The sequence below is a fragment of the Marivirga sericea genome (assembly GCF_900177665.1).
GTDB classification, from domain to species: Bacteria; Bacteroidota; Bacteroidia; order Cytophagales; family Cyclobacteriaceae; genus Marivirga; species Marivirga sericea.
The window spans coordinates 173,015-230,685 of record NZ_FXAW01000007.1; the positions used below are offsets into that span (position 1 = coordinate 173,015).

The 57,671-nt window shown below is 36.4% G+C and carries 54 protein-coding genes (2 of these 54 running past the window's edge); 34 read left to right on the plus strand and 20 right to left on the minus strand.

The annotated features are described in order from the left end of the window. Both B9Y84_RS16140 and B9Y84_RS16145 read right to left on the minus strand, forming a co-directional pair. Nucleotides 1-2,311, minus strand: partial view of an ABC transporter permease/M1 family aminopeptidase gene (locus B9Y84_RS16140; protein ID WP_085518425.1) — the 5' portion only. 1,277 nt of this gene lie to the left of the window's left edge; the window shows 2,311 of its 3,588 coding nt (coding positions 1-2,311); its start codon is at nt 2,309-2,311; its stop codon lies beyond the left edge, outside the window. An 11-nt stretch (nt 2,312-2,322) separates the two neighbouring features. Next, nucleotides 2,323-3,207, minus strand: a complete 885-nt coding sequence (locus B9Y84_RS16145) for an ABC transporter ATP-binding protein (protein ID WP_085518426.1) — start codon at nt 3,205-3,207, stop codon at nt 2,323-2,325. A gap of 279 nt (nt 3,208-3,486) precedes the next feature. Here B9Y84_RS16145 and B9Y84_RS16150 point away from each other — a divergent pair, with 279 nt between their 5' ends. Continuing rightward, on the plus strand, nt 3,487-4,245 hold the full coding sequence (locus tag B9Y84_RS16150) for a peptidase associated/transthyretin-like domain-containing protein (protein WP_085518427.1): 759 nt from the start codon (nt 3,487-3,489) through the stop codon (nt 4,243-4,245). A gap of 49 nt (nt 4,246-4,294) precedes the next feature. Here the strand turns inward: B9Y84_RS16150 and ilvA are convergent, their stop codons facing one another. The 10 genes from ilvA to B9Y84_RS16200 all read right to left on the minus strand — a co-directional run bounded on the left by ilvA (nt 4,295) and on the right by B9Y84_RS16200 (nt 16,625). Further along, entirely contained in the window at nt 4,295-5,560 is a 1,266-nt protein-coding gene (gene ilvA / locus B9Y84_RS16155) for a threonine ammonia-lyase IlvA (RefSeq protein WP_085518428.1), read from the minus strand. 334 nt (nt 5,561-5,894) lie between these two features. Then, nucleotides 5,895-6,941: a ketol-acid reductoisomerase gene (ilvC, locus tag B9Y84_RS16160; RefSeq protein ID WP_085518429.1), complete on the minus strand. Its 1,047-nt coding sequence runs from the start codon at nt 6,939-6,941 to the stop codon at nt 5,895-5,897. Nucleotides 6,942-7,155: 214 nt separating this feature from the next. After that, entirely contained in the window at nt 7,156-7,689 is a 534-nt protein-coding gene (gene ilvN, locus B9Y84_RS16165; RefSeq protein WP_085518430.1) for an acetolactate synthase small subunit, read from the minus strand. 102 nt (nt 7,690-7,791) lie between these two features. Further along, the gene (ilvB, locus tag B9Y84_RS16170) at nt 7,792-9,519 is read right to left on the minus strand and encodes a biosynthetic-type acetolactate synthase large subunit (RefSeq protein ID WP_085518431.1); all 1,728 of its coding nucleotides are present in this window, start codon (nt 9,517-9,519) and stop codon (nt 7,792-7,794) included. A 1-nt stretch (nt 9,520) separates the two neighbouring features. Further along, complete coding sequence (ilvD, locus tag B9Y84_RS16175) at nt 9,521-11,200, minus strand: dihydroxy-acid dehydratase (protein WP_085518432.1); 1,680 nt, start codon at nt 11,198-11,200, stop codon at nt 9,521-9,523. After that, nucleotides 11,200-12,090: a branched-chain amino acid transaminase gene (locus tag B9Y84_RS16180; protein ID WP_085518433.1), complete on the minus strand. Its 891-nt coding sequence runs from the start codon at nt 12,088-12,090 to the stop codon at nt 11,200-11,202. The genes ilvD and B9Y84_RS16180 overlap by 1 nt, the downstream gene beginning before the upstream one ends. A 167-nt stretch (nt 12,091-12,257) precedes the next feature. Further along, nucleotides 12,258-13,340: a 3-isopropylmalate dehydrogenase gene (gene leuB, locus B9Y84_RS16185; RefSeq protein ID WP_085518434.1), complete on the minus strand. Its 1,083-nt coding sequence runs from the start codon at nt 13,338-13,340 to the stop codon at nt 12,258-12,260. 13 nt (nt 13,341-13,353) lie between these two features. Further along, the gene (leuD, locus tag B9Y84_RS16190; RefSeq protein WP_085518435.1) at nt 13,354-13,941 is read right to left on the minus strand and encodes a 3-isopropylmalate dehydratase small subunit; all 588 of its coding nucleotides are present in this window, start codon (nt 13,939-13,941) and stop codon (nt 13,354-13,356) included. A gap of 113 nt (nt 13,942-14,054) precedes the next feature. Next, nucleotides 14,055-15,449, minus strand: coding sequence for a 3-isopropylmalate dehydratase large subunit (gene leuC / locus B9Y84_RS16195; RefSeq protein ID WP_085518436.1), 1,395 nt, complete (start codon nt 15,447-15,449; stop codon nt 14,055-14,057). A gap of 15 nt (nt 15,450-15,464) precedes the next feature. Then, a complete protein-coding gene (locus B9Y84_RS16200) occupies nt 15,465-16,625 on the minus strand; it encodes a 2-isopropylmalate synthase (protein ID WP_085518437.1) in 1,161 nt (386 codons plus the stop codon). A gap of 156 nt (nt 16,626-16,781) precedes the next feature. Between B9Y84_RS16200 and B9Y84_RS16205 the strand changes: the two genes are divergently transcribed. Next, nucleotides 16,782-18,323: a hypothetical protein gene (locus B9Y84_RS16205; protein ID WP_085518438.1), complete on the plus strand. Its 1,542-nt coding sequence runs from the start codon at nt 16,782-16,784 to the stop codon at nt 18,321-18,323. Nucleotides 18,324-18,704: 381 nt separating this feature from the next. On the opposite strand, the gene B9Y84_RS16210 is transcribed toward B9Y84_RS16205, so the two are convergent. The 3 genes from B9Y84_RS16210 to hemN all read right to left on the minus strand — a co-directional run bounded on the left by B9Y84_RS16210 (nt 18,705) and on the right by hemN (nt 20,852). Then, on the minus strand, nt 18,705-18,911 hold the full coding sequence (locus tag B9Y84_RS16210) for a hypothetical protein (protein WP_085518439.1): 207 nt from the start codon (nt 18,909-18,911) through the stop codon (nt 18,705-18,707). A gap of 31 nt (nt 18,912-18,942) precedes the next feature. Next, a complete protein-coding gene (locus B9Y84_RS16215) occupies nt 18,943-19,326 on the minus strand; it encodes a group III truncated hemoglobin (protein WP_085518440.1) in 384 nt (127 codons plus the stop codon). 173 nt (nt 19,327-19,499) lie between these two features. After that, a complete protein-coding gene (hemN, locus tag B9Y84_RS16220; protein ID WP_085518441.1) occupies nt 19,500-20,852 on the minus strand; it encodes an oxygen-independent coproporphyrinogen III oxidase in 1,353 nt (450 codons plus the stop codon). A gap of 197 nt (nt 20,853-21,049) precedes the next feature. On the opposite strand from hemN, the gene B9Y84_RS16225 reads away from it, so the two are divergent. Next, on the plus strand, nt 21,050-21,766 hold the full coding sequence (locus B9Y84_RS16225) for a YebC/PmpR family DNA-binding transcriptional regulator (protein WP_085518442.1): 717 nt from the start codon (nt 21,050-21,052) through the stop codon (nt 21,764-21,766). A 112-nt stretch (nt 21,767-21,878) separates the two neighbouring features. Beyond that, nucleotides 21,879-23,354: a hypothetical protein gene (locus tag B9Y84_RS16230; protein WP_085518443.1), complete on the plus strand. Its 1,476-nt coding sequence runs from the start codon at nt 21,879-21,881 to the stop codon at nt 23,352-23,354. An 85-nt stretch (nt 23,355-23,439) separates the two neighbouring features. Here the strand turns inward: B9Y84_RS16230 and B9Y84_RS16235 are convergent, their stop codons facing one another. From B9Y84_RS16235 to B9Y84_RS16245, 3 genes are all read right to left on the minus strand, one after another. Continuing rightward, on the minus strand, nt 23,440-24,216 hold the full coding sequence (locus tag B9Y84_RS16235) for a hypothetical protein (RefSeq protein ID WP_085518444.1): 777 nt from the start codon (nt 24,214-24,216) through the stop codon (nt 23,440-23,442). A gap of 139 nt (nt 24,217-24,355) precedes the next feature. Continuing rightward, nucleotides 24,356-24,964, minus strand: coding sequence for a recombination mediator RecR (gene recR, locus B9Y84_RS16240; RefSeq protein WP_085518445.1), 609 nt, complete (start codon nt 24,962-24,964; stop codon nt 24,356-24,358). A 1-nt stretch (nt 24,965) separates the two neighbouring features. After that, nucleotides 24,966-25,262 carry an ATP-dependent Clp protease adaptor ClpS gene (locus tag B9Y84_RS16245; protein ID WP_085518446.1) on the minus strand — a complete coding sequence of 99 codons (297 nt, stop codon included), beginning with the start codon at nt 25,260-25,262 and terminating at the stop codon, nt 24,966-24,968. A gap of 184 nt (nt 25,263-25,446) precedes the next feature. Here B9Y84_RS16245 and B9Y84_RS16250 point away from each other — a divergent pair, with 184 nt between their 5' ends. The 9 genes from B9Y84_RS16250 (at nt 25,447) to B9Y84_RS16290 (ending at nt 34,119) form a co-directional block, all read left to right on the plus strand. Beyond that, entirely contained in the window at nt 25,447-26,898 is a 1,452-nt protein-coding gene (locus B9Y84_RS16250) for a sodium:solute symporter (RefSeq protein WP_085518447.1), read from the plus strand. 405 nt (nt 26,899-27,303) lie between these two features. Next, nucleotides 27,304-27,954, plus strand: coding sequence for a TauD/TfdA family dioxygenase (locus tag B9Y84_RS16255; protein WP_085518448.1), 651 nt, complete (start codon nt 27,304-27,306; stop codon nt 27,952-27,954). A gap of 12 nt (nt 27,955-27,966) precedes the next feature. After that, complete coding sequence (locus B9Y84_RS16260; protein ID WP_085518449.1) at nt 27,967-28,500, plus strand: glycine-rich domain-containing protein; 534 nt, start codon at nt 27,967-27,969, stop codon at nt 28,498-28,500. Between the two features lie 159 nt (nt 28,501-28,659). Then, complete coding sequence (locus B9Y84_RS16265) at nt 28,660-29,307, plus strand: hypothetical protein (protein ID WP_085518450.1); 648 nt, start codon at nt 28,660-28,662, stop codon at nt 29,305-29,307. A gap of 214 nt (nt 29,308-29,521) precedes the next feature. Further along, a complete protein-coding gene (locus B9Y84_RS16270; RefSeq protein WP_085518451.1) occupies nt 29,522-30,484 on the plus strand; it encodes a hypothetical protein in 963 nt (320 codons plus the stop codon). Nucleotides 30,485-30,626: 142 nt separating this feature from the next. Beyond that, the gene (locus tag B9Y84_RS16275; protein WP_139828067.1) at nt 30,627-31,760 is read left to right on the plus strand and encodes an acyltransferase family protein; all 1,134 of its coding nucleotides are present in this window, start codon (nt 30,627-30,629) and stop codon (nt 31,758-31,760) included. 314 nt (nt 31,761-32,074) lie between these two features. Beyond that, nucleotides 32,075-32,668, plus strand: coding sequence for a GIN domain-containing protein (locus tag B9Y84_RS16280; RefSeq protein WP_085518453.1), 594 nt, complete (start codon nt 32,075-32,077; stop codon nt 32,666-32,668). A gap of 1 nt (nt 32,669) precedes the next feature. Continuing rightward, nucleotides 32,670-33,341, plus strand: a complete 672-nt coding sequence (locus tag B9Y84_RS16285) for a fibrobacter succinogenes major paralogous domain-containing protein (protein WP_085518454.1) — start codon at nt 32,670-32,672, stop codon at nt 33,339-33,341. A gap of 58 nt (nt 33,342-33,399) precedes the next feature. Further along, nucleotides 33,400-34,119 carry a CPBP family intramembrane glutamic endopeptidase gene (locus tag B9Y84_RS16290; RefSeq protein WP_085518455.1) on the plus strand — a complete coding sequence of 240 codons (720 nt, stop codon included), beginning with the start codon at nt 33,400-33,402 and terminating at the stop codon, nt 34,117-34,119. 144 nt (nt 34,120-34,263) lie between these two features. Here the strand turns inward: B9Y84_RS16290 and B9Y84_RS16295 are convergent, their stop codons facing one another. Beyond that, on the minus strand, nt 34,264-34,599 hold the full coding sequence (locus tag B9Y84_RS16295; protein ID WP_085518456.1) for an MGMT family protein: 336 nt from the start codon (nt 34,597-34,599) through the stop codon (nt 34,264-34,266). Between the two features lie 137 nt (nt 34,600-34,736). On the opposite strand from B9Y84_RS16295, the gene B9Y84_RS16300 reads away from it, so the two are divergent. The 11 genes from B9Y84_RS16300 to B9Y84_RS16355 all read left to right on the plus strand — a co-directional run bounded on the left by B9Y84_RS16300 (nt 34,737) and on the right by B9Y84_RS16355 (nt 47,877). Continuing rightward, nucleotides 34,737-36,986 carry a WG repeat-containing protein gene (locus tag B9Y84_RS16300; protein WP_085518457.1) on the plus strand — a complete coding sequence of 750 codons (2,250 nt, stop codon included), beginning with the start codon at nt 34,737-34,739 and terminating at the stop codon, nt 36,984-36,986. A gap of 202 nt (nt 36,987-37,188) precedes the next feature. After that, nucleotides 37,189-38,883, plus strand: coding sequence for a sensor histidine kinase (locus B9Y84_RS16305; RefSeq protein WP_085518458.1), 1,695 nt, complete (start codon nt 37,189-37,191; stop codon nt 38,881-38,883). A gap of 106 nt (nt 38,884-38,989) precedes the next feature. Beyond that, the gene (locus B9Y84_RS16310) at nt 38,990-40,210 is read left to right on the plus strand and encodes a TlpA disulfide reductase family protein (RefSeq protein ID WP_085518459.1); all 1,221 of its coding nucleotides are present in this window, start codon (nt 38,990-38,992) and stop codon (nt 40,208-40,210) included. Between the two features lie 3 nt (nt 40,211-40,213). Next, on the plus strand, nt 40,214-40,846 hold the full coding sequence (locus tag B9Y84_RS16315) for a hypothetical protein (protein ID WP_085518460.1): 633 nt from the start codon (nt 40,214-40,216) through the stop codon (nt 40,844-40,846). Next, the gene (locus B9Y84_RS16320; RefSeq protein ID WP_085518461.1) at nt 40,827-41,519 is read left to right on the plus strand and encodes a DUF2490 domain-containing protein; all 693 of its coding nucleotides are present in this window, start codon (nt 40,827-40,829) and stop codon (nt 41,517-41,519) included. The genes B9Y84_RS16315 and B9Y84_RS16320 overlap by 20 nt, the downstream gene beginning before the upstream one ends. Before the next feature lie 453 nt (nt 41,520-41,972). Beyond that, complete coding sequence (locus B9Y84_RS16325) at nt 41,973-43,325, plus strand: M28 family peptidase (protein WP_085518462.1); 1,353 nt, start codon at nt 41,973-41,975, stop codon at nt 43,323-43,325. Nucleotides 43,326-43,493: 168 nt separating this feature from the next. Continuing rightward, complete coding sequence (locus B9Y84_RS16330) at nt 43,494-44,231, plus strand: head GIN domain-containing protein (RefSeq protein ID WP_176223816.1); 738 nt, start codon at nt 43,494-43,496, stop codon at nt 44,229-44,231. A 135-nt stretch (nt 44,232-44,366) separates the two neighbouring features. Beyond that, complete coding sequence (locus B9Y84_RS16335; RefSeq protein WP_085518464.1) at nt 44,367-44,585, plus strand: hypothetical protein; 219 nt, start codon at nt 44,367-44,369, stop codon at nt 44,583-44,585. Between the two features lie 400 nt (nt 44,586-44,985). Then, nucleotides 44,986-45,324, plus strand: a complete 339-nt coding sequence (locus B9Y84_RS16340) for a CCC motif membrane protein (RefSeq protein ID WP_085518465.1) — start codon at nt 44,986-44,988, stop codon at nt 45,322-45,324. Nucleotides 45,325-45,593: 269 nt separating this feature from the next. After that, complete coding sequence (locus B9Y84_RS16350) at nt 45,594-46,061, plus strand: hypothetical protein (protein ID WP_085518467.1); 468 nt, start codon at nt 45,594-45,596, stop codon at nt 46,059-46,061. Nucleotides 46,062-46,200: 139 nt separating this feature from the next. After that, on the plus strand, nt 46,201-47,877 hold the full coding sequence (locus B9Y84_RS16355) for a hypothetical protein (protein WP_085518468.1): 1,677 nt from the start codon (nt 46,201-46,203) through the stop codon (nt 47,875-47,877). A gap of 38 nt (nt 47,878-47,915) precedes the next feature. Here B9Y84_RS16355 and B9Y84_RS16360 read toward each other — a convergent pair whose 3' ends face one another. Then, nucleotides 47,916-51,077 (minus strand): AsmA-like C-terminal region-containing protein, encoded by a 3,162-nt coding sequence (locus B9Y84_RS16360; protein WP_085518469.1) that lies wholly within the window; start codon nt 51,075-51,077, stop codon nt 47,916-47,918. A 315-nt stretch (nt 51,078-51,392) separates the two neighbouring features. Here B9Y84_RS16360 and B9Y84_RS16365 point away from each other — a divergent pair, with 315 nt between their 5' ends. From B9Y84_RS16365 to B9Y84_RS16410, 10 genes are all read left to right on the plus strand, one after another. After that, nucleotides 51,393-52,430, plus strand: a complete 1,038-nt coding sequence (locus B9Y84_RS16365; RefSeq protein WP_085518470.1) for a serine hydrolase domain-containing protein — start codon at nt 51,393-51,395, stop codon at nt 52,428-52,430. A 92-nt stretch (nt 52,431-52,522) separates the two neighbouring features. Next, nucleotides 52,523-53,116, plus strand: a complete 594-nt coding sequence (locus B9Y84_RS16370) for a hypothetical protein (RefSeq protein WP_085518471.1) — start codon at nt 52,523-52,525, stop codon at nt 53,114-53,116. Between the two features lie 259 nt (nt 53,117-53,375). After that, nucleotides 53,376-53,804 (plus strand): MarR family winged helix-turn-helix transcriptional regulator, encoded by a 429-nt coding sequence (locus tag B9Y84_RS16375; protein ID WP_085518472.1) that lies wholly within the window; start codon nt 53,376-53,378, stop codon nt 53,802-53,804. A gap of 195 nt (nt 53,805-53,999) precedes the next feature. After that, complete coding sequence (locus B9Y84_RS16380) at nt 54,000-54,236, plus strand: DUF2798 domain-containing protein (RefSeq protein ID WP_085518473.1); 237 nt, start codon at nt 54,000-54,002, stop codon at nt 54,234-54,236. Continuing rightward, entirely contained in the window at nt 54,226-54,600 is a 375-nt protein-coding gene (locus tag B9Y84_RS16385) for a DoxX family membrane protein (RefSeq protein ID WP_085518474.1), read from the plus strand. Before B9Y84_RS16380 ends, B9Y84_RS16385 begins: the two co-directional genes overlap by 11 nt. 61 nt (nt 54,601-54,661) lie before the next feature. Then, the gene (locus B9Y84_RS16390; RefSeq protein ID WP_176223817.1) at nt 54,662-55,267 is read left to right on the plus strand and encodes an isochorismatase family protein; all 606 of its coding nucleotides are present in this window, start codon (nt 54,662-54,664) and stop codon (nt 55,265-55,267) included. A gap of 109 nt (nt 55,268-55,376) precedes the next feature. Next, nucleotides 55,377-55,832 (plus strand): hypothetical protein, encoded by a 456-nt coding sequence (locus tag B9Y84_RS16395; RefSeq protein ID WP_085518476.1) that lies wholly within the window; start codon nt 55,377-55,379, stop codon nt 55,830-55,832. Nucleotides 55,833-55,917: 85 nt separating this feature from the next. After that, complete coding sequence (locus tag B9Y84_RS16400) at nt 55,918-56,742, plus strand: pirin family protein (RefSeq protein ID WP_085518477.1); 825 nt, start codon at nt 55,918-55,920, stop codon at nt 56,740-56,742. Nucleotides 56,743-56,760: 18 nt separating this feature from the next. Then, complete coding sequence (locus B9Y84_RS16405; protein ID WP_139828069.1) at nt 56,761-57,540, plus strand: pirin family protein; 780 nt, start codon at nt 56,761-56,763, stop codon at nt 57,538-57,540. Then, nucleotides 57,521-57,671, plus strand: the 5' portion of a protein-coding gene (locus tag B9Y84_RS16410) for a pirin family protein (protein WP_085518479.1). It continues 533 nt past the right edge of the window; only the first 151 of its 684 coding nucleotides appear in the window; its start codon is at nt 57,521-57,523; its stop codon lies off the right edge, out of view. Before B9Y84_RS16405 ends, B9Y84_RS16410 begins: the two co-directional genes overlap by 20 nt.

The window sequence follows — 57,671 nt, forward strand, 5'->3', positions numbered from 1 at the left end:
AATTTTCTTCTAAAGCAGGCATCCGCTCTTTTTCAGGCAAATCATATTTTTTACGAGTATTATTGTCGCTTATCTCAGCTCTTGAATTGTAGCCTAGAGAAGGTAACACTTCAAAATTATTCAAAAAGGTTCCATTTTCCACTATCGAAGTATTGCTCACCTGATTTTCAAAGCCTTTGGTAATATAATTATTCAAAATAGTAGCTCTCATGCTATCTCCGGGCTGAAAGGGCTGAGCCAATTTGTAAATTCGATAATCAAATTCCTCATCTTCAAAAACCAATTCTGCTCCTTCTATCAAGATCTCTGTGTCCCATGCAGGATTACAGCTGAAATGAAGAGAATCGATCGCTACATCCGTTTCATTTGTAAATAAGACTTCCGCTTTTACCTTCACATCCCTTTGGTATGGAAAAATATCAATAAAATAGTCAATTTCCCCGATTTTTGGCATGGCCATGTCTTCATACTTTTTATAGGTCTTTTCATACTCTACTGCTTGCAGTTCTCTTTCATCTGAAGTATCATAAGTATTTATCATTTGAGTATTGTAGAACACAAAGCCCGATAAGGATAACCATAAAGCAATCACCAAGAAAAAACTAATCTTAAAGGACTTAGGCATGCTCTTTCTCATCAGCTGCACTTTTTCTTTAAAATTGGCTTGAGTTCCTCTTTTCCAAATCATAGTTGCCAAAAACAAACAAATCAGTGCAAAGGAAATCCAATAGAAATTGAACCAAATTGAGCTAATTAAAGCTGGCCCAAAGGCATTCATATCGGAATAGATGATTCTTGGAGTAGCCCCTAACGAAATCATATTACTTTGAACATCTACAATTAATAGTAAAATATCTAAAGCAAAAATTAAGATTATAGAAATGAAATACCCAATATATTTATTACTGACCATGGCGTGAATCAGCACCATCACCATACTGTAAATTATATAATAGCCTAGGTAGCTGATGAAAAAGTCGCTGAAGTATAAACCTAATTCAATTCTGCTATACCCTGATCCTAATTGATAAATCACAGCACTTAATACAAAGAAGGCATACAGTACAACGGTGATAGCCACCAAACTACTCACTTTTGCTATTAATGAAGTAAAAGACTGATGCGGAGTGGCATCTATCACTTCATTGATGTTATTATCCTTATCTCGCCAAATCAATTCCCCACTGAAGAAAACCACAATGATAATGGTGAACAGACCGGAAACACTAGAAATAACATCCAGCATTTTATAGGTGACCGGATAAGACTGCAATCCGAAATATTCAAATCCTCCAGCTAAATTTGAAATCAGCATTAACAAACTGAAAATGATCAAAATCTTAAAAGTGGTGCTTTTGATGATACTTAGGAAATTAATATAGAAAAAGCTTCGAAACTGCTTCAATGATGTTGCCGAAGAAAAGTTTATGGACACTTTTGGCAAAATAAATGGCTCTCTTTTGATTGCCTTCTCCTTCTTTTCTGCTTTTACTTTTTTATTTTTTTGTTGGAAGCTAAAACTAAAATAAGAGGCTAGAAGAATAATCAAGCCTACTCCAAACCAAAGCAACCTATTGTAAAGTAGAATGGGAGTCAACTGCAATCCTAATGAATTCTTCTCCACTGGCGTATAATACTTCGACATAAAGGAATAAGTCCTGATGCCAAACGTATCTAAAAGTGCTGCCATGCTCTCGTTTTCAATGTCTGACATTAAGGTTCCGGATATAATATAGGCAACTATAACCGCCAATGCTCCCACAAATGAGATCACCGTGTTTTTCCAAATATTCGCAAAAGCAAAAATGATGGCCCCTGCAAAAAACATATTGGGCAAGACTATGAAAAAGTAGTTATTGATAAAGGAAGAAAGATAAAAAGCCCCAAAACGATCGGCTTCAATCCAGCCAAAAATAGGCGCTAATGCAGAGCCAATCAAGATACCAAGAAACACACCCAACATGGGGACAGTAGCTAGAATTAGTGCACCAAAGAAGCGACCAAAAAAATAGCCTGCTTTTTTGATGGGCGTACTAAACAATATTTCATTGAATTGATTTTGATAGTCTCGCAAAGCCGCATTATTAAAAAAGGCAGTAGCTATAATCAGACCAAATATGGTCATCACTCCAGTGTAAACCGCAATGATATGAGGTGCATTCCTGTACACATTACCTATTGAGCCTCCAATGGTCACGTTGTCGCTGACCACCGCAAAAAAGACCAATAGACCTAACAAAGCCGTGAATATATAAATCATCGGCTGCTTAAAAGTGTACTTTAATTCTGTTGTAAAAAAGTGTTTAAACATGACTGATGAGTTTATACTAAAATGTTAGAAGTATTGATTTTGGAGAAGAATACATCTTCTAAATTTGGCTGAACCTGCTCAAAGCCATCGCCTGGATTACTTTCACTGAACACGTGAATGAGAGGTCTACCACCCACCATTTTATTAGATATAATTGAATATTCTTTAGCATATCCATCTAATTCTTCTCGCTTCACTATTTTTTGATAAACTTTTCCCGTTAAATCTTCAATAGCCTTTTGTGGCGCGCCTTGGAAAACGATTTCTCCCAGGTTCATAATAGCCATATTGGTACATAGTTCTCGAACATCATCGACAATATGGGTAGATAAAATCACTACTACTTTCTCTCCAACATCAGCCAGCAAATTATAAAATCTATTTCTTTCACTTGGATCTAAGCCTGCAGTTGGCTCATCTACTATTATCAATTTTGGATCTCCAATCAAAGCCTGAGCAATGCCGACTCTTTGTTTCATTCCTCCTGAAAACCCTTTGATCGCTTTACTTCTTTTATCATAAAGATTCACTTTATCCAAAAGGTATTTCACCATTTCCTTGCGCTCGGACTTTTTAGAGATGCCTTTCAAAATCGCCATATGATCCAGCAGTTGTTCAGCTGTTATCCTAGGATACACCCCAAATTCCTGTGGCAAATAGCCCAAGACTTTACGTAGTTCATCGGGCTGGTTTAAAATATCAATTCCATCTAAATGGGCACTGCCTGTATCTGCTTCTTGTAAAGTAGCTAGAGTTCTCATTAAAGAAGATTTTCCTGCACCGTTAGGCCCTAATAGACCAAACATGCCGTTATCAATTTCTAAATTGATATTATCTAATGCTTTTACGCCATTCGGATAGGTTTTCGAAAGTTGGCTGATAGTAAGTTTACTCATGTTCCTTTTTTTAAATTTAAATCTCAGTATATAGATGCACTAATCGATACATTAGTAACTCGAAAAATAATATTTATTACGAAACTTACATCTACCTTTCATATAAAAGATTAAAGGAAATTAAATAGGATAAATGGTTAAGGCTTAAAATGAAGTATTTTTGAGCTAAGACCAAGCAAACCATTTTTCTTTTTATTAAAAACTATTTAAAAAGATACATAATATAAATACTCACTTTTAGTTTATAGGTGAGTATTCAATAAAAATGCCTGCTAATACATGAAATCAGCTTTTTACCTTCTACTATCTTTTTTAACAATCCAATCAGCTTATAATCAAACTTTAACAGGTATTGTACAATCATCCGAGGATGGTTTAAGTATAGAAGGCGCACATATTGTGAATATTTCTAAGAATAAAATGGCCATTTCCTCAGAGATGGGGAATTTCAGAGTAGAGGGCGATATAGGTGACACCTTGGTAGTGAGCAATATTAATTATATAACCAAGCGATTTATTATCAACACAACAAGCAGAATATCAATCTTACTGAAACCAAATCTAATTCAGCTTGAAGAAGTGATCGTAAGCAACCTCCCAAAGACTGCAAATGACTTTCGTAAAAAACTGATAGCAATGCCGATGCAGGATAATGGCAAACTGGTACCCTTCGGTGTAACACCTGGTAAAATCATGCCAAATATTCCAGTAATTTATGATAAAAGAGTAATTAATGGCTTAGGTTATGCAATTTCAAATCCACTGAAATATACCGCGTCCAAACTAAATGGAAAGTTTCAAGAAAAAGTCAAATATTGGGCAATTCAAGCGGATTTAGATAACTCTTTGATTAGAGATAAAAAATATAATAGAACATTAGTAGCTTCCCTTACCAAATTAGAAAGCGATGAACTAACAAACTTTATCCATTTCATGGATCTAGCTGATTCATTTATTAATAGCGCTTCAGAATATGAAATTGCGGAGAGAATTAAGGAAGAGTTTAAGGAATATCAACTACTAAATAAAGAAAACTAAATTCTATAAAACCTGAAAATCATAACTCCTTTTCTTCATTCGACTAAAATTAAACCACCAAATCCAATAAATACTGTTTATCATTCAAGTAATCCCCATAAAAGCCTAAGCGCTTCATATTTTCTAACAACTGCGAGAAGTCAGCAGAGTTTTTTAATTCTATCCCCACTACTGCCGAGCCCGTTTCTCTTGAATTCTTTTTGGTATATTCAAAATGACTGATGTCATCATCAGGACCTAACACCTCCACTACAAATTGCTTTAATGCTCCAGCTCTTTGCGGAAATTTTACTACAAAATAATGCTTTAAGCCTTTGTAGAGCAGGGCTCTTTCTTTAATTTCTTCAGTTCTGGTAATGTCATTATTACTGCCGCTCAAAACACAAACCACATTTTTGCCTTTGATTTCATCTGCATAATGATCCAATGCAGAAATGGATAATGCTCCGGCTGGTTCGGCAACAATGGCGTCCTTATTATACAATTGCAAAATGACATCGCATACTTTTCCTTCCTCCACGGTGATGACTTCAGTTAAATTTTGCCTGCAGATTTCAAAATTCAAATCCCCCACTTTTTTAACCGCTGCACCATCCACAAATTTTTCAATATGCTTCAAAGTCGTATTCGATCCTTTTTCAATAGAAGTTTTCATAGCTGGCGCTCCTGCTGGCTCCACTCCTATGATTTTGGTTTGAGGTGACAATGCCTTAAAAACACTGCTCACCCCAGCTGATAGTCCCCCCCCACCGACTGGCATAAAGAGATAATCAATAGGATTTTCTGCTTGTTGCAAGATTTCCAGACCCACTGTTCCCTGTCCTTCAACTACTTTAGGATCATCAAAAGGATGAATGAAAACAGCCCCAGATTTTTCTTGGAATTGCTGAGCGGCATGAAAAGCATCATCAAAGGTATCGCCCACCAATTCTATCTCCACGAAATCCTCGCCAAACATTTCTACTTGCGCAATTTTTTGTTTTGGAGTTGGTGCGGGCATGAAAATCCTGCCTTTCACTTCCAATTTTTTGCAAGAAAAAGCCACTCCTTGTGCATGATTACCAGCACTAGCGCAAACAATGCCTTTATCTAATTCTTCCCGACTAAGGCTACTAATCTTATTATAGGAACCTCTAATTTTGTAGGAACGCACGGGTTGCAAATCCTCTCGTTTGAATTGAATATTAGCAGCAAACTCTTTCGACAAACCCAAATTGGGAGTTAAAGGAGTTAAAAGTGCCACGCCTTTCAGTTTTTGCGCGGCACTTTGTATAGCTTCTATTTTTGGGTAGTATGCTTTTAAAGTAGTTGGCATTTCTTAAATTCTTAATTGAGAAACAGTTTAACTCATTAATTTAAATAATATAATTCGCTCAAACCGAAATTATATATATGACAATAAGTTCTTCTTATACCCATCTATTGACACCTTTAATGATCTTCCTTTTTCTTTTGTCTTGAAACAAAAGAAACAAAAATTCAAGGCTGTATTCATTTCTTAACGCTATTTTCATTTTGTAATTGGGAAACAAAAAAACTCCCTGCGGTCAAACAGTTTTTGTTTCTTAACCAATTACAAAATGAAAATACCTAAAATGAATAAGGCCGTCCTAAACATGAGACCGTATAAAATGGCTGAATTTACACTCTTATGCATTTTCCGGTCTTAACTTTCTGACTGCAGCACCTGCTTGCCACATTTCAGAATTTTTCAATTCATTCAATTCTTTTTCTAATTCTACTCTGTAATCGGCTTTTTCGTTGGCGGTTATGGTCAGCTTTGCTTCATTCCCTGTCTCAACCGAATCATATAACTCTTCAAAAACAGGTTTTACTGCATCTCTGAATTTTTTCCACCAATCCAATGCACCTCGTTGCGCTGTAGTGGAGCAATTAGCATACATCCAGTCCATACCGTTTTCAGCAACCAATGGATATAAAGATTGCGTTGCTTCCTCCACTGTCTCATTAAAAGCTTCAGAAGGAGAATGACCTTTTTTACGCAGTAAATCATATTGTGCTGCAAATAAGCCTTGGATAGCTCCCATTAAACTACCTCTTTCTCCCGTCAAATCACTATAAACTTCTTTTCGGAAATCGGTTTGAAATAAATAGCCTGAACCTACTCCTATTCCCAAGGCTACACATCTTTCCCAGGCTTTTCCGGTAGCATCCTGATGGATGGCAAAACTGGAATTCAAACCTCTTCCCTCTACAAATAATCTTCTTAAGCTAGTGCCCGAACCTTTTGGAGCTACCAAAATCACATCTACATCTTTGGGAGGAACTATACCAGTTTGATCTTTATAGGTCACCCCAAATCCATGAGAAAAATACAATGCTTTACCTGGAGTAAGATGCTTTTTCACCATTTCCCATTGTGCTATTTGTCCTGCATCTGATAATAAGTATTGCAGAATTGTACCCTTTTCAGCAGCTTCTTCTAATTCAAAGAGTGTTTTGCCTGGTTCCCAGCCATCAGCTACAGCTTTGTCCCAACTTTTAGAGCCTTTTCTTTGTCCGACAATCACATTAAAGCCATTGTCTTTAAGGTTTAATGCCTGTCCTGGGCCTTGCACTCCGTAGCCCAAAACCGTTATAGTTTCGTCTTTTAATACTTCCTGAGCTTTTGCTAAAGGAAATTCCTGTCGTGTTACGACTTCTTCTTCTACTGTTCCAAATTTTAGTTTTGCCATTATTTTAGATTTTAGAGTCTAGATTTTAGAACCTAGACGGTTGATTTAATTCTTATTTTTATACATCTTCTACTGTTCTATTTTTTAAATCACCGGTCAGACGCTTTATGCGTCAGACCGAGATTCTTACCCATTCCCCCTTTGGGGGTTAGGGGGCTTACAGTTCGACCTTTGGTGTCGTCCCCGTTATTAATTATCAATTCGTAATTATTAATTACAGTCTCGAAGCTTGCTCCACTTCCGTAAAATAGTCTTGAAATTCCTTCATCGGTTTAGAAATTGAAATTCTACCAGATCGAACAAATTCGAGAATACCATGTGGCTTTAATTGCTCAAATAATTCCTGTGTTTCTTCCTTGAAACCTGTTTTTTCAATAATGGTGAAGTCAGGTTCCACTGCCAGCAAACGAGCATGATGTTTCCGCACAATATTTTCCACTTCTTTTGTTTGTGACAATTGCTTAGTCGGCATTTTATATAATGCCATTTCTTGATACACTATGCCATCATTCTTATGATAAAAAGCTTTGAAAACATCCACTTGCTTTTCAATCTGCTTCACAATTTTTTTTATTTTATCCTCCTCAGAACTTACCACAATAGTATAGCGATGAATATCTTTCACTTCACTTTCTGAAGCGGTTATGCTCTCAATATTGATATGCCTACGGGTGAAAATGGTAGTCACCCGGTGCAGAATTCCAATAAGGTTTTCTGTATAGATTGATAAAGTGAATTGTTCTTTCATACTTAAGATATTTAGATAGTAGAGTCTAGAATCTAGACTATGACCTCTTAATTTCAGATTCTTATTTCTAGACTCTAGGTTCTAGTCTCTAGGTTCTATTTTTTATTCCAGTCTTATTTCAGAAACTGAAGCACCTGTCGGAATCATTGGGAAAATATTATTCTCTTTCCCCACCATTACTTCAAGTAAAAAGCTTCCTTCATGCGATAAAAAGCGATGAATACTATCTTCTAATTTGTCTCTTTCCGTTACTTTCTCTGACTCAATCCCGTATCCTTTTGCAATCATCTGAAAATCAGGGTTTACCATGTCTACTGAAGAATATCGCTTCTCAAAAAACATATGCTGCCACTGCCGCACCATTCCTAGATACTCATTATTTAATAGCAAGATTTTCACATCAACCTTGGTTTCGAAAATAACACCCAGTTCCTGTATGGTCATTTGAAAACCACCATCTCCTATCACGGCAATTACTTGACGGTTTGGAGCAGCAAACTTAGCCCCGATTGCAGCGGGCAGGGCAAAACCCATGGTACCCAAACCGCCTGAAGTCACATTACTTTTCCAATTCGCATATTGATAATAGCGCTGTGCTACCATCTGATGTTGGCCCACATCCGTCACGATGATGGCATTGCCCCTAGAAATATTAGAAATATGTTTGATGACTTCCCCCATGCTCATGGGCTCATCTGCTTGAGGATTTAATTCATCTTTGATTACTTTTTCATCCTCCTGAGCATTCAGTTCATTAAATCTAGCCAACCATTCACCATGTTGATTCTCATTTGCTTTTTCTAATAAAGCCGTCAGTGATTCTTTGCAGTTCCCTAATACAGGCACATTTGCCTCCACATTTTTATTGATTTCAGCAGGATCAATTTCTAAGTGAATGACCTTTGCTTGCTTTGCATATCTGCTTACATCACCTGTTACTCTATCATCAAAGCGCATTCCCACGGCAATCAATACATCACATTCATTTGTTAGAATATTGGGCGCATAATTTCCATGCATACCCAACATTCCCACATTTAAAGGATGTGAAGTGGGCAATGCAGATAAGCCCATGATAGTCCAGGCTGCAGGAATGCCTGTTTTCTCTACAAAATCCTGAAATTCTTTTTTAGCATTGGATAAAAGCACTCCATGCCCGAAAAGAATCAGAGGCTTTTTCGCTGAATTGATTAATTCTGCCGCTTGATCTAATGCTTTTTCGCTTAATTTAGGATTAGGCACATAGCTCCTTATTTGATCGCAAGTTTGATAATCTTCAAATTCAGCCTTTTCAAATTGCGCATCTTTTGTAATATCGACCAACACAGGTCCAGGTTTTCCACTTTTGGCTATATAAAATGCTTTTGCCACTGCTGCAGGTATATCTTCAGCTTTTGTTACTTGGATATTCCATTTAGTTACCGCCATCGAAATACTTACAATATCGGTTTCCTGGAAAGCATCCGAACCTATCATTTTACCCGGCACTTGCCCCGTTATGCAAACCATCGGGGTAGAATCCAACTGAGCATCTGCTAAGCCGGTTATTAGATTTGTAGCCCCCGGACCAGAAGTAGCCAAACAAACACCTACTTTTCCGGAGATTCTTGCAAACCCTTGGGCAGCATGTGTTGCACCTTGCTCATGACGCGTCATGATGTGCCTGATTTTTTCTTTTTGATCAAATAAAGCATCATAAACCGGCATGATGGCACCGCCAGGATAACCGAAAAGTGTTTCCACTCCTTCACGGATTAGGCAATTCACCAGAGCCGCTGCACCGCTCATGGTTGTTTTCGTTTTTTGTGATTTAGTGGCTACTGTTTCCATTTTATAAATCGGTTATACATCCCAAAGATGCTGATGATACCAGCTTGCTATACTTCCTTAAGCTTCCGCTCACATTTCGCTCAGGCTTTGCAGGAGATTTGTCCTTTCGTTTTTCCCATTCCTTTTCATTCATCAATACACTTATGGAATTTTCCACGGCATCAATTCTAATGCGGTCTCCATTCTCCACATAAGCCAATGGACCATTATCAAATGCTTCCGGGGAAATATGCCCTACCACAAAACCGTGGGTTCCTCCAGAAAATCTACCATCTGTAATAAGCGCTACTTTCTTCCCTAAACCTGCTCCCATAATAGCAGCAGTCGGCTTTAACATTTCAGGCATGCCGGGGCCTCCTTTTGGACCTTCATAGCGAATGACCACTACATCGCCCTCTTTTATTTCACCTTTGGCAATTCCATCATTCGCCAAAAATTCTCCATCATAAACTCTAGCAGTTCCTTCGAAAATCTCTCCTTCTTTCCCTGTGATTTTAGCTACAGCTCCTTCAGGTGCTAAATTGCCTTTCAAAATCCTGAGGTGACCTGAGCTTTTGATAGGATTTTTCACTGAATGAATGATGTCTTGCTGCTCTCCTAAACCTTGAACATCTTTATAATTTTCAGCTAAAGTTTTACCTGTTATAGTCATGCAATCTCCGTGAAGAAGCCCTTCCTCCAACATCATTTTCATCACTGCAGGAATCCCACCACTTTTATGAAGATCTTCCATCAGGTATTTGCCGGAAGGTTTTAAGTCTGCCAGATAAGGAGTTTCTGCACTGATTCGAGCGAAATCTTCCAATGTTAAATCGATTTCAAAAGCATTAGCTACTGCTAATAAATGTAAAACCGCATTGGTAGATCCGCCCAAAACTGTAATCAACCGTATGGCATTTTCAAATGATTTCTTAGTGACTATATCCCGTGGCTTCAAATCCTTTTCAATCAAATTCTTTATGGCTAACCCTGCCTCTGCACACTCTTCCCTCTTGTCCTCACTTTGAGCAGGATTGGATGCCCCATAAGGCAAACACAATCCCAAAGCTTCAATAGCCGAAGCCATGGTATTGGCTGTGTACATTCCTCCGCAGGCTCCAGGCCCAGGGCAAGCATTCGCTACTACTCCTTTAAAATCTTCTTCTGAAATAGTATTGGCTTGCTTCTTCCCCAAAGCTTCAAAAGCCGAAACCACATCTAATTTTTCTCCATTATGACAACCTGGTGCAATAGTACCTCCATAAATAATCATCGAGGGACGATTCAATCTACCCATGGCTAACAATGCACCCGGCATATTTTTATCGCATCCTGTAATCGCTATCATAGCATCATAAGCTTGCGCATTTACCACTGTTTCCATGGAATCAGCTATGATATCACGTGAAGGAAGAGAATAACGCATGCCATTGGTTCCCATTGAAATGCCATCGCTGACTCCAATTGTGTTGAAAATCAATCCTACCCACTCATAAGATTTGATGCTTTTCTTGACCTCCAAGGCCAAATCATTCAAATGCATATTACAGGGATTACCTTCAAAACCAGTGCTTGCAATGCCTATTTGGGGTTTTTCTAAGTCTTTATCAGACAAACCAATGGCATGTAACATGGCCTGAGCTGCCGGCTGCGTTGGGTCTTGGGTTACTGCTTTGCTATATGGATTTAATTCCTTCGCCATTATATGATGGTTTGATTTTGTAAATCGTTAAATAATACTTTTTGTCGGTAGATATGATAGATGCTCTGACCTATAGAATCTTCCCAACTCAATGGAAAGATCGTATCATTTACTTGAGCGATTGGCGCAATTTCAGCTGCAGTTCCAGTAAAGAAAGCTGTATCAGCTTCCAATAATTGTGCTTTAGAAATAGGCTTCTCCGTCACCTTGATTTCATGCTCTTTGCAGATCTCCAAAACAGTTTGACGAGTAATTCCTGGCAAAATAGTCCCTCTGGAAGGCGTGAAAAGCTCTCCATTTTTCTCTATAAATATATTAGCTCCAGAACCTTCTGCAACATGCTGTGTGTAATCCAATAAAATAGCTTCATCAAAACCTAACTTTTTAGCTTCAGTAGTGGCCAGAATTGAGTTGGTATAATGACCTACAACTTTAGCTTCCATATGCTGGGAAGCTGGATGTATACGTTGATATGATGAAATTTTAGCCTTGATGGGATCATGACCCAAATATTTCTCCCATTTCCAAGCGCATATGAACACATTCACCTCTTCTGTAGGCTGCAGCGCCATATTAGCACCTAAATAAACCAACGGTCGGATATAGGCATCGGTCAAATTATTGCGATCTAATAATTCATAGCTTATGCTGACTAATTCCTCTACTGAATACGGCATTTTGATATGCATTAAGTCAGCCGATTTGTGTAAACGCTCATAATGCTCATGGGCTTTAAAGATGTTAAAACCTACATCATTTTTATACGCGCGGATACCTTCAAACACCCCATTTCCGTAGTGCAGGGTTTGTCCATACAAGCTCGTTTGCGCATCTTTGGCATGTTGCCATTCTCCATTGAGGAATGCCAGGGTTTTATCATTATAATACATAGCCGTTTCGATTTAGATTTCCATTTATTTTTTTTAAAGAAAAAGCCATCCTGTTTTAGCAAGATGGCTTTCTATCATTTCATTTTTGATAAAAGCTCATCTTGCCATTTTGAAAAAAATGACGCTGATGTTAATAATGACAATATTTATGATTTCGAATTTTCTCATTACGCACTTACTGTTACCAGCTTTTTAATTTCTTTTACTACAAAATCACCTACTTCTTTGGTGTTTTTTGGATTTTCCTTTTGGATGTCTTCAGTAGCAAATCCTGCTTTTAATGAATTCGCTACTGCATCTTTTATAATTTGACTTTCTTCTTTCAATTCAAAAGCATATTCCAATAACATGGCAGCTGATAATATTGCACCTAGTGGATTCGCAATCCCTTTTCCTGCCGCTTGAGGATAAGAACCATGAATTGGCTCAAACAAACTGCTTTTAGTTCCTAAAGAGGCAGAAGGCAATAAGCCTAAGGACCCGGAAATAACAGAAGCTTCATCCGTGATGATGTCCCCAAACATATTTTCAGTCAAGACCACGTCAAAATCTTTCGGATTCTGAATGATTTTCATGGCAGCATTGTCCACAAACATAAAATCAAGTTCAACCTTCGGATACTGACTTGATATTTCTTTTACCGTTTCTCTCCACAGACGTGAAGTAGCTAAAACGTTCGCTTTATCCACTAAAGTCAGTTTCTTCCTTCTGTTCTCCGCAGCCTTAAATGCCAGATGAGAAATCCGTTCAATTTCAGTTTTGGAATAAACACAGCTATCAAAGGCAGTGTTTCCATCTTCTGATCTACCTCTTGGCTCACCAAAATAGATGCCTCCAGTTAATTCCCTGAATACCACAAAATCGGTTCCTTTAATGATGTGTTCTTTCAAAGGAGATATGGGCAAAAGGGCATCATAACTACTCACAGGTCGCACATTGGCAAAAAGTCCTAAATTTTTACGCATCTTCAATAATCCCTGCTCAGGTCGAACTTTTGCGTTTGGATCATTATCATATTTAGGATCGCCTATGGCACCAAATAAAATAGCATCTGCTGATTTGCAACTTTCCTCCGTAGCTTCCGGAAAAGGATTCCCTGTAGCATCAATTGCTGCAGCCCCAATTAATGATTCAGCATATTTAAACTGATGACCAAAAGTTTCAGCAACTGCATTCAAGGCTTTCACTGCCTCAGCTGTTACTTCAGGACCAATTCCGTCTCCGGCCAATATTGCTATGTTTTTATTCATATAACTTATTCCTTTAAGCTAGCGATTGCTCGTAAGCTTCGATTTCATTCTTTTTATTCAACAGAAAATCTATATCATCAAAGCCATTTTGCAGGCAATATTTCTTATAGGAGTTGATTTCAAAGCTTTCGGTTAAAGATGAACCCACCAAGCTGATTTCTTGCTCATTTAAATCAATTTGCAATTTGGCTTCCGGCCTATTCTTTAAAATTTGAAAAACTTGTGCTAAGAAATCATCTGTTACTTGCACAGGCAAAAGACCATTATTTAACGCATTATTTTTAAAAATATCTGCAAAGAAACTGGATACGACTGCTTTAAAGCCATAATCCACTAGTGCCCAAGCTGCATGTTCCCTGCTGGATCCACAGCCAAAGTTCCTTCCTGCCACTAAAACATCTCCTTTATTACCAGCCTGATTCAATACAAATTCAGGATTGGGAGAACCATCTTCAAAATACCGCCAGTCGCGGAAGAGGTTCTCACCGAACCCTTCGCGGCTGACGGATTTCAGGAAACGAGCGGGAATAATCTGGTCGGTATCTACATCCTCATAAGGAAGCAGTACAGCCTGACTATTTAATGTGTTAAACTTTTCCATACTATGTTATGCTTCTACTTTCATGTGTTTAATGTTTGTTTTTAACTGCCACATGGAATTCCCATAAATCTATTCATCCCTAGGTTGGTAAATTAGGGATTCTAAATTTATGTTCATTTCATTAATTCCCTCACATCCGAAATTTTACCTGAAAGTGCAGACGCTGCCGCAGTCAAAGGACTCGCCAATAAAGTTCTGGCACCTTGTCCTTGTCTTCCTTCAAAATTCCTATTAGATGTACTTACACAATATTTTCCTTTCGGCACTTTATCCTCATTCATGCCCAAGCAGGCCGAACAGCCCGGTTGTCTTAATTCGAACCCTGCTGCTTCCAATATTTTATCTAAGCCCTCAGCTCTGGCTTGTTTTTCTACTTGTCTTGAGCCCGGTACAATCATCGCTTGCACATGATCTGCCTTCTTCTTGCCTTTTACCAAATCAGCTACTAAACGCAAATCTTCAATTCTACTGTTCGTGCAACTTCCGATGAAAACGTAATCTACATGATGACCTAGTAATTGCTTTCCGCCTTCCAAATCCATGTATTTCAGTGATTTTTCAAGACCGGAAGTGGTTTTTCCATTTGGAGCAGGAATATCTTTAGTAATACCGATTCCCATTCCAGGATTAGTACCATAAGTAATCATTGGCTCAATTTCTTCCGCATTGAAATAATATTCCAAATCAAACTGAGCATCATCATCTGATTTCAAAGATTTCCATTCGGCTACTTTTCTATCCCATTTTTCGCCCTTAGGTACAAAAGGCCTTGATTTCAAATATTCAAAAGTGGTTTCATCCGGAGCAATTAATCCTCCTCTAGCTCCCATTTCAATGCTCATATTGCAAATTGTCATGCGGGCTTCCATTGATAGTTTTTCAATGGTAGAACCACAAAATTCAATAAAATGTCCTGTTCCGCCTGCTGCCGTTAGCTTTGAAATGATATGTAAAACGATATCTTTAGAAACTACTCCAGGATTTAATTCACCATCCACTTGAATTTTTAATGTTTTAGGCTTTTTCTGCAATACGCATTGTGTCGCCAGTACTTGTTCTACTTCACTTGTTCCAATTCCGAATGCAATGTTTCCGAAAGCACCGTGAGTAGAAGTGTGGCTATCACCACATACTATTGTCATGCCTGGTTGCGTAATTCCTAATTCAGGGCCTATCACATGTACTATTCCTTGATAAGGATGACCTAAGCCGTATAATTCCACCCCAAAATCATTACAATTCTTAATTAATGTTTCTACCTGGTGACGAGATAGGGCATCTTTGATAGGTAAATGCTGATTTTCGGTGGGTACATTGTGATCTGCAGTCGCAACGGTTTGTTCAGGTCTGAAAACAGGAATTCCCCTCGCTTTCAAGCCTGAAAAAGCCTGAGGACTGGTCACTTCATGGATGAAATGTTTATCTATGTAGAGAACCTGCGGACCATCCTCAACTGAATGAACCACATGTTTATCCCAAATTTTATCAAATAATGTTTTTGCTGACATTTTTTTAGCTGAAATTTATTTGAATACTACTTCATGGTTTTTCACCAAATACTTTAAATCTTTATCTTCCACCACATTAATGCGGTCTGCTAATTCACAAAAATGTTGATACGTTTCTTCCAGTTCTTCTTTTCCTAGATGGACTCCTAACTCAATCAATCTGAAATTCAAGGCTGCCCTACCACTTCTAGCTGTCAGAATAATACTTGATTTATTGACGCCTACTTCATAAGGATCTATGATTTCGTAATTATCTCTGTTCTTGATAACTCCATCTTGGTGAATTCCAGAGGAATGAGAAAATGCATTAGAACCAACAACTGCCTTGTTAGCTTGAACCGGCATGCACATGGTTTGTGAAACCATCTGACTTATCGGGAAAAGTAGTTGTGTGTTAATTCCAGTTTCCAAAGCTAACTCAGGATGCTTCTTTATCACCATAACGACTTCCTCTAGAGAAGTATTTCCTGCTCTTTCGCCAATTCCGTTGATGGTACACTCAATTTGCCCAGCTCCATTTTTGATGGCTGCTATGCTGTTGGCCGTTGCCAATCCCAAATCATTATGACAATGAGCAGAGATGGTAGCATTTTCAATTCCTTTGACATGATCTATCAAATATTTGATTTTGGCACCGTACTCTTCTGGCAAACAAAAGCCAGTTGTATCGGGAATATTAACCACTTTTGCACCAGCTGCAATGGCAACTTCTATCACTTGCGCTAAAAACTCGTTGGAAGTTCTTCCTGCGTCTTCAGCATAGAATTCAACTTCATCTACAAAAGAGCGGGCATGTGTAACACATTCATGAGCCTTCTCTAAAACTTGCTCTCTTGTGAAATTCAGTTTTGTGAAAACATGTTGATCCGATGTTCCTAATCCTGTATGAATTCGAGGTCTTGCAGCACCTTCAAGTGCACGGGCCGCCACTTCAATATCATTTTTTACTGCTCGAGATAAGGCACAAATAGATGAATTTTTGATTTCCTTTGATAAGAGACGCACAGACTCAAAATCACCCGGTGACGATATAGGAAAGCCCGATTCTATTACATCAACTCCTAAGGCTTCAAGCTCCTTGGCAATCTTCAGCTTTTCATTCTTGCTTAAGCCACAACCGGGAACTTGCTCTCCGTCTCTTAAAGTGGTGTCAAAAATCGCTATCCTACGTGCCATATATCAATTTTTTTATGGTTTAAATCTTTCGAAAAACTAATGTAAGAGGATCGAAGAGCGTATGTAATGCCAAATATTTTTGTAATTACGATTTCTATTTTTCACATTTACATATAATAACACGTAAATAAGGCTATTAAACAATTATTAATTACGATGTCTAAGCAATCATCTGACCACTTATCAGATTTAATAAAATCGCTCACAAAAAGTGAAAAGCGCTATTTCCGCTTGCTATCTCAACAACAAAATGAGAGCCAAGCTAAATACATGCAGCTTTTTGATTTTTTTGAACAAAAGGAAAATTATTCAGCTGATTTGGAGGGAATCACTTTTATAAAAGCTAGTCAGATCTCCAATATGAAGGCGCATTTAATGCAAAAGATATTGCAGGCATTACGGCAATTTGAAAGTGCAAAAAATAGTGAGATTCACATTCGTGAGATGATCGATTATGTTCAGCTGCTCTATAACAGAGGGCTTTTCCGACAAGCCTTTGATATCTTAAAAAAGGCTTATAAAAAAGTGGCTAAAACCGGAAATCTGGAATTAAAGTTGGAGCTGTTGAAATGGGAAAAGAATCTTCTAAATCAAAGTGTTGGTAGTCAATACAGTCAAAATGTACAACGTGTAATTTCAGAAGTAGAAGATGCCAATAGTAAGATTAATTTGATCAATCAGTTTACTAATCTAGCGGTAAAACTGAATTCAATCTATGTTAAAACAGGGTACATTAGGAATGATGTGCATTTAAAAGAGGTTCAGAATTTATTTTATGATGGTTTACCGCATCATGAGGAAGAAGAATTGTCTATTCATGAAAAACTAAGTCTATACAGACTATATGTGAATTACTATTATTTCTTAGAAGAGATGGATTTTGGGTATAAATATGCCCTAAAATGGCTGCAGCTGTATGACCAACATCCTGATTTAAAAAACAGCCAACTAAATGACTATTTGAGTGCAATCAATCAGGTAATGATAGCAGAATATAAACTATTCTTCTACAAGAACTTTCTAAAATCACGGGAACGCCTGCATGCTTTGAATGAGCAGATGCAAAAATCCGTCAATGAAAATATTCGCAACAGACTCGTTAAATATGTTTATGTGCATGAATTTAATAGGATATTCATGCTGGGGAAATTCAATTTGGGTGTAAAGTTACTGCAAAAGCTAAGTCCGGATTTGGAAAGTTTTATTCAGCGCTCCGATGAGCATTCCCGAATAATATTGTTCTACAAGATTGCCTGCCTTTATTTTGGAGACAGTCAGTACCATAAAGCCTTGGAATGGCTAAATCGAGTGCAACAAGATGAAAAAACTGATTTAAGAGAAGATATCCACTCTTTTGCTAAAATCTTAAGTTTGATTGCACACTATGAGCTCGGGAATATGGAAGTAATAGATTATTATATCCGCTCGACTTATCGTTTTCTTTTAAAGAAAGGTGAACTGCATCTATTCCAGAAATACATCATGCGCTTTCTAAGAAAACTAGCTGGGGAATTTAGAGAAGAAGAGTTGATCCCTGAATTTAGAAAGCTTTTGAATAATCTTGAGCCTTTGCAAGATATCAGATACGAGAAAAGGTCTTTTATTTATTTTGATATTATTGCGTGGCTGGAAAGTAAAATTATGGGGATTAGTGTACAAAACAGGATACAAGAAAGGGCTAGGGAGAAGATGAGGTGAAATTATTTTCATAATTATTTTTAGTACTTCTAACATTTTCTTCTCAAACTATTTCTCGAATCCTTTTTTCTACTTTATACAAAAAGACAGCAGACAATGATGCTACTTTCTCAGATGGACTATAACCAGCTAAAGCTGGATACTTAACCACAAAAGAAATGGAAGAAAACAAAAGACAGCCAAAGGCTGTTTAATCCTGCCCACCACCTTATATATAGCAAGGATATTTTGTTATTTCTATTTATGAGTCAATTGGAAAAATGAAATGTCATTACAGCTAAAAATAATCTTCATTATTTTCTTTGTGTTCTTTGTGACTTTGTGGTTAAAGTCAATCAGCCTTCGGCTGTAGAACATTTTGGTATGGCTAAAGTATTTACTTTAATCAAACTCATAAAAGTGCTTTTCAAAAGTTTTTCCGCTGTGTTCACCATCTCTCAACACTTTATAAACCATCCAGATCACAGCTATAGGAGATATACTAAAAATAGCCGCTATTAAAGGATATGGAAAATTAAAAGCTACAGCTACTATGTAAAAAAATAGTAGAAAGGTTACGAGGCTTAAAGGAAATATCAGCTTGTCCATACTATTTAAACCGATATTGAAATGTAATTGTTTAGCTTCTAGCCTCTTCCATTTTAAAAAGCATTAATCTGCCAATTGTGCTTGCCCGTGTTTTGGCTTCTTTGGCGGTAGCACCTTCAAAAAGTTCATCTACAGTTTCAAACCACAATTCCAGCCATCGGTCAAAATGCTCTTTTTGCAATGGCTCTTTTTCATTTAAAGCAAAATGCTTATCCATTGGATTGCGCTTATATTCGGTAGTTCCCAATAAAACTGACGACCAAAAGTCATACATTATAGGCATATGGGCAGGTACATCCAGTTTAGCGACTTCAGTAAAAATATAGCCGATAGTCTCGTCTTTCAGTACTTTTTCATAAAAGCTATCGACTAATAATTGAATGTCTTCTTTTTGGGTAAGGTCTTTTTTGGGCATAGAATTCCTTTTTATGATTAGACGGATAAAATTGTCTTATCGTTTTTTTGATATTTTAACCTTTGATTAAAATCAACAGATTCCTGCCTGCGCAGGAATGACGCACCGATGAGAGCAAGTAGGTTACTACTGCATAACTCTAATTTTAATTTAAGTCTAAAGTTAAATAAAACTCAAATACTCTGACTAAACTGAGGCTTATCAGAATTCTGCTTCAATTTTGGATCAAAGAGACTACAAATATTTCTAACAAAAAGCATTCCTTCTTCTGTTACTTTTAGGGCGTAATCTCCCATTTCCAATAAACAATCTTTTTGCATTTCTTCCAGCTCATCTTGGGCTTCTTCCCGTAATTGCATGGCTAAAGAACTCTTATTAAACTCAACAGATCCTTTGCAGATAATTTGATTTATTAAATTGGCTGCTATCTGCTCCTCTTCTGTTAAATAATGCCCAACAATTAAAGGTAATTCATTATTCAGGACTGCCGTCTGATATTTTTCCACTCCTTTTTCATTTTGAACAAATGCTGAACCTGTTGCACTTATAGCAGAACATCCCAAACCAATCATCATCTGGTTTTGGTCCGTGGTGTAGCCCATGAAATTACGATTCAAATAGCCTTTTTCCTTGGCAATGGTTAATTCATCTTTTGCTAATGCGAAGTGATCCATACCAATATTATGATAGCCCATTTCATTTAGCATTTGCTTGGCTCGAAGATACATCGCCAATTTTTCTTCTGGCTTGGGTAAATCATCATCTTCATAACCCCTTTGCGCTTTACTCTTCCATGGAACATGGGCATAGCTATAGAGTGCAATTCTTTCTGGCTTAAACTCGCGCAATTTTTCGATATTTTCTTCAATGTTCACTAAGGTCTGAAAAGGCAATCCATAAATTAAATCATAATTTATGGATGTGTATCCCAATTCTCTTGCCCATGCAGTGGTCTTACGCACATTTTCAATAGGTTGAATTCGGTGGATGGCTTTTTGCACTTCTAGGTTAAAATCCTGAACGCCATAGGAAACTCGATCGAAGCCTACTTGAGCCAATGTTTCCAGCTGCTCATAAGTGGTATTATTAGGATGACCTTCAAAGCTAAATGCTTTTTGCGGATGAACTACGGCTGTCTTTAAAATGGAAGATAAAAGCTTAGAAAGATTTTCAGATGAGAAGAAAGTTGGGGTACCTCCTCCAAGGTGGATATTTCTAATTACAGGTTTTTCACCTAATGCTTTAACGTAAATATGCCATTCTGCCAATATAGCGTCTATGTAACGATCTTCGACCTTGTGGTTTTTTGTTATTCTTTTATTGCATCCGCAATAGGTACATAAGCTTTCGCAAAATGGCAGGTGTATGTAGAGACTAATACTCTTTTCTAGCTGAGAAAAGTAAACACGCTTAACTTCTTTCAACCATTGGATTTGATTTGGATTTGTAAGCTCCCAATGCGGTACTGTAGGATAGCTAGTATAACGAGGAATTGCTTTATTATATTTGATGCTTAGTTCTTTCATTTACTTTCAATTTACTGAGAAGTCAAAATTAAGATGGCCAGCATCAAAAAACACTGACTTTAATCAGCTTCTGACTTGAAAAATGTCAGTTTAAGGAATGAGAATGAGATTTTACCTATCCTGTAGATAAAACTACTTCGAGATTGCGGATTCTTAGTCTCTTCTTTATATTTTTGCAGAAAAGAAATCAGATCATAATGGGAAGAGCATTTGAATACCGTAGAGCAGCAAAAGAAAAAAGATGGGGTAAAATGTCCCGTTTATTTCCAAGATTAGGCAAAACCATTACCATGGCAGCTAAAGAGGGTGGCCCTGACCCTGAAATGAATGCGTCTTTGCGCACGGCCATCCAAAATGCCAAAGCTCAGAACATGCCAAAAGACAATATTGAGGCAGCCATAAAAAGGGCTTCAGGTTCTGAAGCGGAAGATTATATTGAGGTAACCTTTGAAGGAAAAGGCCCGCATGGAGTACTAATATTTATCGAATGCGCAACAGATAACAATAATCGAAGTGTAGCAAACATCAAATCTTATTTTAATAAAGATAAAATCGGGGCAAACTTGGTCCCTAATGGCTCTTTAGAGTTTATGTTTTCAAGAACTGCTGTCTTTGAATTTGAGAAAACAGAGGATATGGATATTGAAGAGTTGGAATTAGAACTGATCGATGCCGGCATGGAAGAAATCGAAGAGAACGAAGGTAATCTTTACGTTTATGGAGATTACAAAGAATTCGGAAACCTTTCCAAGAAATTGGAAGAACTGAAAATAGATGTCAAAAATGCCTCTCTTAAGAGATTTGCAAACGATTCAGTAGAGTTTACAGAAGAACAGCTAGCAGATATTGAGAAACTGATTGACAAGATTGAGGAGGATGATGATGTGCAAGCAGTATATACTAATATTGCATAAGAACCTCTTAATTTGAAAGTATAAGAGCCATTAAATTTAATGGCTCTTTTTGTTTTTAGTAGAAATACAAGTACTTTAAATTACAAACCACTAAGACTTTTGAAATACATAGATGACTGGTAATAAAAAGCACTCCTATCCCTTACTGATGTATTTTAGGCATATTTTTATTTGTTTACTTCTTTTTCCCTTTGATTCATTCTCGCAACTTGACAATCAGCAATACGCGCAAAAGCTTTATGCAAAGACTTTAGATCATATCGATGAGGGGCTTTTGTACCTATCAGCCGCTCAACAAAAAGAAAATGACTCGATTTTTAAATTAAAAGGGGAATGGGAGTCTCAAATGAGCATGAATTTTTGGTTCCCTTTGTTAGGAAAGGAAAGTAGCGAATATGATTCCAATTGTTTTTCCGTTTCTACAATTCATAATATTTTAGCTAACATATACCTTCAGTATCCAGAATATCAAAGCATTCCACCAATGCTAGATTTAGCATTTCCACGAATCATGAATTATGAGACTAATGGGACTTTTAATTTCTGGAATCTACTTCCCCCAACCAAAACGCTAAAATGGTTTGAAAAAGATACGGATGAATTAATAAGAAGGCCCAACAACTTTCCTTTAGATATTAGATTTGTTCAAAAAGCAGCTAATGTCGTCAATGATGCAGATGATACTGCTGCAGGCTTAATAGCGATCTACCTACGAAACAAAGTGAAGGGTCATCCAATTCCAGACAGTCTACACAACATCCATAAGATTTTTGACGAATACACTGATTCGGCTCGTGACAATAGACATTGGTACAACTTTTGGCAAAAACAAGGCCCTAAAACTGAAGCCTATCTCACGTGGTTGGCAGATGAACACCAATTCTCTAAAAAATGGAATCCCGTACAAGAATTCTTTCATCTTGGAACATTCTATCTACCTACTAGCAAAATGTTCCCTCATGCGTATACTCCTTACATACCCTACGGAAGCAATGATCTTGACCCTGTTGTGAATGCCAATATTTTAAGGACTTTAAGTATCTACGGGAACATGTATAGTACTGCAACACAGAGTGCCATTGAATTTATTAATAAAGAAATAACAAATGAAAACTATGACTATGCAGCTACCTATTACTCCAACAGATATCACATTCCTTACTACATTTCAAAAGCCTACAATACAGGGATTAAAGATTTAAAAGAAAGTTGTGAACTGATCGAAGATTACATTCTAAAGAATTATGAAAAGAACAACTCCTGGACATCAAGAGGTGTGATCAACAGAGGCGACAGTTTACAATCGTCCATTCTTGCCGTTAACACCTTACTAAACATCTCAGGTCTTGAGTCTGAGAAATCCCAGAAAGCAATATTAGGTGGACTAGAATACATCTTTTCGAAAAGCATTGAAGGCGATAATGGAAAATATTGGGAAGGTGGCGTTTTTTTCTCAGGAGGAACATTAGTAAGGCATGTTTTGCACTGGAAGTCGGATGCAGTAACCACAGCATTTGTACTAGAAGGGCTGGTGGAATTGAGAAAACAACTTGAATTCCGCTATCCTCAATTAAGTAAATCATACTGAAATTCTACATTTTGAACAAAGAAAAAGAGCAGTAGAATCGGATTCTAAACTGCTCTTTCCCAATACTGTTGTTTTTTCATTTCAACTACTTGTTCCTAGTTCTAGAAGAAGTTGAAGAGACTCCACTTCTAGAATTTCTTGCGTTACTAGAACTTCTCTTTTCAACGGCAGAATTTCCTCTATTATTGTCAGCCCTTACTTCAACAGTCCGTCTTGAAGACTTACTTACAGATGAGTTTCCTCTCTCAGCACTGTTTCTGGAAGTTGCACTTCTCTGACTATTGAAAGACCTATCATTTTTAGAACTCCTATTGTTTATTTGTCTAGTAACATTATTGTTTCGATTATGACTGACATGGCTGCTTCTAACATTTCTATTTGAAACGCTACTTTTCGCTGCATAGGTATTATAATTTCGACCACTTCTGTAAGCAATATGATTATGCCCTCTGTGGTGACCGTGTCCATGACCTCTGTGATTACACACAACTCTGTGGTTTCTGTAAAAATTACCATGATAACCACAGTGACCACTACAAATATGCTGTGCTAAGGGATAATTGCGGTAATAATTGATATCCAAAATCAGAGCTTGTCTACCGAAAAATACTTCAACAAACTGTCCTCTATCTTCTAGCAAAACATTGTAAAAAATGTTTCTTCCTCTCCGCTCACGATTGATATGCACAATCTGATGGTAAGGATAATAATAGTCGATTTCATAAAGCACTGCATTCGGAACTGCCCAGTTATGTGCTGTACCAAAAGAAGCCACAATTTGAAAATTTTGAGATTTTGCAGAATTAGTAAAAAATAATAACCCTAATCCTAAAACGAACGGAAGTAAAATGTGCTTCTTCATAACATTAGTTGTTTGGTGTTATGAAGGATTAACCAAGTATTGTGCCAAAAACGAAAAAATGAGTTTATGTACTTGATTTACAGAGATATAAAAGAATACTAATTTCCCTATTTTTTTGATAAAGGATCAAAGATGAGGATTATTCATAAGCTGTCCTACTTATGATACTTCTTCCCAAAGTAATTTCATCAGCATATTCTAATTCTCCTCCGATTGGAATTCCTCTGGCAATGGTGCTCGTTTTAATACCAAGTTGCTTAACTTTCTTACTAATGTAGAAAGCAGTTGTATCACCTTCCATGGTCGGAGAAAGACCAAAAATAATCTCATTAACTTCTGAGTCTGGGGAAGATACTCTTTCCATTAAGCTGTCTAGCGTTAAATCTTCAGGACCAATTCCTTCAATCGGAGAGATAATTCCACCCAACACATGATACAACCCATTGTACTGAGATGTATTTTCGATTGCCAAAACATCGCGAGTATCCTCTACCAAACAGATTATAGAATTATCCCGTTTATGACTGGTACAGATATTACAAATGTCCTCATCCGAGATATTATGGCATTTTTTGCAATATTTTATATTTTGACGCATTTCCGTCAAGGCTTGCGCTATATCTGTTGTGAAATCTTCTTCTTGTTTCAGTAAATGTAAAACTAACCTTAAAGCAGTCTTTTTGCCAATTCCTGGCAGTTTGGAGAATTCAGTTACTGCAGACTCAATTAACTTTGAGGAGAATTCCATACTATTCTATCTCAGCATTAATTCCGGCATCCACTATCGCTTGCCTGTAAGGAATCAAATCAACAAAAGCACCCTTTTTCACTGCACATTTCCCCTTATAGTGGACCAATAATGTACATTGCTCTGCTTGCTCAGGTGTGTGCTTACAAACTTTCACCAAAGTACTAATCACATGATCAAAGGTGTTTACATCATCATTATAGACGATCAAATCATTGATATCTTCATCTGACGTAGTCTCTAAGACCTCCTCTCTTTTGTCTTCTTCTAATTGATAAGAAATATTAAAGTAGTTCATCACATCGAAATAACTTTTAAGACGGCTTAATGTTACAATTTAGCATTATTCATATGCAAATTTACGAAAATTTAACCAACTTCGAATTTATTTAAAAATCAGTTAGTAAAAATCAACCTTCTTTACACTGAGTTTCTATAAGGATGATTTTTAATTTCGAGTTCAGTTACTATAAACGTCTAATATGAGTCCGATTCTGGTCATTTCAGTCATCACTATATACTTTCTGGTTTTAATGGGTATTTCTTGGCTAACTTCTCGCAAGAATGATAATCTCACCTTCTTTACCGCCAATAGGCAATCACCATGGTATTTAGTGGCTTTTGGCATGATCGGTGCCTCACTTTCTGGTGTTACGTTTATTAGCGTCCCCGGTGAAGTAGGTAATACCGCATTCGCTTATTTTCAGGTAGTGCTAGGTTATTTGGTAGGCTATTTCGTGATTGCTACTGTTTTACTTCCTTTATATTATCGACTGAACCTGATCAGCATCTACACCTATCTTGAACAAAGATTTGGGAAATACTCCTATAAAAGCGGAGCATTCTTTTTTTTACTCTCAAGAATTGTAGGTTCTTCCTTTAGGCTTTTTCTAGTGGCAGGTGTTTTACAATTAGCGATTTTTGATGCTTATGGATGGCCTTTTTCAGTTACAGTAGCCATCACAATTGCTCTAATTTGGCTTTACACTTTTAGAGGCGGAATTAAAACCATTGTTTGGACAGATACATTGCAGACTCTTTTTATGATTTCAGCGGTTGCCATTAGTATTTATTTAATGAAGGATGCTTTGGATATGTCTTGGCTACAGCTAAGCGAGAAAGTTTCTGCTTCGGGCTATTCTGAAATCTTTGTTTGGGATTGGCAAAGTGGCCAAAACTTCTTCAAGCAGTTTATTAGTGGAGCTTTTATTGCCATCGTCATGACTGGCTTAGACCAAGATATGATGCAAAAAAACCTGACATGCCGTTCCTTAAAGGATGCTCAGAAGAATATGTTTTGGTTTTGCATAGTGCTCGTAATAGTGAATTTCATGTTTTTAAGCATGGGAGCTTTACTTTACATTTACGCAGGGGAGATGAATATTGCTATTCCTGCCAGAACGGATGATCTATACCCTCTACTTGCCCTAGAACATTTTCCTTTGGTGGCAGGAGTTGTATTTCTTTTGGGAATTATAGCGGCTGCTTATTCAAGTGCTGATTCAGCCCTTACTGCTTTAACCACTTCATTTTGTGTGGATTTTCTCGGCTTAGGACAAAATGATAAACCAATTTCCAAAAAAATTCGAATAAGAGTTCACTTAGCATTCTCAGTTATACTATTCCTTGTGATCATTGCTTTTAAGGCTATAAATGACCAGAGCGTGATCACTGCTGTTTTCAAAGCTGCAGGGTATACCTATGGTCCTATTTTAGGATTATTTACTTTTGGACTAATCACTAAATATCAACTCAAAGATAAATGGGTGCCTTTAGTTGCTTTGCTTTCTCCCGTTATTTCTTACATTATCAATGCGAATTCCGAAGCATGGTTTGGTGGCTATAAATTTGGTTTTGAGATACTGGTAGTCAACGGTTTGCTCACTTTCTTTGGGCTATTTTTAATTAGAAAGGCTGAGTTGGAATTGACCTAATTTAGATTACTATGCAAAGAATTAGAATTGATTGGCTTATAACTGACAACAGAAAAGAGATTTCAACTTTTGAATGAAGCCCAACTAAATTCTGACTCAGGTTTATTCCAGATGTTGTGAGGGCAAAATGTGTTTTAAGAAATCAGTAAAGAGCTGCTCAATAAGTGTATTCTAGAAGCCTCACCTATGAAATTGAAAAGACTTTTTTATTCACAAGATTTAAACGTAGAGTTAACCGTTTATTAATCGTTCATTAATCGTTTAATTATACGATTAAGAACATAAACCCTAATCTATTTCAATTAAAGCGCCTTTTTTTGTTTATAATTAATATATTAGTAGATTAAAAGATATAAAAGAAATAAACGCAATTGCGTTTATTCAATTGTTAGCCTTTATTAAAAAATGACCGAAACAAGAGTGACATATTTGAAGAACGAATTGACTGAAAAAGGATTTTGCCATATCCCAAACAGGAACAAAACGGACTTGAAAGAAATAATCTCTCAACTTGGAAATGTCATTAACGAAACAGATGTAATCGCCAATTCAGAGAGTAAAAGTCTTGTTACTTCAGACAAATATCTTGACTTCCATACCGACAATCATTTAGCGAAATACATTTTATGGCATTGTAGAAAACAAGCCGAAAAAGGTGGACAATCAATGCTATGTGATGCTGAAAAAGTCTATGCCCAATTGACCGAAGATGAAAAATTGGCTCTTTCAAAAATTCACGTTTACGAACACAAAATGTATCCCGAAAATCGAAATTCAAACCCAATAGTAAGAGAAGTTGAAGGACAACGTAGATTTTATTATTCATTTTGGTTAGCACGAGAAAAATACCGTGAACTGCCAGTATTTAAAAAATGGCGAGACTTAATACAAAATGCAACACACGTAAAATTACGACTTAAAGAAAACGATATTTTGGTCATTGACAATCACCGAATTTTTCACGGCAGAACAGAAATCATTGGCGAGCGGAACTTAAAACGTTTTTGGATTAATCCTGATTTTCTGCCAACCAAAACTTTGTATTCTCAAACTTAAAATTCAATAAATATGAAAGCACCAGTAATTCACACAGCGACAGATTTAATTTATCCAGACCCAATTAGTCCGGAGCGAATTTCCTTTCTAATCAATGTAAAAGGAATTGCCCCAGAAGTGGCTGAATTGGATTTTGAATTAATGAAACAGAAGTTACAAGACCATGAAGAAGGAATGGGTTGGACTCCTGAACAAGTTGATAGTGCAGAGATTGAATACAAAAGGTATTTAAACCTCTGTATGGTATGTGGCAAAGGAATAGTTCCAAATAAAATAATGGACCAAACTTGGCACTATCACATTTTGGACACAAGGTCTTACCACAAAGACTGTGACAAATTATTTGGCGGCTATATGCACCACTACCCTTATTTCGGTATGCGTGGCGACCAAGACGCACAAGACCTCAAAAATTCGTTTGAAAATACGAAAGACTTGTACCTCGACTTGTTTGGAGAAGAAATGGCAAGAGACGAACACAACAAATGTTGGCACGACTGTGAAAACAGATGTTGGAATGCTTGTCCTTCAAATAAAATGGAATGAAAAAACAAAGGCTAACAATGGCTAAGAAAACATAGGGCAGATAAGGCTTTTAGAAAGGTTCGTTCATTTAATAAACTTCGGTTTCGGTGGACAAGTAATCGCTTCGAAAGCCCTACGTTTCTTAGCCTAAACGTTAGAGTGCATCAACCACCACTCAAAATGGGAATTTCCAGAATAATAATTTTAGCAGTGCTCATTCTTTCAGGATGCAATAATTCAGCGACTGAGGATAAGCAAACTGAAAATGCATTTAATAAGACAAAAGAATCATCTTTAGATGCTCAGTTTAAAAACAGGACCATTTTAACATTAAGGGATAAGCTGGACGAAAAATATCAACTTGACTCTGTCATGCTTAAGTGGACAGACAGTTATGTTCCTTTCGTTTATGACGGTGATAGACTGTATTCGGCTTCTCTTTACTCAATTCAACCAAAAGTGAATGATTTTCAAGTAGTCGCAATTAGAACTAATGCTGATCATTGGAATAGAATCCATTTGCTTACCATAAATGGAGATTCTCAAATTGCCGATAAAGTAATTATTGCTGACGACTGGGGAGAATTGCTTGAGGCTGCTGGCGACACTGAAATTGTAGGAAGTACAAACATGTATACTAAAACGATTTCACCTACAGAATATCTTAGAACCAAAATTTATACTACTGAAATCATTGACTATTATTCTGATAGTACGACCCATGAGATTGACTCGATTACATCCAGAATTGAAATCAAAGATGATGGCCATTTTGAGATTATCCATTTAGACAGTATAAGAACTATAAAATACTCAGGAATCGAATAATACGCACTCTAACATCCTGTCATAAATCATGGCTGTTAGTAGGTTATTGTTCCTTCAGCTCTTTGTAGATAGCCCAGCAATCCGCAGGATTGCCTTATTGGTGAGAATTAATTTAATAAGCCAATCCTGCGGATTGCCTCGGTAGTTGACTGAAATTTTTATACTTTTAATCAGCCACGAATTTATACAGTGGCGTTGTGCTTAATGTGGAAAAATGATTTGGAGAGATATAATAAACGATTCTGACCTATGGACTGGTTTGAGACTTGAGGTTAAGCAAGGAGTCTCTGGAGAATATCAGCTTGAATCAGGAACCAATTGCCGTTTTAAATTACATAGCAAGAAGAGTCCCATTCTATGGGGAACTTTCGGTTCGGAATATTGGGGAGTATGGATTCTGAATAATAAAGTGGATTGGGAACTGAATGATATGCCAGTTAAACCTATCAATTCTTCTACTATTGAGGAATCAAAAAACGCGGATTTTTATCCGTTCTGGTCTCGTTTTTTTGCAAAACAATTAAGTAATGGAAGTCAATCTATTTTGTCGAGTTTACTTTGGACTATTACCATTGGAGCCTCATTTGAAAATAGAATGGATAACACATTAGAATTCATTAATGATATCGACAATGCTTTTGATAAAGAAAACCCAAGATGGGTAGAATGGGACATTGGTAGATGCGGAAGTATTGTCGCATTAAAAAATGAACCGAATGAAGAAAACGGTAGAGTAAAATGGTTTCGGAAACTGGTACACCAAGAATCCTGTCCACCTGTATTAGTTTGGTATTTGAGCTGTATTGACGGATATGTTATACTTGATGGTCACTCTCGGCTAAAAGCATTCCAACTTGAATCTGTTCCTGCTAAGTTTTTGGTGTTGAACTCTGTTATTGAGGAAGAAATTAAAAGAGACCCTAAGGTTCAGGAAAATATTTTGCTTGGGTTGGAGAAAAGGCAAAAAAATCAAGTAAAAAGAAAAATGAATGTAGAAGAAGTCAATAAACTTTTAATATCTGCATTTGACACTAGACCTTATTGTCGTCCAATAACCAGTGCTAAAGCAAGAAATGGTTATGAAGAAAAATGGACTTCAGAAGTACGAGAGCAGGGTGTTAAACTAAATCTGAACTCTGATATCATTGAGGATATGATTAAAAGAATAGAAAATTAACTAAGCACAACAATGGCTAAAAAATCATAGCTGCCCTGCGGGACAGCAACGCTTTTTAGCCGAACCGATATCTAATCTTTCAATAAATATTTCCATAACATACTAACTTAAAGTGATAAGCTCTTTTTCAAATAAGACAAGATTGCACGGACTTGATAATCTTAGAGCAATAGCAATAATAATTGTAATGATTTTTCACTATTACCCAGCTCCAGAATGGCTTGAACCTATTGCGAAAATTGGTTGGTCAGGTGTAGATTTGTTTTTTGTATTAAGTGGATTTCTAATTGGGTCTCAGCTACTAAATGAGTTCAAAAAAAACAATAACATATCATTTAGAAATTTCTACGTAAAGAGATTTTTTAGAATTATTCCAACCTACTTAGTGGTATTACTTATATATTATTTACTTCCAAATCTTAGAGAAGGATCTGGTATGGCACCACTTTGGAAATATTTAACATTCACACAAAATATAGGATTTGATGTTGCAAATTCAAGCTCATTTTCTCACGCTTGGTCGCTTTGTATTGAAGAACAATTTTACCTTTTACTTCCCATCTTAATTTTGAGCCTTTTTGCAATAAGACTTCAAACCAAAGCTGGATATATAATAATAGGACTTGTAATTTTAGGAATACTACTTAGGGTTTATAATTGGAACGAGTATGTCCAACCGCTTATTGATATTAATAAGGGAAGGAAAATGGCTAGAAGTTTTTTTGAAAACATTTATTACCCAAGCTATAATAGAATGGATGGCTTGCTGGTTGGAATTAGCGTTGCTGCCATTTTTACTTTCAAACCAAAAATTAAACAACTATTAATAAATAAAGGTAACTACTTTCTTCTCTTAGGAATTGTTCTGTTTTTACTGGCATTTCAGATCAATGAAAATCTAATTTCATATAACAATGCTGTTTATGGTTTTCCATTAATTTCGATTGCATATGGATCTATGGTAATAGCTGCTTTAAGTCCAGTTTGTTTTCTTTATAAGCTTAAATCTAAGATTACCTTCTTTATAGCAACACTATCATACTCCATCTATCTGACTCACAAATTAATATTTCATATAATAAAAAGTGAAATCATAAATCATGAATTAGACCTAGATCCAAATTTAACTTTTGGAATATGTATGTTTACTGCAGTAATTATTGGTTTACTTCTGCACCTTACAATCGAAAGATCATTTTTAAAACTTAGAGAGAGAATATTAGATGGTAATAAAAAAAGAAAGAAAAAATTAAGCTCTAACACCAACTATGGATGAATGGGGTTTCATCAGAAAGGAAAGTTTGAGGCACTTAGAAAGTCCACCACAAGTTTTAAATTAAATTAAGGCTTGGCTATGTGCGAGACGAGAGTTTAGTGCTTTCTAATCCCCACTTATCATAGCCGAGCCGTCAGCGCACATTTAAAAAATTCTACTTCCTCAAAAAAATCTGTTCGCTAGTCAGTAAATTTTGTTCGATAACGAACAGTTCGGATTCCCTAATATGGCCCTATGCAAAGAAAACACAGTTTACTGTTTTTGGCATGCATATTGAAAAAAGTTAGTTAAGCTCTTTAACTAATTTAGTTGCTATGAAAAAAGTTCTATTATTAATTATTACTTTCTACTTATCTACTGCCTACTGTGTTGCGCAAGACAGTCCTTCTCTAGAAAAGGATGAGGTTGTAAAAGAAATTGCCCTTCCCTCTTTTAATACTGTTGCAGTCAAAGGAGGTGGAGATTATTACTTTCACTACTCATCCAATACCAAAGTAGAGATAAAAGGAGCCGATTCCTGTGTGGAGAGTATCGGAGTTATAGTGTCATCAAAGATTCTTAGCCTAAACCCCTTGGGAGGATTTTCAGAGAATTGTAGAGTTGAGATTCATATTTTTATGCCTAACATTAGAGAAATTCAGCAGAATGGTGGAGGTCGAATAGTCGTAAATGAAGGCTTTGCACCTGTGGATAAATTCAAATGCACTCTAGATGGAGGTGGTATCCTAATCATGACATCATTAAAGGTGGATTCTCTTCTTGCTTTTATTGAAGGGGGAGGAGAAATCTCTGCACGGGTAAACAAAAAGATTCACGGAAAAATAAGAGCAGGGGGTGTGATTTCCTACCAGGGTGACCCTCTCATTGAGACTGACATTGTAGGTGGTGGAACGATAAAAAGAAAATAATATGAAAATTAGGTATTTAATTCTTACAGCTTCTGTTGGCATCATCTTTTTTAGCTCAGCTTGGCATTCAGATAAAAGAAATCTAAAAATCCACTTTGGAGTATACACTGACCCTAGAGATAATCACCGTTACCAAACAGTGAAAATTGGAGAACAGGAGTGGATGGCAGAGAATTTTGCCTATCTGCCATATGTCTGCCCAGTGGACTCTGTTGAGTGTGGAGTATGGGTTTATAATTACAGTGGCACGGATATTTCAGATGCTAAAGAAACTTTGGAGTACAAAAAATTTGGCGGCCTATATAGTTGGAAGTCTGCACTGGAGTTAGCACCGGAGGGCTGGCACTTACCAAGCGATAAAGAATGGAAAGAACTGGAAAGGCATCTTGGGATAGCGGATTCAGATATAGATAGTAAGACATGGAGAGGAAAAAGTAATGAAGCCAATCGGTTAAAGGAAAAAGGAGATACGGGCTTGAAGGTGACTTTTGGTGGCTGGAAGACAGATTACGGTAAGTTCAATTTCATTGAAGAGCATGCAAATTTTTGGTGTTCTACCGAAGTAGATAAAGGCAGAGGCTTTGAACGCCTGATTGGAGTGAATAATGGAAAAATAGGGAAAGCAGCAGGGAATAAGGGTTGTGGCTTTAGTGTAAGATACATAAAGAATTAAAAATGTAACAAAATACATTTAGTGGTCACAAAAGGGGGTCGGAGTTAACTGAGATAAAATGACAAATACAAATCAAAATACCATTAGCAAAACAAAGACAATCCTTGTTTTTATTTGTACTATCATTATTGGCTATGCTCTTTTCTTTATTCCGGATATATTCTTTGGAGTTACAAAAATCAATGGTGGAAAGATTGGCATTAATTTACTATTCATTGCTTTATTTCAATTCTTATCAATTATTACCTTGCTCTATGTTTCTCTAAGAATTTTAAAGAAAGACTTTAGCTATATCGGTCTTCGGTTTGTAAATATAAAAAATGATATTTTCTTAGGTCTTATTTTCGGTCTTTTATGGACAATACTTCAATTTGCTCTTATAATTCCAAATACAGGTGGGATAAACCGTCCAGACATTCAAGGAATGTTGGCTATGTACGATGGGACATTAATAGGAATATTGTCATTTATTGCATTAGGGGTGATTGGCGGTGGAATTACAGAGGAACTCTTTAACAGAGGATTTTTTATCAACGTACTTAAAGAGGCATTTAAAAATCCAAAGATAGGACTATGGTTTTCTATTATTTTATCTGTAGCGCTTTTTTCACTCGGTCATATGCCAAGCACCTCATTGGATTGGTTCGACATTCTTATTCCGACTGTGATGTACACTTTACTATTCGTAAAAACCAAAAAATTGACTGCCTCAATAGTAGCTCACGGAATTTACAATATAGCTGCAATTATTTTGACTTATTATCTATACTTCAACTAAAAACGTTTGTAGACTTAAGAGGTATAAACGTAATGCAGGCTGAAGTTCTAAATTAGGACGAATTGCGAATTAACGAACTTATCGGCAAACCTGAACCGAAGTGCTCCCAATCACAAACTACGTTTAAACTTGCCCTTAATACATTCAAATCTCCAACTCTTCCATAGGATCCCAAAAAACACTTTTGAAATTCTGAATCTGATCATCCTTGACCTCAACTCCTTCTGCTTGCAGCGCAACTTGCATGGTATCTGGAGTTTCAAAATGCATTTTTCCAGTTAGCAGTCCATTTCGATTTACAACTCTATGCGCTGGTACATTTTCCAAACTATGAGAAGCATTCATAGCATAGCCCACAACACGAGCACTTTTGGCTGCTCCCAAGTATTTGGCAATAGCTCCGTAAGAAGTCACTCGCCCCTTTGGTATTAATCGAACGACTTGATATACCTGATCGAAAAAATCATTCTTTTCTTTCATAAAATATGTAGACTGCTGTAACTTTTATATTTTTGATGTTTAAATTAATTAATTCTTGGCGCTAAATATTTCTTTGATATTAAATTCAAAGCGTATAAAGAGAGCCCTTGAAAAATAAGTCTCTTCGACCTTTTAGTATGACAAAACTACTGTATATTTTTCTATTGCCATGGTCTATGATTGCTTATGCTAGTCAAGCACAGGCATTTTCTGATTTTCCTGGAGACAGCACTGTAGAAATCTTTTCAAAAAAGGGTAAAATTGGAATGAAAAACGAAAAGGGAAATATTTTGTTAGAACCAAACTATCAAGCCTTGGGCTGGTCTGATGCTAGACTCAAAAATAGTAAAGGCTTCCTTGGCTTCAAACAAAATGAATTATGGGGCTTGATGACTAATAATTTTGAAATTATTTCACATCCTCAATACAATAGCTTAATCCCGTTTGATGACGATTTATTTATTATATCACAAAAAAGTAAATACTCCAAGGTTTTATTTTACGGACTAATCAAGGCCAACGGCAAGGTCAAAATTAAGCCAAGCTATCGAAATATTTACCCAGCAGGAAGCCATCTTGTTGCAGCTACAAAAAAAGAAAAAGACATCTACTATGGAATTATCAATTCCTCTGGTAAAATTATGGTACCATTTAATTACTTCCATATAGCAGCTTTAGGAAATGATAATTTCACCTTAACAAAAAATAATGGAGAGAAAGACCTTATAAAACTGGGTTCTAAACCTCATTCACTTTTCACGAGTATGGATAGCGTATCTACTTTCAGAGATGGTGTTGCTATAATTTTCAAAAACGGAAAACAAGGACTTATCAGACAAGACGGGAAAATTTTATTACCCATAGAGTATAAAAAAATCGAGTGGAATAATGGCAAACAAATATACGTCACTCCTTTAGACCAATGGACCATTTTAAATCAAAAAGGGATAGAAATGGGCTCGCAGAAAGCGGACTCTATTTTCTATTTAAACGATAGCTTGCTCGTAAAAAACACTTCCTCTTTTGCCCAAATCTACAATACCAATGATGGCGAATCTAAGGAAGTATTTCACGCAGACATCATTGGTGTGTTCGGAGATCACTTTATACTTAACAAGACAGGCCAAATTTATATTGTTGATGACAATAAAAATGTAATTAGTGAAAAATTTACGGGTGAGGTATTTTGGAACGAGCATTTTTTTGTTGCAAAAAAGAAAATATACCAAGGTTTCGAATACATAACCATTGATACAAAGGGAAAGTCCATTACAGCTCAATCGTATATGTTTTCTGATAATGCAATTGCATTAAAAGTGAAATCAAATTGGGGGATTTATGACCAAAGTTTACAAGAAATAATACCCCCCTTATACCAAAAGATTGAACGAAATGGTCAGCACTATATAGTCAACTTCAAAGGACAATTTGGAGTGATCGACCAAGGAAATAACTGGGTGATTCCGCCTCAATACAGAGAGATAAATGCTATCGACAATAAATACTACAAAACCGTTGATAAATATTTACGAGAATTTATATCGGACGGAAATGAAAAGTATGAAGCAAGCTTATATTATGATTTTTACGAAGATTTTGTAGTGGAACAAGATGTTGAAGATTTTTTTAGATTAATTGAGAAAAATGGAAATGCCATTACTGACTTTAGAAAAGGGAAGTATAATGGCCATGGTAAGTCGGGAATAATTTTCAAGAACGGAAATCAACATTTCTTGCTCAATGCTGCAGGAAAAGAGCTCTTCAAAATTAATGAATATGATTCTGTTATTGTTTCGGAAGATGAATTTCTGCCTATTCAAAAAAATGGTAGTTGGGGGTTCATTGACAGAAACGGGATTTTAAGAATCGCTAATCGCTATGATACCGTTCGTTCATTTCACAATGATAGAGCAGCGATTAAAATTAGAAATTCTTGGGGATTCATTAATAGAACTGAAGAATTGGTTATCCAGCCTTATTATTCCGAGGTTTCAGATTTTCAGAACAATACCGCATTTGTGCAACTCAACAATAAATATGGATTAGTTGATGTGAGTGGAGATTTTATCATTGAGGCAGAATATGACGAAATCAAAATGAAAAAAGGCTTTTATTTGCTGCGCAAAGCGTCCAAATGGGGAATTGCGAATAAAAGTGGAAAAGTCATAAGCTATCCCAATTATTCTAACATCTACGTAGGGGATGAATTTATAAGAGTCGAAAAGTACGGCACAACCAGAATCCTATCGGAAAATGGAACCACTCTTATCGATAGTCAATTTGATGACATCTTTTTTGATGAAGAGCGAAAGCTTTTCTTAGCTAAAAAAGCCGCTAAAAAGGAACAGGTTTTCCTAACCGATATCCTGAGCGGAAATTATCCATGATTGATTAAATTCCTTCCAATTATTTCTTTCCAGTAATTTAACGCAACAGTTTTTTATCGAAAATTAGAGAACTATCCCTTTCATTTTAGACAGTGTAGAAAAATATTCATTCTAATTTTTTTCGATAAGATGTGATTTTTAGCTTATATTTAGGTTGTTTTTAGGGACGAATTGAAATAATTTCAATTTCCGAATGAATTTTATGACCTATAAGTTAGAACATACTGCTGAAATTGCTTCTGAACTTCCAGGAGAACTTCTTTTTAAGATAATGAAAGAAAGCTCCTTGGTTGAAGCTGATGGTGTCCCCACTAATGCACTAAATAATATGTTAAATTTCATTAGCAGTGAATTTGGGGCTGATGAACATTGGGTAGTCGAAGAAAGCAAAAAAGGTAGCTGTTTAAAATGGGATTTGGACAATCCTTTGATAAAAGAAAGTATTCCATTCAATCCTGAATTGAAAGAGCAAAGTGAGCATCCCTTTTTTACGATTGAAATAAAAAAACCATTTTTACTGTTCAAACATCATTTAATTTTTCCTATTGATTTAAATGGAAAGAAAATTTATATCGGATTCTCCTCTCAACGAAAATTTGATCTAAGTTCTCAAGATAAAAAGTTCTTTCATGTTATTTCAGAAAGATTGAAAGAGTTAACCTTGTTAATTAATAACGAAAGAAAAGCAAAATCAAAAACTCAGCGATTAGAAACCATTCTAGATAGGCTTCCACAAGCAATTGTTTTTACAGAAAATAAAAATGGAGATACTTGGCTTAACAACGAGGCGCTTGAAATTTTTGGTTTAAGTAAAAATGAAAAATCAATCCCGTCTGAACTCTTCAGTACTAAGCTAGCAGAACTTAAAGTTAAAATCATTAATAAAGAAGAAGTAGAGCTGGTAGGAAACAATATGATTAGTCTAAACGCACTACCTTCTAGTTTTGGAGAAGATTGGATCTGGAAATTTGAAAATTCCGTTCTTAAAGTGATTCGAAAAAACGCCTATATTGCAGGAAAGGAAGGAGAATTATGGGTTTTTGACAACGTTAGTGAGTTGTATTTTGCAAATGAGAGATTGAACTCTCTATTCAGAAAACTGAATGTGGCTTATAATGAAATCAACGCGAATCTTACAGAATTTCAAAGTAAATCAAGCAATAAAAGCATTACTGATCTTGAGGCTGAGGAATCTCGCATTATTCAGCAATATGACGATAACGACATCTTAGGAAAAGTTACACATGATTTAAGAACTCCTTTTGCCAAAGTTTACACTATTGTTCAGCTACTTTTATCGGATAATGAAGAAAACTTGAGTGAGCAGCAAGTGGAAAGAATTAACCTTATCAAGCAAGTTGTTGCAGATGGCTTACAAATCGTAAAAGGCTTTCTTGATACCGGTAACATGGTGTTAGATGACAAAAAATTTAAACCAGAAGTTATCGATATACAAGAATTCGTAGACAGCAGTTTAATGCCTTACGAACTTTTATCAGCTAAAAAGAATATCATTTTCATTACGCAAGTTTTAGATAGGAACCTTAAACTAGAAGTTGATCGCACTTATCTAAGAAGAATTATTGATAATTTGGTTTCCAATGCTATCAAGTTCTCGCCCAACGAGACACAAATAAACTACACTATCTACCAAGAAGGAGATGAAATCATATTCTCAGTTAAAGATCAAGGCCCTGGTCTGACAGATGACGATAAAAGCCGTTTATTCAAAAAATATCAACAACTCTCAGCAAAACCTATAGGAACAGATGATTCAACGGGCTTGGGACTCTATATTGTTAAAACCATGGCAGATAAAATGGGGGGTAGAATTTGGGTTGAAAGTGAAAAAGGCAAAGGAGCCGAATTCAAAGTGGCTTTAAGTTCCAAAAATTAGTTTCTTTCAGGAAGAAATGCAGCATCCTTCTCTTAATTTATTTAAAAGTATCATACTTTAGCGAATTGATCTAAAACTCCTATTTATATATTTTAGTTATAGCAGCATGAAACATTTATACCTATTTGCTATTGTCATTCTCATAGTAGCTTGCTCACCTAGTGAAGAAAAAATTGACTTATCTGGAAATTGGATTGGTGAAATCAGTATGCAGAACAAAACCATGCCTTTTGAATTGCGCATTAAAGAAGTGAAGGATGGTAACATTAAGGCCACAATCATTAATGGTGAAGAAGAAATTGTCCTAGATGAAATCGTAAAACGAAATGATTCGCTTCATATCCCATTACACATTTTTGATATCTCAATTGATGTAAAAATCGGCAACAATGTATTGGCTGGAACTTACACAAAACATTATGAAGACAACTATATACTTCCGATCACATTTCACAAAGGAGAAAGCAGATTCAAAGTGACTTCAGATGAGGAGCCAGCTGATTTTTCTGGAAAGTGGGAAGTTACCTTCATTGAACCAAAAGAACAAGACACAACTGAAGCAGTTGGGATATTTAAACAAGAAGGAACGGACGTTAAAGGGACATTTTTAACGCCATTAGGGGATTACCGATATTTAGTGGGTATTGCTGAAGGAAATCAATTGAAACTAAGCACTTTTGACGGGAATCATGCTTTCCTTTTTGAAGCCGAAAAACAAAGTGACAATACCCTAAAAGGTGATTTCTATTCAGGTAAAGATTGGTATGAAAGCTGGACAGCATTTAGAAATGAAAAAGCAGCACTACCTAGTCCTGATTCACTAACCTATCTCAAAAAAGGCTACGATAATATTTACTTTAGCTTCCCAAATTTAAAGGGTGAAAAAGTGAGCCTTACAGATGACAAATATCAAAATAAGGTAGTAATTGTTCAAATTTTCGGGACTTGGTGCCCAAACTGTATGGACGAGACCAAATTTCTCACCAAATGGTATGATGAAAACAAACAAAGAGGCGTAGAAATTATAGGCTTGGCTTACGAAGCAAAAGATGATTTTGACTATGCTAAAAGCAGAGTAGAGAAGATGATTGGTAAATATGATGTAAATTATGACTTCCTTATTGCTGGTACTAATGATAAAGAAGAGGCTTCAAAAACGCTACCAATGCTTAATCAAGTTATATCATTTCCTACGATGATCATAATCGATAAAAATGGGGAATTAGTGAACATCCATACAGGATTTAGTGGCCCAGGAACAGGAAAATATTATGATGAATTTGTTCAAAATTTCAACACTAAAATGGATAGCCTTTTAAGTGAATAAATCATGAATTTCTTTTTCAAATATAGCTTGATTTGTTTTGCGCTCTATGCATCTGCTCACACGTCCTATGCTCAGGAAATTGGGGAGAAATATGAAAGAGAGGAGAAAATCAAGCAGGAAGAGTTTCCAAAACCTGCTTTGGAATTAATTAATCCAATTCTCAAGGAAGGAAAAAGAACTCGCTTTTTAAAGGAATACGAAAAAGAAACTTACTTTTTTGAAATAAAGACCATTTATAAAAAAGAAAAAATAAGCATTAAGTTTTTTAAAGATGGCAGCCTTCTGGATATCGAAATCTTAAAAGAATTAAATGAGCTGCCAGAAGATATTCAAAAGAAAATAACTCAATACTTTCAAGACAGGTACAAAAAGCATCAGCTTAACAGAATCCAGATTCAGTATAATAGAGAAGAAGAATACGAAGATGGGGAATTGGAAATTGATGATGATGAAGAGTATATTGAAGAGTTCTTGGAGATGGATTTAGAAGATCTTATTATCAAATACGAAATTGAAGCTGAAATTGTAAATAAGGAAAATGAAAGAGGCTTTTTCGAGTATCTTTTTGATAGTGAAGGGGAAATAGAGCAAATCAAGAAAATCATTAAAAGGGCTGATGATAACGTACTTTATTAGAACTTTTATTTTCTGCTTTATATTCATCCAGTACCAGGGATTAGCACAAAATAGTCCCTCCCTCCGCTGGGAACCAGGTGTTTCATTAACTAAAAAAATAGATTCTCGATGGAGTTACAATATTTCCCTATCTGGCAGGCAACGATTTACAAACTTTGGAGAAGGAGAAAAAAACTTTAAAACGGATAGGTGGGAAGTAAAAAGCTTCGGTACTTATACGTTGTTTGGCAGAAGAAAATTGAGTGTCGGTTATATGTATAGAACAGTGGATCCTTTCGAATCTGAAACTGGATGGGAACACAGAATCACGCAGCAATTTGCTTTCATTACTACTTTAGGAGGATATCGCCTGGGAAATAAGTTCAGAATAGAACAGAGAATCCGGTCAAGTAATTACTTAACAAGAATAAGATATGCCATTAGTAATGATTTCCCATTGCAAGGTGAGAGTTTAGATCCAAAAGAATTTTACCTAATTGGAGGAAATGAATTGGTTTATGCTTTCAATAGTTTAGGAGATGAACTTGAAAATAGATTTTCATTGGGAATTGGCAGATTAATGCCCGGAGGACGAAAAATTCAATTTTCTGTAGCGAGCCGATATAGCGACCTAATCAGCTCTGAACGAGATCATATTATTCAATTCGAAAGCGTATACTACTTCAATTTATAAGAATATATTCTCGCTGTGGAAAACTTTCACGAATGTCTTCTTGTTTGATTTTATAAAGCTGTAATTTTGCAGTATCCTCAGGGTGTTAAACAAATTTTGGTGAACCTAACAAGTATGACAATACCGGGTGAAGCAAGCTTGTAAAGCCAGGCCTCATCCGCCAGATGGCGGACCTCGTTTCTCGTTTGCGGGATTCAGGATAACAGTGGAAGGCTGATCAGGTACGCAGCCCAAATCCTGTAATAATCGGGGTTCACGCAATTTCTTTGATGCTCTGAGGTTTTTTTAGTTTAAGCCAGAATTTTGAAGTCCGAAGCTCGAAGTGTAAATTCCAACTTCGTTCTTCCTACTTCCAACTCTTCACCCACTCATCAAAGATGAGACTCATTCCCCAACAATTTCCTTACTTTTTGATTTTGATATTGATATATTCAGCAAAAAATAAAACGTACTATGAAAAAACATATACTAACACTGACTTTTGTCGGTATTGCACTGACAGCCTTTTCGCAAGCACCACAGGAAGTGGATACTCGGCATTATGATATAGTCGAAGCAGTTTCAGCAGACAGAATAGAAAGTGATATTCGAACATTGGCAGGTTTTGGGACTAGAAACACTTTCTCAGACACGGTCTCCAACACTAGAGGAATTGGGGCTGCCAGAAGATGGATAAAAGGTGAATTTGATAAAATCTCGGAAGAATGTGGTGGTTGCTTGGAAGTATTCTATCAAAAAGATTATGTAACCAAAGAAGGGAACAGTAGAGTACCAAAAGACGCGTGGGTTGTAAATGTGGTTGCGATACAAAAAGGAACCGATTACCCTAACAATCATGTATTGATGTCGGGAGATATTGATTCTCGCGCTAGCAACACTATGGATTATGAAACTGATGCTCCAGGTGCCAATGATAATGCTTCAGGTATGGCAGGTACAATTGAAGCCGCCCGAGTGCTCTCTAAATATAAATTCAAAAACAGCATCGTTTATGTTGGGCTTTCCGGTGAGGAACAAGGTCTATTTGGAGGGGCAGGTTTAGCTGCCTATGCGCAAGAAAAGGAATGGAACATAATCGGTATCTTAAATAACGACATGATTGGCAATATTGAAGGTGTAGATGGTGTGATTGACAATAGAACTTTTAGAATCTTTTCAGAACCCGTTCCTCCAACTGAAACAGAAAGAGAACGCACTATGCGTAGGTATTATGGAGGAGAAGTTGATGGCATTTCACGGCAACTAGCTAGATATGTGCATAATCAAGTGAATACCTACATGCCTGAGATGAATCCTATGATGATATACCGATTAGACCGATTTGGGCGAGGCGGCCATCATAGACCCTTCAATGATTTGGGATTTGCCGGTATCAGAATAATGGAAGCTCATGAAAATTATAACAGACAACATCAAGATATCCGTGTAGAAGATGGAATTGAATATGGTGATGTTGTTGAGGGAGTGAATTTTGACTACGCAAAAAAATTGACAGCTGTAAATGCTATATCCCTAGCTGGACTAGCATGGGCACCTCCTGCTCCACAAAATGTTGGGATAGGTGGCGTAGTAGAACCATCTGCTAAGCTAGCCTGGGATGAAGCTGATGATGATAATATTGTAGGTTATAAGATCTATTGGAGATTGACCACCTCTCCTACTTGGGATAATTTCAAGTATGTAGGAAACGTCAACGAACATACTCTAGAAGGAATTGTAATTGACAATTATTACTTCGGGGTAGCTGCAGTAGATAAAAATGGAAATGAATCGGTAGTAGTTTTTCCTGAAAGAGTGATTAGATAGATTAATTCATTCTTAAATCTCTTTAAAGGCTTGCTGTGACAGCAAGCCTTTTTTATGCATTCGATATCCATTTTAATCGATGAAAATATCCAATTCATGCGAAATACTTACATGCGTCAACATTATCATACGTAGATCGTTTCTATAGCATCAACAAAAATCAAGATGATGAAAAAATCAATTTTTATTTTAGGAGTACTTTTTTTAGTATTTGCATCAGCGCGAATTTCAGCTCAAGTGAATAACTATGATGTGATGAATATTGTAGACTTCCACAGTGTTAGCGTTAATTCAGCTTATACGGTCTATTTAAAACAATCGAACAAGGAAGAAGTAAGAGTTGAAGCTGAGAAAGAGATATATGCACTGACTGAAATTACTGTAGAAGAAGGTGTTTTACACATTAACATTAAAAAAGATGATTCTCAAACCAGTAAAAGTATATGGCAAAAAATAGATAATATAAAGTTATTACCTACCCTAAAAGTATACGTTTCAATAAAAGACGTTCAAAAATTATCGGTTAATGGTAACGGTAAACTTATCACTGAGAATTCAATTGCATCCGATAGGATTTCGCTATTAGTTGCAGGAACAGGCAGCATGGAAGTGGATATAAAAAGTGATCAGGTAGATGCTAAATTAATCGGTCCTGGGAATTTATCCATAAAAGGTTATGCAGAAACATTGAACATTGAAAATAGTGGCGCTGGCAGCATAGATGCTTTTGATTTTGAAGTTCAAAATGCCACTGCAAATTTATATGGTTTAGGCTCAATGAAAATCAATGTTTCAGATAAACTAGACGCTAAAATTTACGGAAGTGGGGATATGTTGGTTAAAGGTGCAACCAAAGAAATCGTGAAAAAAGAATATGGTAGTGGTGAGATAGAAAGAAAAAATTAAGTCCTCCTATGAACCTAAAAAAAGAATCATATCTCATTATACATGCTGTAATAAATAAAAATGTAACAATAGAAGCTTAAATCGGGTATAATATAGGAGAGTAGTTTTTATTTTAATTATTTAAAAAAAATCGAAATGTCAACTATAAAAGAGAAAACACTAAAAGAATTGGAAAATAAAGTACACGATTTAGAGAACTTTATTTCGAAGAAAGGAATTGGCTCTAGTTATTTATCAAGAGCTGAGAAAATTCAAAGAAATTTCAATATCGGACTGTTCGTAGGTGGAGTCGCCTTAGTTGGTGGAGTAGTAGCCTACTCGCTATTGAAATCTGATAATGAAGATGATGAGTAATATTAGTAAATAAAATAAAATAGCAAGAAGCCTGACTTTAGAGAGTTGGGCTTTTTTGTGCGCTTATTTGTCATGATGCATATTGTAATTAGGAAGCAACCTGTATTTTGAACAGCTTCATCTGGAAGAAAAAAGCTTTAGAATTTCATAGAATATTAGTATTGATTAGAAGTGCAAAATACTTATTCAACCTTAAAAAACATTCTATATATTAGTTTAAATCCATTTTAAGAGCTTTTTTATTTACAATTATTTCTATAGATTGCTAAGGCTATAAAAGATATAAGTACATATTTGGTAGATTCTTTGCAATTAATAATTGTATAATGTTTCTAAAAAAAGACTAGTATTAATATTTTATATGCTTTGGAAATTTTCACTTGATAGAAAAAACTAAAAAATGGAGAAAAAGAAATTACCAAATAGTCGATTAATTTACGTTTTAGCAATGTCGAGTTGTTTTCTGTTTTGGTTTGGAGGTTTTCCTATCATTTTTGCTTTCACATCATATTACCTTGCTAGAAAATCAGAGAGGATATACCTTCAAAATCCAGAAGCATATGATAATAGTAAGAAAATTAAAAAAGGTAAGATTATTGCCATCATAGGGTTAATTCTTAATCTAGTAATTCTAGGCATAACCATCTGGACCTTAGCAACAATTGGTTGGGATGCTTGGTCTGAAGAATTTGTAAGGAGATGGAATGAAGGCTTGGAAAATAACAGCTACTCCAGATAAACGATTTAAAACAATGATTCCCGCAGTCAAAGAGGGTTCTACTATTTCCGAATCCTCTTGGCATTATTTAACTTTGAGCCTAACCGAATACCAAGGTATATTAACCCTAACCTGACTATTTTTTTTTGAACCAAGAATTTGTAAATCCTTTTCCCAAATTAGAACTGATCTGAACTTAATTAAGTAATTGCAATGCAGCTTCCTTTTTATCAAAAATAGCTGCATATTTCGATATACAGCCATCACATTTAAACTGATCAACTAAACTTATGAAAAATCTAGTTATAGCTTTATTTATCACTTTATTATGTTCATGCCAGCCTCAAAAGGCAGAACAGCAACCCATAACTGAACAAGAAATTCAGATTGCGAAAGAGCTCATTCAAGGATCATTCGATGATTTATGGGCAGGAGTAGATTCTACTAAGATTAGCAAATACCATACAGATGACTTCATTATTTTGGAACAAGGCGAAATCTGGGATAATGATAGAATAAAAGAATATATGCGGAAGCAGTTGGCTCGGACTGAAAGACCCAAGCGAACAAATCGAATGGAATATATTTCGATCGATAAATATGGTGAGTCTATTCAAATAGCGTATTATAATTTCGCTGAATTTACACAAGCTGATACCTTAGTCGGTGAAGCTAAATGGCTAGAAAGTGCATTGGCTGTTTCGACAAAAGAAGGCTGGAAATTAAAAATGATGCATTCCACCTGGGCTGGTGATTAAGTTGTAAATGTTACAGCGCTTAAAGATGATGGAGATTAGGCTTTTTCAGTGCTAATCACTACTTTAATATTGTTGAAAAGCATTGGAGATATTAATGCCTTAGACCATAACTGAATTTACAATCCATAACGCTAATCACTTGAAAACTACACATAACCTCCTCCTATTCTTAAGCCTTATTATAGTTGGCTGCCAAAATAATGATAGAGCAAAGACTGCAGAAAGCAGCTCCAAAGAAGTAAACTACTCCTCCAATGATTATGAGGATTTAGTTGCTCTATTTAAAGAATGGCGGACATTTGAAGAACCTCCCCTACTTGACGGTGCTCCTGATTATACCAAAGCTAGCTTTGAAAAGCGTTGGCCAGATTTTAAAGAATTACAATCAAAACTTCAATCCATTGATACCAGCGGCTGGTCAACTGAAAATCAAGTGGACTGGATGATTGTTTGGGCCGAAATGAATGGGTATGATTTTAACCATAGAGTTTTAAAGCCCTGGACTCGTGATCCAACATTCTACAAAACAGTTTGGAGCCATAGAAGTGATGTACCTGCGCATGAAGGCCCTACTCATCATGCAACTACAGAATTATGGACATATACTTTCCCACTTTCCGATGATGACAGAGTTAGCTTAATGGAAGATTTAAAAGTAATCCCTCCACTGAATGCACAAGCGCAGAAAAACTTAACAGGAAATGCCAAGGAATTGTGGATTGCTGGTATCAGAGATATCAAAGAACAAAGTAACGTACTTACAGCATTAAAAAATGATCCTAAAATTAAAGAGGATAAAGAATTAGTCTCCATTATCGATCAAGCTATTACTTCCACCGATGAATTAGCGAGCTGGTTGGAAAAAGAAGGGCAAACTAAAACAGGTCCTTCAGGGATTGGCAAAGAAAATTATAGCTGGTACCTACAAAATGTACATCTGGTTCCTTTGAGTTGGGAGGATGAAGTAATGCTCCTCAAACGGGAGCTAGCTCGAGCTTGGTCTTCTCTAAAATTAGAAGAACATAGAAACAGGAATTTGCCAGAATTGAAAGAGGCTGATTCTCCAGAAGCCTATGATAAAATGGCTGATGAAGCCGCTAAAAGTTTGATCCAATTCCTGGACGAGCAAGAAATAGTGACCGTGAAACCTTATTTTGAACCAGCACTTCGAGAGCATTTGGGCGAGTACTTACCAAAGGACGAACGCAATTTTTTTACTATTGGGGAGCATTACGATCCACGTCCCTTATACTCTCATTTTTATCATTGGTTTGAATTAGCCAGAATGGATACTGAACCGCATTCAAGTGGAATTAGAAAAGGTCCTTTGTTGTATAATATCTTTGATTCCAGAAATGAGGGAACTGCTACAGCAGTGGAAGAAATGTTTATGCAGGCTGGCTTGTATGATGACTCACCAAGAGTTCGAGAGATTGTCTACATTATGATCGCACAACGGGCTGCACGAGGATTAGGATCCTTATATGCACATGCTAATGAAATGACCATGGAAGAGGCCGGTGGCATTCATACAAAATACACCCCTCGTGGATGGATGAATACCGAAAAAGAGCTGCTGATTTTTGAGCAGCATTTGTATTTGCGCCAGCCGGGTTACGGCACCAGCTATATTACAGGTAAATATTTACTAGAAAACGCGATGGCAGAATACGCTAGACTGAAGGAATCTGAAGAAGAGCCATTTCAACTAAAAAGCTTTTTTGATACGCTAAATGGAATCGGGAATATTCCGATTTCATTAGGTCAATGGCAAATGACCAGTTCCAAAAGTCATATGGAGGAGATCTATGATTAACTTAGTATAAATTAAAAAGGAAGAGGTAAAGCTTTGTATCAATCTTTATCTTTTCCTAAGCTTACACTATAATCTTCCGGTGTGCCACTTATTCTGAGATTCAGATATCGCGTGTTTTTATCGTCATCCTTTTGTACGATCTCGTCTACTTGGGTGGAATCAACCTGAGTTTTCTTTCCAAACACTTTATTCATTCCTGCTTTGGTAATGACCTTAACGGGAATACGAACATAATAGTCCATTGATAAGTCAGTACTTTGATCTCCAGAAACTTCAAAATAACCAAGCGTGGAATTGATGGTCATAGCAGGAATTGACAAGGTTCCTTGGTTAAGATCAAATGTATTTTGTAATGTATCAAAACGCACATTTGAAAGGTTTTTATCTGAAAAATAATCCGATAAAGCTTCAAAAGCAGAATAATTATTGATGCTTCCGTCTACTACTTTCATTTCAATATGTAATTCTGAATCATCTATGATCGGTACCATATCGGCATGCATATGAATTTGACCTTTAACAATGCCTGATAGTCTTCCGTGAAGATTCTCAGACACTAAATGGTCTTGTCCGAAATTTTCAAATTTGAAGAGCAGTTGATCTAAATCTATATTAGTCAACCGCATATTCGGACTGAAATAGATCGCTTTAGGATCGGAACCATTAAAATATCCATTGAGGGCAATTGAGCCTCCTGCAGCCTTTAAACTTAAAGTATCCAGATAGACATAGTGATTAGCTTGCATTCTTCCTGCCAAGTTAAACTCCTTTAAATGAATGCGATGGTAGTTTAAATCTCCAATTTTCAGGCCGAAATTCATATTACTAAAAGGCACTTCAAAAATATTGAATCCTGCTTCATGATCTTTAGGATGAGTAATTTCTCCTTCAGGTGGTGGGTTATAAGCAAAGAGCTGATCAAAATCCAGAGTATTGCTGCTTAAGAAAAATGAATTAGGTACTGCTGAGGTACTATCAGCCGTGTAATGCGTAAAGCTTATCTCAAAATCAGAATTACCCAGCTTGCCTGATGCATCTGTCACTTTAAAGACCGCACTGTCCATATAAAAGCTTCCTTTGAATTCTTCAAATCGCATAGGATGGACTTTCATGTCCGTCTCCAGTCTATCAATATCAACTTGAGTACTGACCAGCTTTTTGTCGAATTTCATATCCGCCAATCCATGCAATCTCAAATCCCTGAACTCCTCATGCTGATAATCTTTCGGTACATAGTTTTGGCCATTGTAGGAAAATAAATCATCTAACTGGAGTAAATCAGAACGCAGATTAAAATCAATTTTTGTATCTCCCTTTGGCTCCTCAAGAAACCACAAGTCGTAGTTTTCTAATTTTCCTGTGAAATGAAAGTCACTTTGATCTATCATCCCAGTAAAATCAATCACGCGGAAATTAGCTGAATCAATGAACACATCTGCATTGAAGTCATGCAACTCATGTGGGTAATTCATTAGTTGAGCATGTAGCTTTTCAATAAAAAACTCACCTAAGGGTAAATTAGGCGATTCCGTAACTGCTTTTGCAGAACTTTTGAATATAAACCGCATCGAAAGATCTTTAATCTTTTCCTTGAATCCTGAAGTAGTATCTGAGGGCCTGCTTGTGAGTTCTTGCAGGTCTAAGGTTTTCGAAGAAATATCCAAGACGGCCTCCACTGGAATATTGGTATGATGCAAAATGGCAGGTAAATCAGAAACACTTGCTTTAATAGACATATCCGAACCGCCCACCTCAAAATCTAATTGCTCAATCAAGGCCTTATGGCCGTCCATTTGTGCGCTAATATTTACATTTTTGATCGGTAAGGGATATACTGAGCTCTGCACATTTAGATCCTTCACTTTTAGTTTAGTGAAATAAGACTCATTTAAGCGCTCTATACTTCTTTCAGGTTGCGTCAGATCAATAATATCATGAAAGTTCATTTCCAGTGATACAAATCCAGAAGACTCCTCTAGATTATTGATGTTTAAGAATTTAGCCAGAAAGCCCAGATCAAATTCAGAGATCAGTTGGATGTCAAATTCAGGAGAATCAAAGTTCTTAATCTCTACATTTCCACTAAACAACCCGGTTTCAGGCTTAGCTGTAAAATCTTCAATGATCAACTCCATGGTAGAGGGGTCACGCTTTTCACCATTCGTAAAATGACCTTCAAAATAAAGATCATTCACCGTTTTGTTAGTTGAGGTATTATTCACAAATGCTTCAGCGCATCCGAAATCTACATTAATTTGAGGAGAGTAATCATTTATGGATTTCCCTTTTATCCTAGCGTCAAAATATATTTTCCCACCATTATCGTAACGACTTAATACAGGATTAAGCTCTGGTGGAGCAAAAGCAAGGAATAAATCAAAGTTGGGTTTGTTTCCACTAAAATGAAGATCCAGATTCATATCATCATCCACATCAACCGAGCCTTCCATAAGGAATAGTGCCTTTTCTATTAGCAGTTCTGAAGGACTGATGGTTAACTTATTTTCTTCTGCATTAAAATTCAGAGCTGTCGATAATGAAACATGTTTATCGTGTAAAAAAGAAGTATCGCTGTCTATAATTAAGTTAAAAAGGAATTTGCTATCCAGCTGTATATTGATATCCTCCTCAGATGATTTAAAGCTAGAATTCGCTTCTTCTATAAAAGCTTCAATTAAAATACTATTTTCCTCATTAAGTTTCAGTAAATCTATATTCACTAACTCAATCGCGTTCAAATCTAGATGTGTTGCTTCGGTTGTCTCCTCTTCCTCGTCAGCCTCAGATGATAAAGCATTTAAGATATTGAAAGAGCCATCTACATGTTGTACTAACTTTATGTAGCCATTTGAAAATTTGATCTTCTTGGCTTCAAATGAGCCTTGGATGATTGTCCAAATATCAAAGCCCAAGTAGATATCTTCAATATCCAGTAGCATTTCAGCACTATCTGCTTTACTTTCAAATATTTTGACATTCTCCAGATCTATCGATATATACGGGAAATTTTGGAAAGGAGAAATGTGGCTACCGTTAATTTCAAGACGACCTTCAAAATCATGATTAACCTTGGCCACCATTTCTTTCACCACAGTATCTTGATGGCTATAAGCGAGTGAAATGACTACTGCAATGGTAACAAAAAATATTACAAATGCTGTTACTACAATTTTAATCCATTTTTTTCTTTCCGGAAACATATTGCAATTTAATGATAGTCCGATTTATAACATTAAGGATCGTCTTAAATTTAGATGGCAAGATGAAACATTTTATAATACCCTGGACAAATCTTAGATTTGATACGCCTTGAACTATAATAGAACCATAGTTTGTAGTCATGACAACTTCAAAAAGGAATCAGTAGCATCAGTTAAAAAATAGAAACACTTCGCTCAATCGCGTTTAAAGGTAGAATTAGATAATGGGTAATGACCTAATATTTAATTATATTTATAATAAATTTAGTATTCTGACAACCTTAAGTACGCCATAGTAAACTAACATCTTTCCAAATGACAAATAAAAAAGTAAAGCTTATTGTAAGGATATTTTTGTTTGTCGGCACTGCAATCTCCTTATACTTTGTGCCTTGGCCTGTAGTCTTTGCATGGCTCAGCCCTTTACCGAATTCCATACAGGAACAAGTAGATAAAGCAGCCTATTATGGTTTTGATGGCATTATCGTTTATGTTGATAAAAAAGGAGAGTCGCCTAGATCATTCACTTCTGGCTATAAAAATAGAGCAACTAAAACTCCTGCAGATCCAACTTCACTTTTTAAAATCGCTAGTGTTGATAAATTATATACTGCACTTGCTATTGCCAAGATGGCAAGAAGTGGAAAGCTTTCTTTAGATAAGAGCTTAGGGTTCTATTTACCTGAGCTCAAGGGAAAAGTTGAATATGCAGATGAAATCAGCTTAAAAATGATGGTGCAACACCGATCAGGCATTCCCAACTATACCAATACCCAGCTTTATTGGGTGGCGCCAAAAGAGTCAGACGAGGAAAAGTTGGCTTTAATACTTAATTTACCTGCGAACTTCAAGCCCGGTGAAGATTACCAATATTCCAATACCAACTATCTCCTATTAGGTAAAATAATGGATAGAGTCTTGGGCTATGAGCACTTCCAATATATTCAAGAGGAAATACTAAAGCCACTGGACCTCAACAATACTTTTGCCTCCATTCAGGATGTGGATTTAGCCGATGTCATGAGTGGATATTATGTTGGCTATGAGCAAGATTTAAAAACAGACAATGTAGGCTCTATGCTGGCAACGGCTGCCGACCTCAGTACATTTATTCGCGCATTAAATGAGGGCACAGTATTTACAGACGAGGAAGAGCAAAAAATTTATGCTTCTATTTATAAATTCGAGCATACGGGTTTAATCCCAGGCTATCAAACCATCGCAAAATATCACCCTGAAATGGATGCAGTCATCATCCAATTCACCAATACGGTTAACTTTGACGGCTACAACTGGAATTTATCTGAAGTCATGTATAGTCGCATTTTAAAAATTTTAAAAGATTCATATTAGCCTAATGGCATGCCAAAAAAATAGATTAGGAGCCTGAACAAGCTGAAAAAAGGCACTAAAGGGAAGTAGGTACAATCAAAATAGAGATTATCATGAAAAGTCAATTTATCATGTTTTTTGCCGTAATAATGCTTGGGGCTTGTAACAGTCCTAAGAAATCAGGTATCACTGAACAACCTACTTTAGCCGATTATCAAGTGGGTGAAAAATGGGTTTGGAAATACAAAGGCGTAACCACAGCAGGAGAAGTACGCTCGGATGGAACAGATACAAGAGCAATAGTCAGCACTGATGGAGTTTTAGGTATGACAATCGGCAAGGACACCATTCCTGTATCTGATATTGTGAAACCCGAAGCAAGTAAAACACCTAAGTATGACTGGCCGCTGGAAGTGGGTAAAAACTGGAAGTATGAAAACAACTGGACAAGTCAAGATGGAACAACAGGAAGCCAAAGTCAACATGCCGAAGTACTATCCTATCAGGAAGAAACAGTAGAAGCTGGAACTTTTATGGCCTATACGATTCAATATAATGGGAAGACAACCAATTCTAGGGGTTATAGTGCCGATGAAAAAGAAGTGTGGTTATATGCACCAGCAGTAAAGAATTTTATAAAACTGACTCAGCATCAAGGTGATTTTTTATACATAGAGGAGCTAATCGAGTATTCAAAACCAGAATAAAGCGAATAAGAAAAATATACCCGACACAATTAAACACCCTTGCAGCCATTCTCCGCAAGGTAGGAATGCTTTTACAATTATTGGAGCACTTTCATTAGTTAAATTAGATACTTTTAGAGTATCTACTCCTTTACAGCCCAAGCCTACTTCAATTTGAGATATTTTTGATAGAAAGAGGGCTATATTAGAAATATTTTCAGATTCAGAATACTAATGAGTTTCGAAATATTTTAATTTACTTTGTATCATACAATATCATATGATAGACTACAAAAATAATATTGGCCGCTTGGTGGGTCATCTAAATCACCGTTTTCTAAGAAAACTAGATGAAGAATTCAAAAAGAAAGATATAGCATTGACTGCCGAGCAATTTCGGCTAATGACCGTCTTGTGGGATAAAGATGGTGTTTCTCAGCAATCCTTAGCTACTTTAATTGGGAGGAACAGAGCAAGTACCGGAAAAATGATTGATATACTTGAAAAAAAAGGCATTCTCGAAAGGCATGATCACCCAACTGACAGAAGACTAAAACTTATTTTTGTATCAAAGCAGGGTAAAAAACTTGATGAAAAAGCTAGAATTATCGCCAAGGAAGTGATTCAAATGGCTATTAATGGCATTCCAGAAGTTGAAGTTAAACTTGTAACAAACCATCTATTTTTGATGCTAAAAAATCTACGTTAAAAAAATTTTGTAACATTGTATGATATCATACAGTATAATAGCATACATTTGTTTTACTAATAATGAAAAGTGAAATATGATTATAGAAAAAGTCGAATTAAAGATTAGAAATCTGACATCACCATTTGCATTGAAAATAGATAATGCTTTGATGGATAGTTTTATCAGTCTGTGGACACAAAACAGAAAGGACCTATGAAAAAAATCCCAAATAAGTTTAGAATGGTCATTTTCGTATTTTTTATGACCCTATTTATAGGGCTAATCATGTCAGCGATCATGACTTGGAGAATCGAAGGCTTATCACCTGACTTTCTAGCTAGCTGGATAGTTCGATTCATTCAAACCTGGATTATTGTCATCCCCACTGTGGCTGTAGTCATTCCTATTGTAACTAAAATCACAAATAAACTCGTAGAAAATGAAAACTAAAATTTTAACTGGTCTGGCCATATTGGTTGGACTGATGCTTGTCAACTCAGGGCTTAATAAGTTTTTGAACTATATGCCCATGGAAATGGCTGAAGACGCAACTGCCATTATCAACAGTTTTATTGCCTCGAAATGGCTTTGGCCTTTAGTAGCTATGGTCGAGATAAGTGGAGGGATACTTTTTGCCCTACCAAAAACTCGAGCTTTAGGAGCAATCGTACTCTTACCAGTAACCATTGGTATTTTGCTTTTCAACCTAACCTGGACCCCAAGTACTGCACCCGTTGCGGCAGTTATACTGGCTGTGAATATCTGGGCGATAGTAGAAGCTAGAAAACAATATACTCCACTTATTAAAAACTAATACCATGAAAAAATCAATTCTTTTAACACTGTTTATTTTAACATTTATAACATCAAACATTATGTCTCAAAATCAATACACCGAAAGGTTAAAAAAAGAAGAAGTTACTCTCGTAATGGTAGATTTCTTAGAAGGATTCGTGCCTGGAATTCGCACAATCGATCGTAATATGTTTTATGCCAACGCTGAAGCACTTGCCAAAGTAGGTAGCATATTTAAGTTACCGACCATCATGTTGGGTGATGAGGGCGGATTCAGAGGTAATTTTTTTCCAAAAGTGAAAGAGAATCTACCGAATGCTACTTATATCGAACGACACACAGTTAGTGCTTGGGATGAACCAAAATTTAGGGAAGAATTAGAACGGATGGGTAACAAAAAAATCGTTCTTGGAGGTATCTCGATTGATATCTGTACAACGCAATTAACCCTGGATCTATTGAATAATGGTTATCAAGTTTATGTAGTGGTAGATGCCTCGGGATCCGATACGAACCTCAATGAAATGGCAGCCATGCTTCGACTAACGCAAGCTGGTGCTGTAATGCTTAATTGGGGAGCCTTAGCTTCCGAATTAATGAAAGATTGGGCAACTCCAGAAGGACCTCAAGTGGGAGAGTTGTATCAAAAGTATTCTTACTGGGGAAGCTCAGAACTGAACAAATAATATCTCAGACCAACCCATCCAGATATTTGTCCTTGGGTTGGTCATATTAAAATACAAAGTTGACTACTTACGAACTTTCGTTAAATGCCCAAGCAAATTATTACAACTCATGAGAACACTATTTACCATACTGTTATTCGGAGTTTTACTTACATGTTATGGGCAACAGTCGACTAAAGGAGAACAAGAAAACAATCTCATAAATAAGAAAATGGAAAACGAATTATTGTCAGAGGTCATTGGTACAGATAAATCACCTGTGGTTATTCTATTTGGTGGAAACCCTTATCGTAGAGACGAGATAGTCAAGTTGCTGTCTGGACTTGGCGACATCACAGTTTATGGTACACTTGGAGAAGAAGAAGGAATGGCTAAAATACAAGCTTTAAACAGGAAAGTAGATTTAGTTCTGATCGGAGGAGCCTATTCAGAAGCACAACGTACCCGAATTAAACAGTGGGTACAGGCAAACTTAGCCGGTGTTGAAGTAACACAACCAGGCTATGAATATCCCTATGCAAACGAGTCTATTTATGCAGATGTTAAAAAGAAACTTAATCTATAGCATACTTAAATCGGCCCATTATTAAGAATATTTTTACTGTTTTTGTGCCCTATAATTCTGTATGAATTCAAAATAGAAAAATCAAATGTCATTCGAAAAAATAAATATAGCACCTCGATTTGATCGTCCACATTCTCGGAATGTCATGCCTTCAGGCTACCCAAAAAGTATTGGACCATTCATTTACTTTGATCATTTGGGTCCCTATAATTTCCCCAAAAACAGGTCCGTTTATATCCCTCCTCACCCTCACGCCGGTATTACAACCATATCGTACATGCTTGCAGGTGAGGGAAACCACAAGGATAGCTTGGGGAACGCTCTTGTGTTGGAACCAGGAAGAGTGAACTGGATGAATGCTGGTAATGGCATCATCCACTCGGAGGGGACCTCCGAAACTTTTTCAGGTCAGGGTGGCAAACTGCTAGGTTTTCAAATATGGATTATGGGAAGCGATAATGAAAGAAGCAATGAAGCCACATTTCAGACCTATTCTTCTAAAGAGTTACCCTCTATACAATCAGGTAAATCAACCATACACCTTATTGCTGGCAAATACTTAGAAAGGTCTTCGCCCGTGGTGACCGATCAGGAACTGCTGTTAATGTGTATAGAAGCTAAGCAAGACGATGTAGACCTAGTGTTTGATTCAACACATGAATACTTGATCTACAGTTTAGAAGGAGGGTTTGAAGCAAAAGAGACTTCTTTTTCTACCGGAGAAGGACTTATAGTGACTAATCTGGAAACATTACGGATAAAAGCTGTTAACGAAGTGAAGGTAGTTATAGCAGGTGGCAAGCCCATAGAAACGTTACCAATTTTTAGTGGTTCACTCGTGGCAGGGTCTCACGATGAGCTTCAGGATTATATGGATAAACTCAACACCCAAGGTTTCGGTGTTTTATAATCTAACAAATTTTCACCTTTGAACCAGACTTTTTTAACGGATAATACCATGCAACAGCATACAGAAACAAACAAGATCAATAAATTGCAGATCTACCGCTCAAATCAACGAGTAACTGAGAAAAGACCAGGCTTCCAGTCTTTTCAAAGTTTCAATTTCTCATATAGTTATCGGGAAGGTAGAGATGGTCTGAAAGCGCTCAGAGTCTTCAACGATGATTTTGTAGAACACAATACAAGAATTCCCCTTCACCCCCATGTAAATTATGAAATACTGAGTGTGGTTCTGGAAGGGGAAATGAGCCATGAGGACAATTTTGGAAATAACATCTTGGTTCAAGCTGATGAAGTAAAATGCATGAGTGCCGGAAAGGGTTTATATCATGGTGGCACATGCTACCATAGCACCAATTTCTTACAAATTTGGATTGAACCAAACGTAAGGGATACGGAACCAGTCATTGCCAAAATGACTTTTAACGAGTCGGAAAGAATAGGCAAATGGCAGCTTCAGGTTTCGCCAAATCAAGCGGATGGAGTATTGCATATTAAACAAAGCATATATGCCTACAGAGGAAATTTTAAGCAAGGTGAACGCGTGACATTTGAAGAGCTCCCATCAGTTGATGTCTTTTTGTTTCCTCTTAAAGGTGCATTTCAAATATACGACCAATTAGTGGACAAAAGGGATTCCGCCGAATTTACCACACAAAATGGATTTGAGATAGAGATTTTACAAGATGCCGATCTATGGCTGATGGCACAACCCAATACAAAAAATGAAAACAAGACTAATTAAACGACAAGACCGCAGGATTGATAAAAACAGCTGGAGAACAGCTTGGCATGAATACTACCCAGGCATGACCAATTTTGGGAAGCTGACAGGGTTTAACCTGGACATTGTTTCTCCTGCACAAGGATTTCCAG

What these genes read in the sequence shown, in the direction of transcription:
- B9Y84_RS16270 (WP_085518451.1), top strand. Translation starts at nt 29,522, where the DNA reads ATGATTTGGAGAGATATAATAAACGATTCTGACCTATGGACTGGTTTG.
- ilvC (WP_085518429.1), bottom strand. Translation starts at nt 6,941, where the DNA reads ATGGCAAAACTAAAATTTGGAACAGTAGAAGAAGAAGTCGTAACACGA.
- B9Y84_RS16250 (WP_085518447.1), top strand. Translation starts at nt 25,447, where the DNA reads ATGAGTCCGATTCTGGTCATTTCAGTCATCACTATATACTTTCTGGTT.
- B9Y84_RS16260 (WP_085518449.1), top strand. Translation starts at nt 27,967, where the DNA reads ATGAAAGCACCAGTAATTCACACAGCGACAGATTTAATTTATCCAGAC.
- hemN (WP_085518441.1), bottom strand. Translation starts at nt 20,852, where the DNA reads ATGAAAGAACTAAGCATCAAATATAATAAAGCAATTCCTCGTTATACT.
- leuB (WP_085518434.1), bottom strand. Translation starts at nt 13,340, where the DNA reads ATGAATAAAAACATAGCAATATTGGCCGGAGACGGAATTGGTCCTGAA.
- B9Y84_RS16290 (WP_085518455.1), top strand. Translation starts at nt 33,400, where the DNA reads ATGACAAATACAAATCAAAATACCATTAGCAAAACAAAGACAATCCTT.
- ilvN (WP_085518430.1), bottom strand. Translation starts at nt 7,689, where the DNA reads ATGAAAGAACAATTCACTTTATCAATCTATACAGAAAACCTTATTGGA.
- B9Y84_RS16235 (WP_085518444.1), bottom strand. Translation starts at nt 24,216, where the DNA reads ATGAAGAAGCACATTTTACTTCCGTTCGTTTTAGGATTAGGGTTATTA.
- B9Y84_RS16145 (WP_085518426.1), bottom strand. Translation starts at nt 3,207, where the DNA reads ATGAGTAAACTTACTATCAGCCAACTTTCGAAAACCTATCCGAATGGC.
- B9Y84_RS16330 (WP_176223816.1), top strand. Translation starts at nt 43,494, where the DNA reads ATGAAAAAATCAATTTTTATTTTAGGAGTACTTTTTTTAGTATTTGCA.
- leuC (WP_085518436.1), bottom strand. Translation starts at nt 15,449, where the DNA reads ATGTCAGCAAAAACATTATTTGATAAAATTTGGGATAAACATGTGGTT.
- B9Y84_RS16335 (WP_085518464.1), top strand. Translation starts at nt 44,367, where the DNA reads ATGTCAACTATAAAAGAGAAAACACTAAAAGAATTGGAAAATAAAGTA.
- B9Y84_RS16225 (WP_085518442.1), top strand. Translation starts at nt 21,050, where the DNA reads ATGGGAAGAGCATTTGAATACCGTAGAGCAGCAAAAGAAAAAAGATGG.
- B9Y84_RS16245 (WP_085518446.1), bottom strand. Translation starts at nt 25,262, where the DNA reads ATGAACTACTTTAATATTTCTTATCAATTAGAAGAAGACAAAAGAGAG.
- B9Y84_RS16325 (WP_085518462.1), top strand. Translation starts at nt 41,973, where the DNA reads ATGAAAAAACATATACTAACACTGACTTTTGTCGGTATTGCACTGACA.
- B9Y84_RS16210 (WP_085518439.1), bottom strand. Translation starts at nt 18,911, where the DNA reads ATGGACAAGCTGATATTTCCTTTAAGCCTCGTAACCTTTCTACTATTT.
- B9Y84_RS16390 (WP_176223817.1), top strand. Translation starts at nt 54,662, where the DNA reads ATGTCTCAAAATCAATACACCGAAAGGTTAAAAAAAGAAGAAGTTACT.
- B9Y84_RS16310 (WP_085518459.1), top strand. Translation starts at nt 38,990, where the DNA reads ATGAAACATTTATACCTATTTGCTATTGTCATTCTCATAGTAGCTTGC.
- B9Y84_RS16205 (WP_085518438.1), top strand. Translation starts at nt 16,782, where the DNA reads ATGTCTAAGCAATCATCTGACCACTTATCAGATTTAATAAAATCGCTC.
- ilvB (WP_085518431.1), bottom strand. Translation starts at nt 9,519, where the DNA reads ATGGAAACAGTAGCCACTAAATCACAAAAAACGAAAACAACCATGAGC.
- B9Y84_RS16150 (WP_085518427.1), top strand. Translation starts at nt 3,487, where the DNA reads ATGAAATCAGCTTTTTACCTTCTACTATCTTTTTTAACAATCCAATCA.
- B9Y84_RS16300 (WP_085518457.1), top strand. Translation starts at nt 34,737, where the DNA reads ATGACAAAACTACTGTATATTTTTCTATTGCCATGGTCTATGATTGCT.
- B9Y84_RS16200 (WP_085518437.1), bottom strand. Translation starts at nt 16,625, where the DNA reads ATGGCACGTAGGATAGCGATTTTTGACACCACTTTAAGAGACGGAGAG.
- B9Y84_RS16400 (WP_085518477.1), top strand. Translation starts at nt 55,918, where the DNA reads ATGTCATTCGAAAAAATAAATATAGCACCTCGATTTGATCGTCCACAT.
- B9Y84_RS16315 (WP_085518460.1), top strand. Translation starts at nt 40,214, where the DNA reads ATGAATTTCTTTTTCAAATATAGCTTGATTTGTTTTGCGCTCTATGCA.
- B9Y84_RS16360 (WP_085518469.1), bottom strand. Translation starts at nt 51,077, where the DNA reads ATGTTTCCGGAAAGAAAAAAATGGATTAAAATTGTAGTAACAGCATTT.
- B9Y84_RS16255 (WP_085518448.1), top strand. Translation starts at nt 27,304, where the DNA reads ATGACCGAAACAAGAGTGACATATTTGAAGAACGAATTGACTGAAAAA.
- B9Y84_RS16305 (WP_085518458.1), top strand. Translation starts at nt 37,189, where the DNA reads ATGACCTATAAGTTAGAACATACTGCTGAAATTGCTTCTGAACTTCCA.
- B9Y84_RS16385 (WP_085518474.1), top strand. Translation starts at nt 54,226, where the DNA reads ATGAAAACTAAAATTTTAACTGGTCTGGCCATATTGGTTGGACTGATG.
- B9Y84_RS16375 (WP_085518472.1), top strand. Translation starts at nt 53,376, where the DNA reads ATGATAGACTACAAAAATAATATTGGCCGCTTGGTGGGTCATCTAAAT.
- B9Y84_RS16280 (WP_085518453.1), top strand. Translation starts at nt 32,075, where the DNA reads ATGAAAAAAGTTCTATTATTAATTATTACTTTCTACTTATCTACTGCC.
- recR (WP_085518445.1), bottom strand. Translation starts at nt 24,964, where the DNA reads ATGGAATTCTCCTCAAAGTTAATTGAGTCTGCAGTAACTGAATTCTCC.
- ilvA (WP_085518428.1), bottom strand. Translation starts at nt 5,560, where the DNA reads ATGCCAACTACTTTAAAAGCATACTACCCAAAAATAGAAGCTATACAA.
- B9Y84_RS16380 (WP_085518473.1), top strand. Translation starts at nt 54,000, where the DNA reads ATGAAAAAAATCCCAAATAAGTTTAGAATGGTCATTTTCGTATTTTTT.
- B9Y84_RS16230 (WP_085518443.1), top strand. Translation starts at nt 21,879, where the DNA reads ATGACTGGTAATAAAAAGCACTCCTATCCCTTACTGATGTATTTTAGG.
- B9Y84_RS16365 (WP_085518470.1), top strand. Translation starts at nt 51,393, where the DNA reads ATGACAAATAAAAAAGTAAAGCTTATTGTAAGGATATTTTTGTTTGTC.
- B9Y84_RS16180 (WP_085518433.1), bottom strand. Translation starts at nt 12,090, where the DNA reads ATGTATTATAATGATAAAACCCTGGCATTCCTCAATGGAGAATGGCAA.
- B9Y84_RS16340 (WP_085518465.1), top strand. Translation starts at nt 44,986, where the DNA reads ATGGAGAAAAAGAAATTACCAAATAGTCGATTAATTTACGTTTTAGCA.
- B9Y84_RS16215 (WP_085518440.1), bottom strand. Translation starts at nt 19,326, where the DNA reads ATGCCCAAAAAAGACCTTACCCAAAAAGAAGACATTCAATTATTAGTC.
- B9Y84_RS16295 (WP_085518456.1), bottom strand. Translation starts at nt 34,599, where the DNA reads ATGAAAGAAAAGAATGATTTTTTCGATCAGGTATATCAAGTCGTTCGA.
- B9Y84_RS16350 (WP_085518467.1), top strand. Translation starts at nt 45,594, where the DNA reads ATGAAAAATCTAGTTATAGCTTTATTTATCACTTTATTATGTTCATGC.
- leuD (WP_085518435.1), bottom strand. Translation starts at nt 13,941, where the DNA reads ATGGAAAAGTTTAACACATTAAATAGTCAGGCTGTACTGCTTCCTTAT.
- B9Y84_RS16370 (WP_085518471.1), top strand. Translation starts at nt 52,523, where the DNA reads ATGAAAAGTCAATTTATCATGTTTTTTGCCGTAATAATGCTTGGGGCT.
- B9Y84_RS16265 (WP_085518450.1), top strand. Translation starts at nt 28,660, where the DNA reads ATGGGAATTTCCAGAATAATAATTTTAGCAGTGCTCATTCTTTCAGGA.
- ilvD (WP_085518432.1), bottom strand. Translation starts at nt 11,200, where the DNA reads ATGGCGAAGGAATTAAATCCATATAGCAAAGCAGTAACCCAAGACCCA.
- B9Y84_RS16320 (WP_085518461.1), top strand. Translation starts at nt 40,827, where the DNA reads ATGATAACGTACTTTATTAGAACTTTTATTTTCTGCTTTATATTCATC.
- B9Y84_RS16285 (WP_085518454.1), top strand. Translation starts at nt 32,670, where the DNA reads ATGAAAATTAGGTATTTAATTCTTACAGCTTCTGTTGGCATCATCTTT.
- B9Y84_RS16395 (WP_085518476.1), top strand. Translation starts at nt 55,377, where the DNA reads ATGAGAACACTATTTACCATACTGTTATTCGGAGTTTTACTTACATGT.